55 protein-coding genes, 3 tRNA genes and 3 rRNA genes (2 of these 61 only partly in view) are annotated in these 56,457 nt (G+C 55.2%); 24 read left to right on the top strand and 37 right to left on the bottom strand.

Annotated features, from left to right (window positions below):
* Together AC6I8R_RS04385 and AC6I8R_RS04380 are read left to right on the top strand one after the other, a co-directional pair.
* Nucleotides 1-618 carry the 3' portion of an ABC transporter permease gene (locus AC6I8R_RS04385; RefSeq protein WP_021186165.1) on the top strand. Its footprint begins 381 nt before the window's first position, so the window shows 618 of its 999 coding nt (coding positions 382-999); its start codon lies off the left edge, out of view; the stop codon is at nt 616-618.
* A 27-nt stretch (nt 619-645) separates the two neighbouring features.
* Nucleotides 646-1,716: a sugar ABC transporter substrate-binding protein gene (locus AC6I8R_RS04380; protein ID WP_497831946.1), complete on the top strand. Its 1,071-nt coding sequence runs from the start codon at nt 646-648 to the stop codon at nt 1,714-1,716.
* Between the two features lie 124 nt (nt 1,717-1,840).
* On the opposite strand, the gene dinB is transcribed toward AC6I8R_RS04380, so the two are convergent.
* Entirely contained in the window at nt 1,841-2,896 is a 1,056-nt protein-coding gene (gene dinB / locus AC6I8R_RS04375) for a DNA polymerase IV (protein WP_497831945.1), read from the bottom strand.
* A 243-nt stretch (nt 2,897-3,139) separates the two neighbouring features.
* On the opposite strand from dinB, the gene dpaA reads away from it, so the two are divergent.
* On the top strand, nt 3,140-3,886 hold the full coding sequence (gene dpaA / locus AC6I8R_RS04370; RefSeq protein ID WP_021186161.1) for a peptidoglycan meso-diaminopimelic acid protein amidase: 747 nt from the start codon (nt 3,140-3,142) through the stop codon (nt 3,884-3,886).
* On the opposite strand, the gene AC6I8R_RS04365 is transcribed toward dpaA, so the two are convergent.
* Together AC6I8R_RS04365 and lpcA are read right to left on the bottom strand one after the other, a co-directional pair.
* Complete coding sequence (locus tag AC6I8R_RS04365) at nt 3,857-4,624, bottom strand: class II glutamine amidotransferase (RefSeq protein ID WP_021186160.1); 768 nt, start codon at nt 4,622-4,624, stop codon at nt 3,857-3,859. The two genes, dpaA and AC6I8R_RS04365, sit on opposite strands and share 30 nt — an antisense overlap.
* 52 nt (nt 4,625-4,676) lie before the next feature.
* Entirely contained in the window at nt 4,677-5,255 is a 579-nt protein-coding gene (lpcA, locus tag AC6I8R_RS04360; protein ID WP_013508007.1) for a D-sedoheptulose 7-phosphate isomerase, read from the bottom strand.
* 243 nt (nt 5,256-5,498) lie between these two features.
* Between lpcA and fadE the strand changes: the two genes are divergently transcribed.
* Nucleotides 5,499-7,943 (top strand): acyl-CoA dehydrogenase FadE, encoded by a 2,445-nt coding sequence (fadE, locus tag AC6I8R_RS04355; RefSeq protein WP_415175018.1) that lies wholly within the window; start codon nt 5,499-5,501, stop codon nt 7,941-7,943.
* A gap of 62 nt (nt 7,944-8,005) precedes the next feature.
* Here the strand turns inward: fadE and mtnK are convergent, their stop codons facing one another.
* Nucleotides 8,006-9,205, bottom strand: a complete 1,200-nt coding sequence (gene mtnK / locus AC6I8R_RS04350; RefSeq protein ID WP_021186158.1) for an S-methyl-5-thioribose kinase — start codon at nt 9,203-9,205, stop codon at nt 8,006-8,008.
* Between the two features lie 105 nt (nt 9,206-9,310).
* On the opposite strand from mtnK, the gene mtnA reads away from it, so the two are divergent.
* Complete coding sequence (gene mtnA, locus AC6I8R_RS04345) at nt 9,311-10,333, top strand: S-methyl-5-thioribose-1-phosphate isomerase (RefSeq protein ID WP_497831944.1); 1,023 nt, start codon at nt 9,311-9,313, stop codon at nt 10,331-10,333.
* 186 nt (nt 10,334-10,519) lie between these two features.
* Here mtnA and AC6I8R_RS04340 read toward each other — a convergent pair whose 3' ends face one another.
* The 3 genes from AC6I8R_RS04340 to AC6I8R_RS04330 are packed head-to-tail and all read right to left on the bottom strand — an operon-like array spanning nt 10,520 to nt 12,358.
* Nucleotides 10,520-11,062 (bottom strand): 1,2-dihydroxy-3-keto-5-methylthiopentene dioxygenase, encoded by a 543-nt coding sequence (locus AC6I8R_RS04340; RefSeq protein ID WP_021186156.1) that lies wholly within the window; start codon nt 11,060-11,062, stop codon nt 10,520-10,522.
* A 1-nt stretch (nt 11,063) separates the two neighbouring features.
* Entirely contained in the window at nt 11,064-11,747 is a 684-nt protein-coding gene (gene mtnC / locus AC6I8R_RS04335) for an acireductone synthase (protein ID WP_021186155.1), read from the bottom strand.
* Nucleotides 11,744-12,358, bottom strand: a complete 615-nt coding sequence (locus AC6I8R_RS04330; protein WP_021186154.1) for a methylthioribulose 1-phosphate dehydratase — start codon at nt 12,356-12,358, stop codon at nt 11,744-11,746. Before AC6I8R_RS04330 ends, mtnC begins: the two co-directional genes overlap by 4 nt.
* 131 nt (nt 12,359-12,489) lie before the next feature.
* On the opposite strand from AC6I8R_RS04330, the gene AC6I8R_RS04325 reads away from it, so the two are divergent.
* Nucleotides 12,490-13,650, top strand: coding sequence for a pyridoxal phosphate-dependent aminotransferase (locus AC6I8R_RS04325; protein WP_415175021.1), 1,161 nt, complete (start codon nt 12,490-12,492; stop codon nt 13,648-13,650).
* A complete protein-coding gene (locus AC6I8R_RS04320; protein ID WP_021186152.1) occupies nt 13,638-14,405 on the top strand; it encodes an amidohydrolase in 768 nt (255 codons plus the stop codon). Before AC6I8R_RS04325 ends, AC6I8R_RS04320 begins: the two co-directional genes overlap by 13 nt.
* Nucleotides 14,406-14,518: 113 nt before the next feature.
* Here AC6I8R_RS04320 and uraH read toward each other — a convergent pair whose 3' ends face one another.
* From uraH to hpxU, 9 genes are all read right to left on the bottom strand, one after another.
* Nucleotides 14,519-14,854 (bottom strand): hydroxyisourate hydrolase, encoded by a 336-nt coding sequence (gene uraH / locus AC6I8R_RS04315; RefSeq protein WP_208724892.1) that lies wholly within the window; start codon nt 14,852-14,854, stop codon nt 14,519-14,521.
* Nucleotides 14,851-15,345, bottom strand: coding sequence for a 2-oxo-4-hydroxy-4-carboxy-5-ureidoimidazoline decarboxylase (gene uraD / locus AC6I8R_RS04310; protein ID WP_497831943.1), 495 nt, complete (start codon nt 15,343-15,345; stop codon nt 14,851-14,853). Before uraD ends, uraH begins: the two co-directional genes overlap by 4 nt.
* A gap of 14 nt (nt 15,346-15,359) precedes the next feature.
* Nucleotides 15,360-16,619: an allantoate amidohydrolase gene (gene hpxK / locus AC6I8R_RS04305; protein ID WP_497831942.1), complete on the bottom strand. Its 1,260-nt coding sequence runs from the start codon at nt 16,617-16,619 to the stop codon at nt 15,360-15,362.
* Nucleotides 16,616-17,851 (bottom strand): pyridoxal-phosphate-dependent aminotransferase family protein, encoded by a 1,236-nt coding sequence (locus AC6I8R_RS04300; RefSeq protein ID WP_021186146.1) that lies wholly within the window; start codon nt 17,849-17,851, stop codon nt 16,616-16,618. Before AC6I8R_RS04300 ends, hpxK begins: the two co-directional genes overlap by 4 nt.
* Nucleotides 17,852-17,872: 21 nt before the next feature.
* Nucleotides 17,873-18,604 carry an amino acid ABC transporter ATP-binding protein gene (locus tag AC6I8R_RS04295; RefSeq protein WP_013507994.1) on the bottom strand — a complete coding sequence of 244 codons (732 nt, stop codon included), beginning with the start codon at nt 18,602-18,604 and terminating at the stop codon, nt 17,873-17,875.
* Nucleotides 18,585-19,241: an amino acid ABC transporter permease gene (locus AC6I8R_RS04290; RefSeq protein ID WP_021186145.1), complete on the bottom strand. Its 657-nt coding sequence runs from the start codon at nt 19,239-19,241 to the stop codon at nt 18,585-18,587. The genes AC6I8R_RS04295 and AC6I8R_RS04290 overlap by 20 nt, the downstream gene beginning before the upstream one ends.
* A complete protein-coding gene (locus AC6I8R_RS04285) occupies nt 19,238-19,906 on the bottom strand; it encodes an amino acid ABC transporter permease (protein WP_021186144.1) in 669 nt (222 codons plus the stop codon). The genes AC6I8R_RS04290 and AC6I8R_RS04285 overlap by 4 nt, the downstream gene beginning before the upstream one ends.
* Before the next feature lie 12 nt (nt 19,907-19,918).
* Nucleotides 19,919-20,704 carry a transporter substrate-binding domain-containing protein gene (locus AC6I8R_RS04280; RefSeq protein ID WP_021186143.1) on the bottom strand — a complete coding sequence of 262 codons (786 nt, stop codon included), beginning with the start codon at nt 20,702-20,704 and terminating at the stop codon, nt 19,919-19,921.
* Nucleotides 20,705-20,896: 192 nt separating this feature from the next.
* Complete coding sequence (gene hpxU / locus AC6I8R_RS04275) at nt 20,897-21,736, bottom strand: MurR/RpiR family transcriptional regulator HpxU (RefSeq protein WP_021186142.1); 840 nt, start codon at nt 21,734-21,736, stop codon at nt 20,897-20,899.
* Nucleotides 21,737-21,856: 120 nt separating this feature from the next.
* Here hpxU and AC6I8R_RS04270 point away from each other — a divergent pair, with 120 nt between their 5' ends.
* The 4 genes from AC6I8R_RS04270 to hpxZ are packed head-to-tail and all read left to right on the top strand — an operon-like array spanning nt 21,857 to nt 25,418.
* The gene (locus tag AC6I8R_RS04270) at nt 21,857-23,443 is read left to right on the top strand and encodes a gamma-glutamyltransferase family protein (protein ID WP_497831941.1); all 1,587 of its coding nucleotides are present in this window, start codon (nt 21,857-21,859) and stop codon (nt 23,441-23,443) included.
* A gap of 9 nt (nt 23,444-23,452) precedes the next feature.
* Nucleotides 23,453-23,638 carry an oxalurate catabolism protein HpxX gene (gene hpxX / locus AC6I8R_RS04265; RefSeq protein WP_021186140.1) on the top strand — a complete coding sequence of 62 codons (186 nt, stop codon included), beginning with the start codon at nt 23,453-23,455 and terminating at the stop codon, nt 23,636-23,638.
* Nucleotides 23,635-25,032 (top strand): AtzE family amidohydrolase, encoded by a 1,398-nt coding sequence (locus AC6I8R_RS04260; RefSeq protein ID WP_208724881.1) that lies wholly within the window; start codon nt 23,635-23,637, stop codon nt 25,030-25,032. The genes hpxX and AC6I8R_RS04260 overlap by 4 nt, the downstream gene beginning before the upstream one ends.
* 2 nt (nt 25,033-25,034) lie before the next feature.
* Nucleotides 25,035-25,418, top strand: coding sequence for an oxalurate catabolism protein HpxZ (gene hpxZ, locus AC6I8R_RS04255; protein WP_021186138.1), 384 nt, complete (start codon nt 25,035-25,037; stop codon nt 25,416-25,418).
* Between the two features lie 48 nt (nt 25,419-25,466).
* Here hpxZ and puuE read toward each other — a convergent pair whose 3' ends face one another.
* The 3 genes from puuE to AC6I8R_RS04240 are packed head-to-tail and all read right to left on the bottom strand — an operon-like array spanning nt 25,467 to nt 27,898.
* The gene (gene puuE, locus AC6I8R_RS04250; RefSeq protein ID WP_021186137.1) at nt 25,467-26,417 is read right to left on the bottom strand and encodes an allantoinase PuuE; all 951 of its coding nucleotides are present in this window, start codon (nt 26,415-26,417) and stop codon (nt 25,467-25,469) included.
* Nucleotides 26,418-26,450: 33 nt separating this feature from the next.
* Nucleotides 26,451-27,182: an aspartate/glutamate racemase family protein gene (gene hpxA, locus AC6I8R_RS04245; protein ID WP_208724878.1), complete on the bottom strand. Its 732-nt coding sequence runs from the start codon at nt 27,180-27,182 to the stop codon at nt 26,451-26,453.
* Nucleotides 27,182-27,898, bottom strand: coding sequence for a GntR family transcriptional regulator (locus AC6I8R_RS04240; RefSeq protein WP_021186135.1), 717 nt, complete (start codon nt 27,896-27,898; stop codon nt 27,182-27,184). Before AC6I8R_RS04240 ends, hpxA begins: the two co-directional genes overlap by 1 nt.
* A 145-nt stretch (nt 27,899-28,043) precedes the next feature.
* On the opposite strand from AC6I8R_RS04240, the gene AC6I8R_RS04235 reads away from it, so the two are divergent.
* Complete coding sequence (locus AC6I8R_RS04235; RefSeq protein WP_021186134.1) at nt 28,044-29,537, top strand: NCS1 family nucleobase:cation symporter-1; 1,494 nt, start codon at nt 28,044-28,046, stop codon at nt 29,535-29,537.
* Between the two features lie 90 nt (nt 29,538-29,627).
* Here the strand turns inward: AC6I8R_RS04235 and AC6I8R_RS04230 are convergent.
* Nucleotides 29,628-29,704, bottom strand: a tRNA-Asp gene (locus AC6I8R_RS04230).
* 134 nt (nt 29,705-29,838) lie between these two features.
* Entirely contained in the window at nt 29,839-30,570 is a 732-nt protein-coding gene (gene dnaQ, locus AC6I8R_RS04225) for a DNA polymerase III subunit epsilon (RefSeq protein ID WP_021186133.1), read from the bottom strand.
* A 54-nt stretch (nt 30,571-30,624) separates the two neighbouring features.
* On the opposite strand from dnaQ, the gene rnhA reads away from it, so the two are divergent.
* Nucleotides 30,625-31,092, top strand: coding sequence for a ribonuclease HI (gene rnhA / locus AC6I8R_RS04220; RefSeq protein ID WP_208724872.1), 468 nt, complete (start codon nt 30,625-30,627; stop codon nt 31,090-31,092).
* On the opposite strand, the gene AC6I8R_RS04215 is transcribed toward rnhA, so the two are convergent.
* The gene (locus AC6I8R_RS04215; RefSeq protein WP_021186131.1) at nt 31,077-31,811 is read right to left on the bottom strand and encodes a class I SAM-dependent methyltransferase; all 735 of its coding nucleotides are present in this window, start codon (nt 31,809-31,811) and stop codon (nt 31,077-31,079) included. The genes rnhA and AC6I8R_RS04215 overlap by 16 nt on opposite strands.
* A 40-nt stretch (nt 31,812-31,851) precedes the next feature.
* Here AC6I8R_RS04215 and gloB point away from each other — a divergent pair, with 40 nt between their 5' ends.
* Together gloB and mltD are read left to right on the top strand one after the other, a co-directional pair.
* Nucleotides 31,852-32,607 (top strand): hydroxyacylglutathione hydrolase, encoded by a 756-nt coding sequence (gloB, locus tag AC6I8R_RS04210; protein WP_497831940.1) that lies wholly within the window; start codon nt 31,852-31,854, stop codon nt 32,605-32,607.
* A 70-nt stretch (nt 32,608-32,677) separates the two neighbouring features.
* The gene (gene mltD / locus AC6I8R_RS04205) at nt 32,678-34,060 is read left to right on the top strand and encodes a murein transglycosylase D (protein WP_208724869.1); all 1,383 of its coding nucleotides are present in this window, start codon (nt 32,678-32,680) and stop codon (nt 34,058-34,060) included.
* Nucleotides 34,061-34,134: 74 nt separating this feature from the next.
* Here mltD and AC6I8R_RS04200 read toward each other — a convergent pair whose 3' ends face one another.
* On the bottom strand, nt 34,135-34,938 hold the full coding sequence (locus AC6I8R_RS04200) for an endonuclease/exonuclease/phosphatase family protein (protein ID WP_208724867.1): 804 nt from the start codon (nt 34,936-34,938) through the stop codon (nt 34,135-34,137).
* A gap of 146 nt (nt 34,939-35,084) precedes the next feature.
* Nucleotides 35,085-36,263 (bottom strand): MFS transporter, encoded by a 1,179-nt coding sequence (locus tag AC6I8R_RS04195; protein ID WP_021186127.1) that lies wholly within the window; start codon nt 36,261-36,263, stop codon nt 35,085-35,087.
* A gap of 99 nt (nt 36,264-36,362) precedes the next feature.
* On the opposite strand from AC6I8R_RS04195, the gene yafC reads away from it, so the two are divergent.
* Nucleotides 36,363-37,271, top strand: a complete 909-nt coding sequence (gene yafC, locus AC6I8R_RS04190) for a DNA-binding transcriptional regulator YafC (protein ID WP_497831939.1) — start codon at nt 36,363-36,365, stop codon at nt 37,269-37,271.
* A gap of 9 nt (nt 37,272-37,280) precedes the next feature.
* On the opposite strand, the gene dkgB is transcribed toward yafC, so the two are convergent.
* From dkgB to gmhB, 7 genes are all read right to left on the bottom strand, one after another.
* On the bottom strand, nt 37,281-38,084 hold the full coding sequence (gene dkgB, locus AC6I8R_RS04185; protein ID WP_415175031.1) for a 2,5-didehydrogluconate reductase DkgB: 804 nt from the start codon (nt 38,082-38,084) through the stop codon (nt 37,281-37,283).
* A gap of 170 nt (nt 38,085-38,254) precedes the next feature.
* A tRNA-Asp gene (locus AC6I8R_RS04180) sits at nt 38,255-38,331 on the bottom strand.
* Between the two features lie 74 nt (nt 38,332-38,405).
* Nucleotides 38,406-38,521: ribosomal RNA gene (gene rrf / locus AC6I8R_RS04175) — 5S ribosomal RNA — on the bottom strand.
* 105 nt (nt 38,522-38,626) lie between these two features.
* Nucleotides 38,627-41,529, bottom strand: a 23S ribosomal RNA gene (locus AC6I8R_RS04170).
* Between the two features lie 214 nt (nt 41,530-41,743).
* Nucleotides 41,744-41,818, bottom strand: a tRNA-Glu gene (locus tag AC6I8R_RS04165).
* 90 nt (nt 41,819-41,908) lie between these two features.
* A 16S ribosomal RNA gene (locus AC6I8R_RS04160) occupies nt 41,909-43,450 on the bottom strand.
* The 16S, 23S and 5S rRNA genes sit together here with 2 tRNA genes alongside, the layout of an rRNA operon.
* A 380-nt stretch (nt 43,451-43,830) precedes the next feature.
* Nucleotides 43,831-44,391, bottom strand: a complete 561-nt coding sequence (gmhB, locus tag AC6I8R_RS04155; protein ID WP_021184644.1) for a D-glycero-beta-D-manno-heptose 1,7-bisphosphate 7-phosphatase — start codon at nt 44,389-44,391, stop codon at nt 43,831-43,833.
* Between the two features lie 188 nt (nt 44,392-44,579).
* Here gmhB and metN point away from each other — a divergent pair, with 188 nt between their 5' ends.
* From metN to proS, 6 genes are all read left to right on the top strand, one after another.
* Complete coding sequence (gene metN / locus AC6I8R_RS04150; RefSeq protein WP_021184645.1) at nt 44,580-45,611, top strand: methionine ABC transporter ATP-binding protein MetN; 1,032 nt, start codon at nt 44,580-44,582, stop codon at nt 45,609-45,611.
* Nucleotides 45,604-46,257, top strand: coding sequence for a methionine ABC transporter permease MetI (locus AC6I8R_RS04145; RefSeq protein ID WP_013507970.1), 654 nt, complete (start codon nt 45,604-45,606; stop codon nt 46,255-46,257). Before metN ends, AC6I8R_RS04145 begins: the two co-directional genes overlap by 8 nt.
* A 36-nt stretch (nt 46,258-46,293) precedes the next feature.
* Entirely contained in the window at nt 46,294-47,109 is an 816-nt protein-coding gene (locus AC6I8R_RS04140) for a MetQ/NlpA family lipoprotein (RefSeq protein WP_013507969.1), read from the top strand.
* Between the two features lie 128 nt (nt 47,110-47,237).
* The gene (gene rcsF / locus AC6I8R_RS04135) at nt 47,238-47,639 is read left to right on the top strand and encodes an envelope stress sensor lipoprotein RcsF (protein ID WP_021184647.1); all 402 of its coding nucleotides are present in this window, start codon (nt 47,238-47,240) and stop codon (nt 47,637-47,639) included.
* Complete coding sequence (gene tsaA, locus AC6I8R_RS04130; protein ID WP_497831938.1) at nt 47,636-48,343, top strand: tRNA (N6-threonylcarbamoyladenosine(37)-N6)-methyltransferase TrmO; 708 nt, start codon at nt 47,636-47,638, stop codon at nt 48,341-48,343. The genes rcsF and tsaA overlap by 4 nt, the downstream gene beginning before the upstream one ends.
* Nucleotides 48,344-48,434: 91 nt before the next feature.
* Complete coding sequence (gene proS, locus AC6I8R_RS04125; RefSeq protein WP_497831937.1) at nt 48,435-50,153, top strand: proline--tRNA ligase; 1,719 nt, start codon at nt 48,435-48,437, stop codon at nt 50,151-50,153.
* A gap of 35 nt (nt 50,154-50,188) precedes the next feature.
* Here the strand turns inward: proS and arfB are convergent, their stop codons facing one another.
* On the bottom strand, nt 50,189-50,599 hold the full coding sequence (gene arfB, locus AC6I8R_RS04120) for an alternative ribosome rescue aminoacyl-tRNA hydrolase ArfB (protein WP_497831936.1): 411 nt from the start codon (nt 50,597-50,599) through the stop codon (nt 50,189-50,191).
* Between the two features lie 216 nt (nt 50,600-50,815).
* On the opposite strand from arfB, the gene AC6I8R_RS04115 reads away from it, so the two are divergent.
* Both AC6I8R_RS04115 and rof read left to right on the top strand, forming a co-directional pair.
* Nucleotides 50,816-51,016 carry a YaeP family protein gene (locus AC6I8R_RS04115; protein ID WP_013507964.1) on the top strand — a complete coding sequence of 67 codons (201 nt, stop codon included), beginning with the start codon at nt 50,816-50,818 and terminating at the stop codon, nt 51,014-51,016.
* Nucleotides 51,003-51,266, top strand: coding sequence for a Rho-binding antiterminator (gene rof, locus AC6I8R_RS04110; RefSeq protein ID WP_013507963.1), 264 nt, complete (start codon nt 51,003-51,005; stop codon nt 51,264-51,266). The genes AC6I8R_RS04115 and rof overlap by 14 nt, the downstream gene beginning before the upstream one ends.
* A 40-nt stretch (nt 51,267-51,306) precedes the next feature.
* On the opposite strand, the gene AC6I8R_RS04105 is transcribed toward rof, so the two are convergent.
* The 5 genes from AC6I8R_RS04105 to accA all read right to left on the bottom strand — a co-directional run.
* The gene (locus tag AC6I8R_RS04105; RefSeq protein ID WP_036626609.1) at nt 51,307-51,615 is read right to left on the bottom strand and encodes a c-type cytochrome; all 309 of its coding nucleotides are present in this window, start codon (nt 51,613-51,615) and stop codon (nt 51,307-51,309) included.
* 14 nt (nt 51,616-51,629) lie between these two features.
* The gene (gene tilS / locus AC6I8R_RS04100) at nt 51,630-52,931 is read right to left on the bottom strand and encodes a tRNA lysidine(34) synthetase TilS (RefSeq protein ID WP_415174592.1); all 1,302 of its coding nucleotides are present in this window, start codon (nt 52,929-52,931) and stop codon (nt 51,630-51,632) included.
* A gap of 53 nt (nt 52,932-52,984) precedes the next feature.
* Complete coding sequence (locus AC6I8R_RS04095) at nt 52,985-53,374, bottom strand: VOC family protein (protein ID WP_497831935.1); 390 nt, start codon at nt 53,372-53,374, stop codon at nt 52,985-52,987.
* Nucleotides 53,375-53,449: 75 nt separating this feature from the next.
* The gene (locus tag AC6I8R_RS04090) at nt 53,450-55,600 is read right to left on the bottom strand and encodes a lysine decarboxylase LdcC (RefSeq protein WP_415174590.1); all 2,151 of its coding nucleotides are present in this window, start codon (nt 55,598-55,600) and stop codon (nt 53,450-53,452) included.
* Between the two features lie 134 nt (nt 55,601-55,734).
* On the bottom strand, nt 55,735-56,457 hold the 3' portion of the coding sequence (gene accA, locus AC6I8R_RS04085) for an acetyl-CoA carboxylase carboxyl transferase subunit alpha (RefSeq protein ID WP_021184656.1). It continues 237 nt past the right edge of the window; the window shows 723 of its 960 coding nt (coding positions 238-960); its start codon lies off the right edge, out of view — the gene reads right to left on this strand; it ends in the stop codon at nt 55,735-55,737.

The raw sequence follows: 56,457 nt of genomic DNA, 5'->3' as shown, positions 1-56,457 counted from the left end.
CTGCGCATTCCCGACATGCTGGCGACCCTTGCCACCCTGTTCGTGATTCAGGGCGTGGCAATGACCTACAGCTTTGGCGGCTCAATTACCGAGAATATGGTGATGCCAAACGGCGACATGGCGGAAGGGGCCATTCCGGCAGGTTTTAACCTGCTCGGCCAGGTACCAACCATCGTCATTATTATGCTGGTAGTGACCGTGGTCGCCCAACTGGCGTTGTCGCTGACCAAACATGGCCGCCGTATGTATGCCCTTGGCGGCAACCCGGAAGCGGCGCGTCTCTCCGGCATTCGCACCACCCGCTATCGCGTGCTGGCTTATGTGATCGCCTCACTGCTGGCAGGTCTGGGCGGCATCTTGCTGGCATCGCGTATTGGCTCCTCACAGGTGAATGCCGGTGGCGGCTATCTGATGGATGCGGTGGCGGCGGCGTGGATTGGCTTCTCGCTGGCCGGTTCCGGCAAACCTAACGCGCTCGGCACCCTGGTGGGTGCGGTGATCCTCGGCGTGCTGCAAAACGGGCTGGTGATGCTTTCCGTGCCTTACTACGCGATGGACATTATTAAAGGCCTGGTGCTGGCTCTGGCCCTGGCGATTACCTATATCCAGCGCCGCTAAGGCGCTTCCCTTGAGAAAGAGAACAACATGAAAAAAATCACCCTTTCGCTGCTGGCCGTAAGCCTGCTGAATGCCAGCGCCGCCTTTGCCGACACCGTGGTGCCGGTACCTGCCGCCATCGCTAATCATCAGGGACCGGTGCGTATCGCAATTATTCGTAACCTCGGTTCTGACGATAACACCACCCAGTTTGTCGCCGGTGCGATTCAGCAGGGCCGCCAGTTGGGCTTTAAAGTCAGCACCTTTCTGAGCAACGGTGATGACGCTCGCTTCCAGGATTTCGTCAGCCAGGCCATCAGCCAGAAGTATGACGGCATCATCCTGTCTCACGGTAAAGAACCCTACTCCACCGCGCTGGTGAAGCGTATCGCCGATGCCGGAATTAAACTGTCGGTGTTCGATACCCCGGTGGATACCCCGGTGAACGGTGTGACGGTGACGGCGCAAAATGATGCGTCACTGGCGCAAGAGTCACTCGGCCAGATGGTCAAAGATTTCAACGGTAAAGCGAATATCGTCAAGCTGTGGGTCGGTGGCTTCCCGGCGATGGATCGCCGCCAGGTGGTGTATGAAAAACTGCTGAAAGAGAATCCAGGCATTCATCAGCTGGAGTCGATTGGTGCCGTTTCTTCTGACGTTCAGGGCGACACCGCCAACAAAATTGGCGCGATTCTGGCCAAGTACCCGAAAGGGAAGATTGATGCCATCTGGGGTTCGTGGGATGCCTTCAGCCAGGGGGCTTACAAGGCGTTGCAGGAGAATGGTCGTACCGAGATCAAGCTTTACAGCATTGATGTCTCCAACCAGGACCTGCAACTGATGCACGAGAAGAACAGCCCGTGGGTGCAGACGGTAGCGGTTGATCCAAAAACCATCGGTGCGGTGAATATGCGCCTGGTGGCGAATAAAATCGCCGGTGAAGCCACCCCTGCCAGCTACGAGTTTAAAGCGTCGGCAATTTCGCAGCAGCAGCTGAACAGCCAGCAAGGTGCAGTGAATGTGGCGTCGCTGAACAAAATTATTCCGGGCTGGGGCGAAAACAGCGATTTCGTCGCTCCGTGGTTCGCCACGCTGGAAGCGAAGTACGGCAAGAAATAATTTTTGCCCTCACCCTCACCCTCACCCTAACCCTCTCCCGCAAGCGGGAGAGGGGACTGATCGAGCCTGTGGCACATCTCCCTCATGGGAGAGGGCCGGGGTGAGGGTATTAGCCCGCACCTCACTACAACCCCAGCAACAACTGCCGTTCCAACTGTGGATTCACCAGCGTGACATGCAATCCCACCAGCCTGACGCCCCGTCCGGCACGGCGTTCGTCCCAGGTTTTACGCGCCACGGCGATCATGTCCTCTTTATTCAGCACCGGCCAGACATGCTCCTGGGTCGTCAGCTGGAAATCATTAAACTTCAGCTTCACCCCCTGACGGGCGATCAGTTTATCCGGGCGAATCCGCGTCAAACGACGATCCAGCTCCTCGTACAGATAATCAATAATCTCCAGGCACTGCTCCCAGCGATGAATATCTTCCATCAGGGTGCGTTCAACGCCGAGAGATTTGCGTTCCCGCTCCACCACCACGCCACGCTCATCAACGCCGTGGCTGCGCTCCCACAACACCCGGCCAAATTTGCCGAAGCGTTTGAGCAGACGCGCCAGGTCGGTTTGCTGCACATCGCCACAGGTCAGAAGCCCCATCTCCTCCAGTTTTTTCGCCGACACTTTGCCAACGCCCGGAATTTTGCTCAGCGGCAGCGTCAGCAAAAAATCCGGCATCGCCTGCGGCGTAATGACGAACTGGCCGTTGGGCTTGTTCAAATCCGACGCGATTTTGGCGAGAAACTTAATTGGCGCGATACCTGCTGATGCGGTGAGCTGCGTTTCCCGCCAGATGTCGGCGCGGATCGCCTGCGCCATCAAAGTAGCAGACCCCTGACAATGTGGACTGTCAGTCACATCAAGGTAAGCTTCATCCAGCGAAAGCGGCTCAATCAGGGAAGTATACCGGGCAAAGATCGTGCGGATCTGGCGCGAGGCTTCTTTGTAGGCTTCGAAACGTCCGGGCAGCAGACGCAGATGTGGGCAGAGCTTTAACGCCATCGCGGTAGGCATCGCGCTACGGACGCCATACTCGCGTGCCGGATAGTTGGCGGTACTGATGACGCCACGCTGTACCCGGCTGCCACCAATGGCGATGGGGATATCACGCAAAGAGGGATCGTCGCGCATTTCAACTGCCGCGAAGAAGCAGTCCATATCGACATGAATGATCTTACGCATACCCCCTCCGAATACTGGATAAGTATACAGCATCGAGAGATATCAGCAATATTTGTCGCTGCCAGCATTAAAGTTTACAAATTTATGGCCGTAATCCCATTGAGAAATGGCTATTTTCTCAGCCACCGGCTTGATTAAACGCCAGACAATGTTAATGTTGCGCTGCGGTAGCGGATATTTCCGATAATGCAATACAGAGACGTTATGCGTCAGAGTTTTTCTTCACTTCAAGGTACACACAGAATGGGCAGAATCGCATTATTCCTTGCGATGATTGTTATGCCGGTCCTTAGCTGGGCAATGACGCCAGAGCCAGTTAACCCACAGGCTCCGGTCAGTAAAGAACTAAAAAAACAATTACTTGGCACGCCGGTTTATATTCAGATCTTCAAGGAAGAACGCACGCTGGAACTGTACGGCAAGATCGGTAATGAATATCGTCTGCTGGATAGCTACCGCATTTGTAATTTCTCTGGCGGTTTGGGACCCAAACGCCGTGAGGGCGATTTTAAAAGTCCGGAAGGATTTTATAGCGTCAAGCTGAATCAGTTAAAACCGGATAGCCACTATTATCGCGCCATCAATACCGGCTTCCCGAATCAATTTGACCGTGATAATGGTTACAGCGGCAAATATCTGATGATTCACGGCGACTGTAAGTCAATTGGCTGCTATGCCATGACCAACGCCTACATGGACGAGATTTATACCTATGTGAACGCGGCGCTGCGTAACGGCCAGCAAGAGATCGCCCTGAGCATCTTCCCGTTCCGTATGACCGACAGCAATATGCAGCGTCATCGCTACTCCACTTACGCCAGCTTCTGGCGTCAGTTGCAGCCGGGTTATGCGTACTTTGAGAAGTACCATCAGCCGCCGACGGTCAACGTGACCGCCACCGGCCAGTATGCGGTGAACAGCAGTCCGGCGGTGATGACCGCGCCAGACGCTGCATCAAAATCATTCCTGGCGCTCTCCCAGGCAAAATAATACCCATTCGCCTGGCACTATCCGGTGCCAGGTTTCATTTCCCGTTAGCGGCTGCGTTGCAATCACCGTCACCACATCCTGTGGGGTGGTCTGCTGCTGAAAATCAATTTCCACATCCTGATCAAGCAACTTCGCTTTACCAAAGGGCGCACGGCGGGTGATCCAAAACAGATTGGTGGAACAGAACGCCATCAGATAACGTCCGTCCGACAACAGCATATTAAACACCCCTTTCTGCCGCAGTTCCGCCGCCAGCTCGGCGATATAGCGGAACACCGCAGGCCAGTTACCCGGCGTACGCGGATAACGCGTGGTGAGTTTGTGCAGGATCCAGCAAAACGCTTTTTCACTGTCCGTCTCGCCAACCGGACGGAAATGGCCGGTATCAAGCTGACGATACCCTTTCAGCTGGCCGTTGTGCGCATAGGTCCAGTTACGGCCCCACAGCTCGCGAGTAAAGGGATGGGTGTTTTCCAGCGACACTTCGCCACGATTCGCCTGGCGGATATGGGCCACCACCGAATGTGACTTGATCGGGTATTCCTGTACCAGACGGGCAATCGGCGAGTTAAAGCTCGGCAGCGGATCTTTAAAGGTGCGGCACCCTTTATCTTCGTAAAAGGTAATGCCCCAGCCATCTTTGTGCGGCCCGGTTCCGCCGCCACGCTGTACCAGACCGGTAAAACTGAAACAGATATCCGTGGGGACATTGGCGCTCATCCCGAGCAATTCGCACATAGCTACCGCCTTAGTAAAATCCTCCCACTGACGTGGGAGGAGAAGCCACGACTTACTTCACCATCTCTTTTTCAATCAGCAGCATCAGGATATGGATCACTTTAATGTGAATCTCCTGGATGCGGTCAGCGTAGCCAAAATGCGGCACACGGATTTCGATATCCGCCGTTCCTGCCATCTTGCCACCGTCTTTACCGGTCAGGGTGATCACTTTCATGCCCTGCGCGCGTGCGGCTTCCACCGCTTTGATGATGTTGGCGGAGTTGCCAGAGGTGGAAATACCCAGCAGCACGTCCCCCGCACGGCCCACCGCTTCGATATAGCGAGAAAACACGTAATCGTAACCAAAATCATTGCTGACGCACGACAGGTGGCTGACATCAGAGATAGCGATGGCCGGATAGCCAGGACGGTTTTCACGGTAACGCCCGGTCAGTTCTTCAGCGAAGTGCATGGCATCGCAATGCGAGCCGCCGTTACCGCAGGAGAGAACTTTGCCGCCCGCTTTGAAGCTATCCGCCAGCATCACTGCGGCGCGCTGAATCGCGTGGATATTGGCTTCATTGCTGAGGAAGTTATTCAGCGTATCGGCGGCTTCATTAAGCTCTGACCGGATAATGTCCTGATACATAGGGATGTCCTTTAGAGGAAAGATTGACTCCGCAAGTTTAACGGAATGGCGTTAAGGCGCAAAGCATCCAGACCTGACGTCTGGCGGGAAAAAGCGTCGGGTTATGTGTCAGATCAATCTGCCAGGATGATTTTGTGAGTTTGGTTGTAATTGCGTTGTAAACAGATTGATAAATTTTCGCGGCTGCTCTAAACCTTAACACATAACAGGTCAGACCTCTTACAACTTACGGAGCGGTTCATTATGCTGGTTGCCTCAATCGTTGCGACGCTGATATTGATTAGCGCCCTCTTCTATCATCAACTTTCTCTGCGGCTGAGCAGTGCCATTCTGCTGTTGTGGACCGCCGCGCTGGCGTTTAGCGGGCTGTGGACACCCTGGTTGCTGCTGCCTCTCGCGATCATCCTGTTGCCGTTTAACCTGCCGACCATGCGTCGCAGCATGTTTTCCAAACCGATGTTACATAGCTTCCAGAAAGTGATGCCGCCGATGTCGCGTACGGAAAAAGAAGCGATTGATGCGGGCACCACCTGGTGGGAAGGCGATTTGTTTCGTGGCAAACCGGATTGGCAGAAACTGCACAACTATCCGCAGCCGCGATTGACGGAAGAAGAACAAACCTTCCTGGATGGCCCGGTGGAAGAAGCCTGTCGCATGGCGAACGATTTCCAGATCACCCACGAAATGGCCGATCTGCCGCCAGAGCTGTGGGCCTATCTGAAAGAACATCGCTTCTTCGCCATGATTATCAAAAAAGAATACGGCGGACTTGAGTTCTCCGCTTACGCCCAGGCGCGCGTACTGCAAAAACTGGCTGGAGTCTCAGGCATTCTGGCGATCACCGTTGGCGTACCGAACTCCCTCGGCCCCGGTGAACTGCTTCAGCATTACGGCACCGATGAGCAGAAGGATCACTATCTGCCGCGCCTGGCGCGTGGCGACGAGATCCCATGCTTTGCTCTGACCAGCCCGGAAGCCGGCTCCGATGCCGGTGCCATTCCCGATACCGGCGTGGTGTGCATGGGTGAGTGGCAGGGTAAGCAGGTACTTGGCATGCGCCTTACCTGGAACAAACGCTATATCACGCTGGCACCGATCGCCACCGTGCTTGGTCTGGCGTTTAAACTGTCCGACCCGGATCATCTGCTGGGCGAGACGGAAGAGTTGGGGATTACCTGTGCGCTGATCCCGACCCACACCCCAGGCGTGGAAATTGGTAACCGCCACTTCCCGCTGAACGTGCCCTTCCAGAACGGTCCGACGCGCGGCAAAGATATCTTTGTGCCGATTGATTACATTATTGGTGGCCCGGCAATGGCCGGTCAGGGCTGGCGTATGCTGGTGGAATGCCTGTCCGTTGGTCGTGGTATCACCCTGCCCTCCAACTCCACTGGCAGCCTGAAAACCATCGCACTGGCGACCGGTGCCTACGCGCACATCCGCCGCCAGTTCAAAGTCTCCATCGGCAAGATGGAAGGGATTGAAGAACCGCTGGCACGCATTGCCGGTAACGCCTATGTGATGGATGCGGCGGCAACCCTTATCACCAGCGGCATTATGCTCGGCGAGAAGCCAGCGGTGCTGTCGGCGATTGTCAAATATCACTGCACCCATCGCGGCCAACAATCGATTATCGATGCGATGGATATCGCCGGTGGCAAAGGCATTATGCTCGGCGAGAACAACTTCCTTGCCCGCGCATACCAGGGTGCCCCGATTGCGATCACCGTCGAAGGCGCCAATATCCTGACGCGTAGCATGATTATCTTCGGCCAGGGTGCCATTCGTTGCCATCCGTGGGTGCTGGAAGAGATGAATGCGGCGGCGAAAAATGATTTGGTCGCGTTTGACCGTGCATTGTTCAGCCATATCGGCCATGTCGGCAGCAATAAAGTGCGTAGCCTGTGGCTTGGTCTGACCGGCGGTCGTACCAGCGCCACCCCAACCCGTGACGCCACACGCCATTATTATCAGCAGATTAACCGTCTGAGCGCCAACCTTGCCCTGCTGTCGGATGTCTCGATGGCAGTGCTGGGCGGCAGCCTGAAACGCCGTGAACGCATCTCCGCGCGTCTCGGCGATGTGCTGAGCCAACTCTATCTGGCGTCAGCCACGCTGAAACGCTATGAAGACGAAGGACGCAACGAAGCCGATTTGCCGCTGGTGCACTGGGGCGTCCAGGATGCGCTGCATCAGGCCGAAGTGGCGATTGATGACCTGCTGCGCAACTTCCCGCATCGCCTGGTGGCTGGCGCGCTGCGCATGGTGATCTTTGCCGGTGGGCATCACTGCCCGGCGCCGTCTGATAAGCTCGACCACAAGCTGGCGAAGCTGTTGCAACTGCCGTCAGCCACTCGCACCCGTCTGGGACGTGGTCAATATCTGACACCGAGCGCGCATAACCCGGCTGGACAACTGGAACAAGCGTTGCAGGATGTGATGGCGGCTGAAGTGATTCACGATCGCCTGTGCAAACAGCTGAAGAAAAACCTCTCCTTCACCCGTCTGGATCAACTGGCCCAGCGTGGCCTGAAAGAGGGTTGGATTGATGAGACAGAAGCCCAAGTCCTGATCCGTGCCGAAGTCAGTCGCCTGCGTGCGATCAACGTTGATGAGTTTGCACCGGAGGCGCTGGCGGTACCCAAACCGCAAAGCAAAGCGCCCACCCGCGCCAGTGAAGCGGCATAACCGATGACGAAACGCGCCGCACGAAGTCGTAGCGGCGCGATTTATCGCGCTTGCTGAACGATTTATCCCGCCTGACGAATCCGGGCAATCAATCCATCAACATCATCAATATGGTTAGCCGCCAGAATCAACGTGCGTCCCAGGGTGATACAGCTGCGGATGCACTCGGTACGCATCGCATCATCGCCAATCAGTTTGAAATCCGCCACATGCGACATCCCTACGGTACGGCGAATCAGCTCGGTGCCGCAGTAACCGATGGTATCGCTCCAGACTTTACGCAGGAAGGCTGCGGCATAACCCGGATATGCCAGCGCCACGTCGCTGGTTTTGGCGGCAGCCAGCTCGAGGAAACGGCTCTCGAAAATGCTCCAGACCTGATGAACATCGCTCAGGCGACGTTCGCGCGCTTCCGCCGCTTCACGCGGGGCCAGCAGACCCGGCAGGCAGCAGTAGTTAATCAGCAGGTTCCCCAGCGCGGTGCCAACATCAAAACCAATCGGACCGAAGTAGCCAAATTCCGCATCAATCGCTTTCAGGCTGCCATCCGCCACAAAGATTGATCCGCTGTGAATGTCGCCGTGTAACAAGGCTTCCGCATCGGCAAAGAAACGGTGCTTCAGACCAGCCACCGCAATTCTCAGCGCATCATCGCTGCGCAGGCTTTCCACCAGCGATTGCAGCGCTGCCGGATATTTGTTGCGTTCATGGTCGATATAGGGGTCGTTGAAGAACAGATCTTCAGTGATTTCACACATCTCCGGGTTGATAAAGCGCGCAACTTCGGCTTTTTTCTTATGCGGATGCAGAATGAAATCGGAGGTATGGAACAGGGTCTGCGCCAGGTATTCGCCCAATTGGCTGGCCGCCTGCGGATAATATGCGCCTTTCACCAGCTCACCACGCCAGATGCGATGGCTGGAGAGATCTTCCATCACCATCACCGCCAGATCGGCATCGTAATGGGTTACGTGCACGGTATGCTGCGGGCAATGTTTGTAGTGTTCTACCAACGTCTGCGCTTCCAGACGGGCACGATCCAGGGTTAACGGCCAGGATTCACCGACACAGCGCACATAAGGCAGCGCCTGCTTAACCACCACACGGCTGACGCCCTGGTTGTCGTAAATCTTAAATACCAGGTTAAGATTTCCATCACCGATCTCCTCGGCGCTCACCAGCGCTGACGGATCGTCCACACCGCCAAATTGTTTTGCATATTCCACAGCATCGGCAGCGGTGAACGTACGGTATTGCGACATTGCCTGTTCCTCGTGAATCGTAAGTAATAAGCCGTTCAGACGTCTATACATCCGTCACGCATGTTGGCACAATAGCCGCCATTAACGCAACAGGGATTTCACACCATGCAAACACTTCGCACTACCAGCCTGGAAATTCGCGATAACCAGCTCTGGATCCTCGACCAGCAGGCGCTGCCCCAGCAGAAAAATTGGTTGCCTGCACACGATGTCGCACAACTGGTTGATCATATCCACGCATTACGGGTGCGTGGCGCACCGTTAATCGGCCTTTCCGCCAGCCTGCTGCTGGCGTTGCTGGCGGAACAGGGCATGGCGCAGGCGGCACTGGCTGAAGCGCTGGAGGTACTGCGTGCGGCGCGTCCGACGGCGGTAAATCTGATGAACAACCTCGATCGCATGAAAGTGGCGCTGGCACAGCCGGATTTTGTCAGCGCGCTGACCCACGAGGCACTGCGCCTGGTAGAGGAAGATAAACAGTTGTGCGACAACATTGCCCGGGCAGGTAGCGCGTTAGTGAAGCCAGGCAGCCAGTTGCTGACCCACTGCAACACCGGAGGCCTGGCAACCGCGGGTGTCGGCACCGCGCTGGGGGTGATTGCTCATGCGCACCAGCAGGGTAAGGTGAAAAATGTTTGGGTGGATGAAACCCGTCCGTTGTTACAGGGGGGCCGTCTGACCGCATGGGAATTGGGTGAGTTGGGGATTCCTTACCATCTGATCACCGATTCAATGGCTGCCAGCCTGATGGCGCGCGGCGTGGTTGATGCCATTTGGGTTGGTGCGGATCGCATTGCGGCCAATGGCGATGTGGCGAATAAAATAGGCACCTACAGCCTGGCGGTGCTGGCACAGTACCACGGCGTTCCGTTCTATGTAGCGGCACCGCATACCACGCTGGACCGCCTGTGCCCGAATGGCGACGCCATTCCGATTGAACAACGCGCCGCCAGCGAAGTCACCGGCGTAGCAGGCAGTTTTGGCAGCGTACAGTGGACACCAGAGAACGCCGCCGTTTACAACCCGGCGTTTGATGTCACGCCCGCGGCGTTAATCAGTGGTTGGGTGCTGGATACCGGCGTGGTGACGCCTGAGCAAGTTAAAGAGGGGATTTTTCAGGTTAGGTGAGTGTGGTGAGGTGCGGTCTGTTACCCTCACCCCGGCCCTCTCCCATGAGGGAGAGGGAGATGTGCCATATGCTCGATCCCCTCTCCCATAGAGAGAGGGAGATGTGCAATATGCCAGATTGACTCGATCGGTCCCCTCTCCCGCTGGCGGGAGAGGGTTAGGGTGAGGGCCATAACTCGCGCCAAATCAAGCCAGACGCGGATAAGCATCCGCAATGCTGTCGCCAGTGAAGTTCGCAATCCAGCCTTCCTGGTTGTCGAAAATACGGATGGCGGTAAAGTGCGGCTCAGAACCCATATCAAACCAATGCGGCGTGCCAGCCGGCACTGAAATCAGGTCCTGTTTTTCACACAGGATCTGGTACACCTGACCATCCAGATGCAGGCAGAACAGACCTGAACCTTCAACAAAGAAGCGAACTTCATCTTCGCTGTGGGTATGTTCATTAAGAAACTTGCTGCGCAGCGCTTCTTTCTGCGGGTTGTCGGCACGCATGCTCAACACATCCCAGCTCTGATAACCTTTTTCGGCCACCAGACGATCGATCGCATGCTGATACGCGTTGATCACCGTGTCAGAATCCGGATTAGCACCCAGATCGCGATCCGCTTCCCAGCGTTCAAAACGCACGCCTTTGGCGTTGAGACGCTCGCGAATCGCTTCTGCATCGGTACTGTGCCACACCGGCTGGCTGGCTTCGGTATCGGTAAAAATGGTCAGTGCACTCATCCTAAATCGACTCCGGGTTAATCTGGGAAAAATCATTTACCTGACGATGACGGCTTTCGCTATCCGCCTCGCCGCGAATTAATTGCAGGGTATGCCAACCCGCTTCGGCAGCGGCATCCAGTTCCTGATGAATATCGGACAGGAACAACAGTTCCGACGGCGCATAACCAATCTGCTGCGCGATATTGCGATAGGACTGGGTTTCGCGCTTGGCACCGACGCCAGTGTCAAAATAGCCGCTAAACAACGACGTTAAATCACCTTCATCGCTGTAGCCAAATAATAATTTCTGCGCCGCCACCGAACCGGAGGAATATACGTACAGCGCCTTGCCCTGCTGTTGCCAGCGTTCAAATGCGGGTAACACATCCGGGTAGAGATGGCCGGTAAACTGGCCACTGACATAGCCATCTCGCCAGATCATGCCCTGCAACGCTTTCAGGCCGGGTGATTTGCGATCCTGATCGATGTAGCTCAGCAGCGTAGCAATCACCTCGTCCAGCGAAGCTTGCGCTGCGCCGGACTCCTCACGTACCGCCGCAAGCGCCGCCGCCACTGGCGCGTCGTCCTGATGTTCACGAACAAACGCCGTCAGATGCTGACGGGCATAGGGGAACAGCACGTTGTGGACAAAGCGGATATCGCTGGTGGTGCCTTCAATATCGGTAACAATTGCGCGAATCATCTGGCCTCCAGCAGCCGACGTTGTAGTTCACATTCAAACAAAAATTCCAGCCCTTCCAGATGACGGCGGGCTTCATTGACGTCTTTGCCCCAGCAGGTCAGACCGTGGCCGCGGAGCAAAAAGCCGTAACGCAGCGGCGTCTCACGGGCAAAAGCCGCGATACGTTCCGCCAGCGCATCAATATCCTGGTCGTTATCGAACAGGGGAATCGCGACAGTGTTAAGGTGAGTCTCCTGACCAGCGAGGGTTTTCTGCATCTCATAACCACTCAGCAGCAACGCGCTGCCCTTTTCCACGCGCGACAGTACCGTCGAGTTCACCGTATGGGTATGCAACACCGCGCCTGCTTGCGGAAACAGGCGATAGATTAAGGTATGCAGGCCAGTTTCCGCCGACGGCTTACGCCCGGAGGGCACCGCGTTAGTGGCGATCTCTACCTGAATAAAGTCATCACGCGTCAGACGCCCTTTATCCTTGCCTGATGCGCTCAGCAGGCAGTATTCGTCATCCTGACGCACCGACATGTTGCCGCCAGTGGCCGGTGCCCAGCCTTTTGCGCCAATCCAGTGGCAGGCCGCCACCAACTGTTCCAGTGGAAGAAAATCGGTCATAGCGATGTTGATATCCCGCAGGTTAGTTTGGACGTCTAAGCGTCTCGATTGCCAAATATTAACATCCTGTTTATAGTGGCAGCAACAGAGGGTTAACTCCGCAACGACATTCGCGCTGAAGGCACAGATCAATGACGCAGCACAACCTGATTCCCGAGAGCAAATTACCGGCGCTCGGCACCACCATTTTTACCCAAATGAGCGCGCTGGCGCAGCAATATAACGCTATCAACCTGTCTCAGGGCTTCCCTGATTTTGATGGTCCACGTTACTTACAGGAGCGCCTGGCGTATCACGTCAGCCAGGGAGCAAACCAGTACGCCCCGATGACCGGTGCGCTGCCGCTGCGCGAAGCCATCGCCGCCAAAACAGCTGACTTGTATGGCCACCAGCCAGACGTCAACAGCGATATCACCGTTACCGCCGGTGCCACCGAGGCATTGTATGCCGCGATTACCGCGCTGGTGCGTCCGGGCGATGAAGTGATCTGTTTCGATCCCAGCTACGACAGCTATGCCCCGGCGGTACAACTGGCCGGTGGCGTGCTGAAACGCATCGCCTTGCAGCCACCGGGTTTCCGCGTCGACTGGGCTGAATTCCGCAGCCTGCTGAGTGCTAAAACCCGTCTGGTGATCCTGAATACGCCGCACAATCCTTCCGCCACCGTGTGGCGCAAAAGCGATTACGCTGCGCTGTGGCAAGCGATCGCCGAGCAGGAAATCTATGTCCTGAGCGATGAAGTTTACGAGCACATCTGCTTCGCCGAAGAGGGACACGCCAGCGTGCTGGCCCATGCCGAACTGCGTCAGCGGGCAATTGCCGTGTCATCTTTTGGTAAAACCTTCCATATGACCGGCTGGAAAGTGGGTTACTGCGTAGCACCGGCCGCCATCAGCGCCGAGATCCGCAAAGTGCATCAGTATCTCACCTTTTCGGTGAATACCCCGGCGCAACTGGCGATTGCCGATATGCTGCGTGCCGAGCCAGAACATTATCGTGAGCTGCCGGAATTTTACCGCGCCCGTCGCGATCGTCTGGTGCAGGCGCTGGCGAAAAGCCGCTTTGAAGTGCTGCCCTGTGAAGGCACCTACTTCCTGCTGGCGGATTACAGCGCGATTTCCGATCTGGATGACGTCAGCTTCTGCCAGTGGCTGACCAAAGAAGTTGGCGTAGCCGCCATTCCGCTGTCGGTATTTTGCGCCGATCCGTTCCCGCATAAGCTGATCCGCCTGTGCTTTGCTAAACAAGAAGCGACGCTCGACGCCGCAGCGGAGCGTTTATGTCAGCTTTAAAAATTACCGTATTGCAGGAAACCCTGAGCTGGATGGATGGCGCGGCCAATCTGCGTCATTTCGACGGCGTACTGAAGGGAATTGAAGGACGCGATCTGATTCTGCTGCCGGAGATGTTTACCACCGGCTTTGCGATGGAAGCGGCAGAAAGCTCGCTACCGCAGGAAGAGGTCGTCGCATGGTTGCATCAGCACGCCAAAGCCAGCAATGCGTTGATTGGCGGCAGTGCCGCGATTCAGACCGAAAAAGGCGCGGTTAACCGTTTCCTGCTGGTCGAGCCGGATGGCACGCTGCATCAATATGACAAACGTCACCTGTTCCGCATGGCAAATGAACATCAGCATTATGTTGCCGGTGAAACCCGTGAGGTATTCACCTGGCGCGGCTGGCGTATTCTGCCGCAGATTTGTTATGACCTGCGCTTCCCGGTGTTTACCCGCAACCGTAATGATTATGATCTGGCGTTATTCGTCGCCAACTGGCCAGCACCGCGTGCACTGCACTGGCAGTCACTGCTGATGGCAAGGGCGATTGAGAACCAGGCTTATGTGGCGGGTTGCAACCGCGTCGGCAGCGATGGCAATCAACATCAGTACAGCGGCGACAGCCGGATTATTTCACCACTGGGTGAGATTCTGGCGGCGGCCGAACCGTTTGCCCGTGCGCGTATTGATGCGGAATTGTCGCTGGAGGAGTTGCAGGCGTATCGCGATCGCTTCCCGGCGTGGCGCGATGCGGATCAGTTTACGTTGTAATGCCCTCACCCTAACCCTCTCCCGCCAGCGGGAGAGGGAACCGATCGAGTCAATCTGGCATATTGCACCTCTCCCTCATGGGAGAGGGCCGGGGTGAGGGTAACAGCCCGCACTTAACTACCGCGATAAGTCGACCACGACCAGGGCGAAATCAGAAACGGCAGATGATAATGGCTGCCGGTTTCACCCAGCACAAAATCGATCTGGGCACTGACGTATAACGCATCACGCCCCGTTGCTGCAAAATAATCACCAATCTCGGCAACCAGACGATAATGCCCCGGTGCTAACGGCTCCGGTGTCAGGTCTTTAATTCGCCCGTCAGCATCGGTGTGGCCCTGTGCCAGCAGCAACCATCCCTCCGGGCTGTCCTGCTCCAGCGCGACCGCCACCCCAATCGCCGGTTTACCCAGCGCGGTGTCCAGAATATGCGTGGTGATGGTACTCATGCGATGCTCTCCTTTAACCTTAATAAGGTAATTTCCCGCAGTTGCGTCAGCGCTTCTTGCTGTTCGGTCACGACATCATTGTTAAGCCGACGTTGCAGTTCTGCCAGCATCTCTTCACCGCTACGCCCTTTGGCACGAATCAAAAACACCCGGCCAAAGCGCTGTTCATAACGTTGATTACCTGCCAGCATGGCAAATTGTAACGCGCCGTTGGCATCCAACATCGCCGATTGCTCACTGCGCGAAAACGTGGCTTCTTTGCCTTCGCCAGCGGCTTTTTCCCCGATGCGAGGATGGGCGCTCAGCGCCTGCTCCAGCTCCGCACCCTGCCACTGCTGTGCCAGACGCTCCGCCTCAGCCAGCACCTGTTGTGGGTTGCTGAATGGACGCGCTGCCACCAACGCCTGTTGCCAGGCAGGAATGGCGACACAATGGGCAATCGCCGCCTGCGCCTCCGCGGGCGACAACTGATTAAAGTTTTCCAGCTTCATGCCACCACTCCTTTTTATCCACGGGCCAGGTCGCACACCGCCTGCACATAAGCCTGCACGCCGAACGCCACATCCGCAGCCTGCACCGACTCTGCCGGATGATGGCTGATACCGCGATGGTTGCGCACAAACAACATGCCGACCGGCCAGCGTTCCGCGATGGCAATCGCATCATGCCCTGCCCCGCTGGGCAGAGACAGGCTGCGCCCCTGCACCGTTTCGACCGCATGACTCAGCGCCTGTTGCAGACGCGCATCACAGGCGGTGGCGTTGATGCGATAAAACTCATCGGCGTCAAACGTCAGCCCACGGCGTAAGGCGATGGCCTCGGCCTGAGTCAGCAGCGTAGACAGCAAACGTTCCAGCGGTTCATCCTGTGGGCCACGCACATCCAGCGACAGTTGTACTTCGCCGGGGATCACATTCACCGCGCCGGGCGCGCAGTGCAGCGTCCCGACCGTCGCCACCAACTGCGGGTCCAGCTCGCGGGTGGTCTGCTCAATAAACACCATCCACTCGGCGGCAGCGGCCAGCGCATCTTTACGGTGCGTCATCGGCACCGTACCCGCGTGCCCCGCCTCGCCGGTAAAGCGGCAGTTCAGGCGGCGTGCGCCGTTGATAGCGGTCACTACGCCGAGCGCCAGATCGTCCTGCTCAAGGCACGGGCCTTGCTCGATATGCAGCTCCAGATAGGCGGCGATATCGTTCACATCACGCGCGGCGTCGAGAATTTTTGCCGCATCTAAACCGACATCCTGCATCGCCTGAGCCACGGTGATACCGTTGCCATCAGGATGGGTAATCCAGCTTTCCGGCCAGCTTCCGGTAATGCCCCGGCTGCCGAGCAGCGTGATACCAAAACGCGTGCCCTCTTCATCGCCAAAGCCAACGATTTCCACCGCCAGCGGCAGACGCTGTTGGTGATCGTGCAGCCACTGCACGGTTTCAATCGCCGTCAGCACACCGAGCATACCGTCATAGCGCCCGGCATTACGTACGGTGTCGAGATGTGAACCGAGCAACAGTGCCGGTGCGCCTGGGGTGGCGGATTCGTAGCGGCCACAAATGTTACCCACCGCATCCTGCCACACCGTCATTCCTGCCGCCTGCATCCACTCGCCGACACGCTGATTGGCACGCATCTGCTCCGGCGAGAGGTAGACACGCATCAGACCATCGTCGGTTTCGCTGATCTCAGCCAGTGCATCGCAACGCGCCATGACACGGGCGGCGGCTAACTGCGCCTCGCTGGCGGTCATCAGGCTTTCACTCATGCGTGGCTCCCGTAGTGATCCCAGGCCGCCTGGAGCGCCGCACCTTGGGTGGAACGGAAACCGAGATGATTCAGCACCGCTTCCAGCGCCGTCAGGGTTTGCATCACGCAATCTTTGCGCGCGTTATAGCCCATAGTGCCGATACGCCACACTTTGCCGTGCAGGGGACCAAAGGAGGTGCCAATCTCGATACCAAAATCTTCCAGCACCAGCTTACGCACCTGATCGCCGTTGACACCCTGCGGGATCACCACGCCAAGCACGTTATTCATTTTATGTTGCAGGTCGCCGAAGGTTTCCAGTCCCATCCCCTGAATGCCTTTCAGCAGCGCATCGCCGTGCAGCTTATGACGAGCGATACCGTTATCCAGACCTTCCTGCATAATCAGGCGCGCGCACTCGCGTGCGCCAAACAACGCGGTAGTGGCTTCGGTATGGTGATTGAGACGCTCCGGTCCCCAGTAATCCATGATCATGCCGAGGTCGAAGTAGTTGGAGTAGATCATCTCGTCGTCGCCGTCCTGATGCTCGGCGGTGCGGATGCCCTCTTCCACGCATTTACGCTTGCGGATCACCGCTTCCATCTGCGGGCTGAGGGTGATCGGCGAGGTACCTGATGGGCCGCCAAGGCATTTCTGCATCCCGGCAGACACCGCATCCAGCCCCCAGGCGTCAGTCTCCAGCGCGTTCCCCCCCAATGAGGCGGTGGCATCGGTGTAGAACAGCACGCCATATTTCTGACAAATCGCCCCCAGCTCGGCCAGCGGTTGCAGCATGGTAGTGGAGGTGTCGCCCTGCACCGTCAGCAGCAGACGCGGCTTGATACGTTTGATGGCATCTTCGATCTGATCCGGTGTGAACACCTCGCCCCACGGCACTTCAATGGTGTGCACTTCCGCACGGCAGCGACGCGCGATTTCACACAGCAAATGACCAAAACGACCAAACACCGGCACCAACACTTTGTCACCCGGACGGATCGCTGACAGCAGGACCGCTTCGATCCCGGCGCGTGAGGTGCCGTCGATCAACATCGTCCAGCGGTTTTCGGTGCGGAATACGCCACGATACAGCGCCATCACCTCATTCATGTAATTCGTCATCGCCGGATCGTATTGGCCAATCAGTTGCGTCGACATGGCGCGCAGCACGCGCGGATCAGCGTTGATTGGTCCCGGCCCCATCAGCAGACGCTGCGGCGGATTGATTTGCGGAAATTGCGTGATGTCCATGATGAATTCCTTGTTGATGGCTTAGAGACGGACCGTCGAGATAAACTGTTTCAACTCCGCCGTTTGCGGATTGGCGAACAACGTTTTGCTGTCGCCCTGCTCCCAGACGCGCCCCTGATGCATAAAGACCACTCGATCGCCCACATCGCGGGCGAAGTTCATTTCGTGTGTCACGAGAATCAGCGTCATACCTTCGGCAGCCAGCTGCTCCAGCACTTTCAACACTTCACCCACCAGCTCGGGATCGAGTGCGGAGGTGATCTCGTCACAAAGTAATACTTTGGGTTGCATTGCCAGCGCACGGGCGATTGCCACACGCTGCTGCTGACCACCCGAAAGATTGGCCGGGTAATAATCCAGGCGTTCACCGAGGCCAACTTTTTCCAGCATCTGCTTCGCCAGCTCCCGGCATTCGGCTTCGCTCTTTTTCAGCACGCGGCGCGGAGCCAGCATCACGTTTTCCAGCGCCGTCATATGCGGGAACAAGTTAAAACTCTGGAACACCATCCCGACCGAGCGGCTGATTTCACGCGCCTGCGATTCACGATCGGTAATGGTCATCCCGCCCAGTTTGATGCTGCCTTCCTGATAGCCTTCCAGCCCGTTCATGCAGCGCAGCAGGGTACTTTTACCCGATCCGCTCCGTCCGATGATGGAGATCACTTCGCCCATTTCGATATCGAGATCGACACCTTTAAGGACGTGGTTGTCGCCGTAGTACTTCTGTACCTGATTAATGGTGATGAGCGGCATTGAATTTTTTCTCCAGGTACTGGCTGTAACGCGACAGCGGATAACACATCAGGAAGTAACCCAACGCCACCAGGCCAAATACCTTAAACGGCTGATAAGTCACGTTGTTCAGAATGGTGCCGGCTTTAGTCAGTTCGACAAAACCAATGATTGAAGCCAGCGCGGTGCCCTTGATCACCTGCACGGCAAAACCGACCGTTGGGGCGATGGCAATGCGGATTGCCTGCGGGGCAACCACGCGATACAGCGTCTGGCCGAAGGTCAGGCCCAGGCAGCGCGAGGCTTCCCACTGCCCTTTCGGCAAGGCACGGATGCTGCCGTACCAGATATCCACCAGAAAGGCGCTGGTGTAGAGCGTCAACGCCAGTGAGGCGGCGGTCCAGGGGGCAACGTCGATGCCAAACAGCGCGACACCGAAGAAAGCCAGAAACAACTGCATCAGCAGCGGCGTCCCCTGGAACAGTTCGGTATAACCACGAATCACCCGCATCAGCCACGGCTTACGCAGCAGGCGCAGAAACAGCAGCGGCAGGGTCACTAGCGTGCCACCAAAGAAGGCCACCAGCGACAGCAAAATCGTCCAGCGCGCCGCCAGCAGCAGGTTGCGCACGATATCCCAATCGGTAAACGTGGTCATGATGGCTGCGCTCCAAACCATTTACGCCCTACGGCCAGCAGTAGCTGACGCATGGCAATCGACAACGCCAGGTAGATCAGCGTCGTCACCAGATAGACTTCAAAACTCAAAAAGGTGCGTGACTGAATCAGGTTGGCGGCGAAGGTCAGTTCCTCATAGGAGACTTGCGATACCACCGAAGAACCCAGCATCACGATGATGCACTGACTGACCAGCGCCGGATAAATACGTTGCAACGACGGCGGCAGCACCACACGCAAAAACGTCTGGCTGCGGGTCAGGCCGAGTACACGGCCCGCTTCCCATTGCCCCTTTGGTGTCACCTGGATACCGGCACGAATTATCTCGGTGCTGTAGGCACCGAGGTTAATCAGCATCGCCAGCAGCGCAGCTTCGCCCGCCGTCAGTTTCAGACCAAGATTGGGTAAACCAAAGACGATAAAAAACAGCTGCACCACAAAGGGCGTGTTACGAATCAGCTCGACGTAAATGCCCCAGATGCGCCCCGCCAGGCTGGGTTTACCGCTGCGTAGCGCGGCACCGAGAATACCCAGCGCGACGCCACCCACCGTTGCCAGCACCGTCAGTTGGATGGTGACCCACAGCCCTGCCAGTAACTCCGGCCAGTGTGGCCACAGCGCAGCAAAGTTAAGTTGCCCAATCATTGGCCGTCCTTCTTATGCGCCGAGGTTGGCCGGCAGTGGCGCTTTCAGCCACTCTTCGGACAGTTTGTTCAGGGTGCCATCTTTAATGCCCTGCTCGATAAGCGCATTCACTTTATCTTTCAGCGCTGGCTCGTCTTTCTTCAGACCGATAAAGCACGGAGAGTCTTTCAGCATAAACTGCGCCACCGGGGCTTTGGCCGGGTTCTGACGGGCAATCGCAGCAACGACCAGGTTACCGGTGGCGATAAACTGCACCTGACCTGAAAGATAAGCAGACAGCGTGGTGTTGTTATCTTCGTAACGTTTCACCTCGGCATCTTTCGGAGCGATACCGGTCAGAACCATATCTTCTACCGCACCACGGGTTACGCCGATGGATTTGCCGCTCAGCGCCGCCGCATCTTTGATTTCTTCGCCTTTCGGACCAAATACGCCGAGGAAGAAAGGTGCGTAAGCACGGCTAAAGTCGATCACTTTTTCACGTTCGGCGTTTTTCCCCATGCTGGAGATCACCAGATCGACTTTGTCGGTTTGCAGATAAGGAACGCGGTTGGCACTGGAAACGGGCACCAGCTGCAACTTCAGTTTCATCTCTTTGGCGAGGTACTTCGCCATGTCGATGTCGTAGCCCTGCGGCTGTAAATCGGTGCCGACAGAACCGAACGGCGGGAAGTCCTGCGGCACGGCAATGCGGATCACGCCGCGTTTCTGGATGTCCTGCAACTGATCGGCCATTGCGCTACCAACCTGCGCCATCATCAGAGCAGCGCCCGCTACCGCCATTAAAACTTTTTTCATTATGCACCCCGGTGAGTTTATGTGAAACAAAAGATTCTTGATGAATCGTTCTGCAACTAATGTGCCAACCGAAACAAAAAGAACACTTCCACGTAAAATCAGGGTTTCTGCATTATCAGACGAAAAAAAACGGGCGCATTGCCCGTCTGTGACTCTGATCAAAAAAGGTGCGAAGCACCAAAAAGGTGCCCTTTAACGGTGTTCCAGCTCATCCAGATGCTGATAAAGGTCGGCAATCTGGTGAATACGCTGACGCCCCTCTGACAACATTTCATGCAGCAACGCATTGGCCAGCAGGTTAATCAGACTCATGGCAGAGGCGTAGCTATCGAAGGCGGAGACGCTGTCGAGCGGCGCACACAACTGCCAACGCGCCAGGGTCAGGATGCCCTGCGCCTGGGGTTCGCACAGCGCCAGTACCGGAATGTTGCTCTGCTGCAACTGCTGCATCAACGGACGGATAATGCGTGGACGGCGACGAAACGCCATCACCACCACCACATCATCAGGGGTGATATCCACCAGCTCCTCACCCAGCGTCTGACCCGGTTGCGGCAGCACATGGACCTGGGGACGGGCCTGCATCAGCTGTTGGCGCAGGTGCAGCGCTACCGGATAGGCGTTACGCATACCAATGATAAACAAGCGTTTTGCCTGTGCCAGCGCCTGAATCACCTCACCAAATTGCTGCGGGTCGATGCCGTTGACCCACTGCGTCAGGTTCGCCATCTCCTGCTTATAATGGCGCGACAGCAGCGTGTTGCCCTGCACAGCATCACGGTTGTCGGTCAACGGCATGCCACTCTGGCGCAGCGTGCGCAATTCATCGCGCATGTCTTTATATTTTTCGTAACCGAGGCGCTTAAACAGCCGGCTCACCGTGGCTTTTGATACCCCGCTCAGCCGCGCCAGCTCGGCGCTGTTGTAGCTGATCAGGTCATCAAAATGGTCAAAGACAAAATCGGCAATGCGCTGCTCCTGCGGCGACAGTTGCGGATAGTGACTGCGGAGGCGTTCATCTAGCTGTTTCATCATTCGTCCTGTAACTTTCGTTTCATCACAAGCTAGCATAAATCGATCCACAATGGTGTCCGACCAAAACTGGAACAGCTCTTGCTATAACTTTGCCATGTACCCAAAAATGAGTTCACTATGATACAGAGCAATATGGCCCCGTTAGGTATGGCCGTAACCCCGCATCATCTCGCCAGTGAAAGTGCCTTAGCCGTGCTGCGCGAAGGTGGCAACGCCATCGAAGCTATGGTGGCGGCTGCCGCCACTGTCGCCGTGGTTTACCCGCATATGAATGGTTTAGGTGGCGATGGCTTCTGGCTGATCGTGCCTCCCGGTGGTGATCCGATCGCCATTGACGCCAGCGGTGCTGCCGGTTCACTGGCGCACTTTGATTTCTACCACGGCGCAACAAAAATTCCACACCGTGGCCCCAAAGCGGCCCTGACCGTGGCCGGTACCGTCAGCGGCTGGCAGGAGGCGCTGGCCTTCTCTGCTGAGTTGGGCAGCCCGGCACTGCCGCTGGCACGTCTGCTGCGCGATGCCATCCGCTACGCGGCCGACGGTATTCCCGTCACCGCTTCACAGGCAGCAGCGACAGCAGCGAAACGTGATGAATTACAGGATCAGCCCGGTTTTGCCGCCAACTTTTTACCCGATGGCGAAGTACCTGCCGCAGGCAGCCGCTTTACCCAACCGGCGCTGGCGAATACGCTGAGTTTGTTGTGCGAACAGGGGTTAGACAGTTTTTATCGCGGTGAGCTGGCGCACCATCTGGCGCGTGAGATGTCCGCGCTGGGTATGCCGATCACGCTGGAAGATTTGCAACGCCAGCAGGCACGCCGCTGCACACCGTTGCATCTGGCCCACAGCGAAGGCGACATCTGGAACATGACCCCGCCGACCCAGGGGCTGGTATCGCTGGCGATTCTCGGCATCACCGATCGCCTCAACATGGCGGAAGCGGATGACGCGCAGAGCGTGCACCGCATCGTTGAAGCCACCAAGAAAGCCTTTGGCCTGCGTGACCAACATATTACCGATCCGCGTCATATCGACATTGATGTGCAGAGCCTGCTGGATGCTGATCATCTGGCTGGCCTCGCCGCGCAGATTGATGATGCGACCGCCGCCCCCTGGGGCACCGGCAAAGGCCCCGGTGATACGGTGTGGATGGGGGTGATGGACAGCAGCGGGCTGGCAGTCTCCTTTATCCAGAGCATTTACCACGAATTCGGTAGTGGCGTGGTGCTGCCGGGTACCGGCATCACCTGGCAAAACCGTGGTGCGGCTTTCAGTTTACAGCCGGGCCACCTGTTGGCGCTGGCACCGGGCAAACAACCCTTCCATACCCTTAACCCGGCGGCGGCACGGCTGAAAGATGGCCGCACTATGGTTTACGGTTCAATGGGTGGCGATGGTCAGCCACAGACCCAGGCGGCGATCTTTACCCGTCATGTGATTCAGGGGCTGCCGTTGCAACAGGCGGTGAGCGCACCACGCTGGCTGCTGGGCCGCACCTGGGGACAATCCTCTGACTCCCTCAAGCTGGAAGCGCGTTTCGCGCCGGAAACGGTGCAGCAATTACGCGAGCTGGGTCATGAAGTGGAGCTGTTGCCCGATTTTAGTGAGGTGGTGGGGCACGCAGGTGCCATCATCCGTCATAACAACGGCATGTTTGAAGGCGCATTTGACCCTCGCAGCAACGGCAGCGCCGCAGGTTTCTAAGGAGAAAAGATGACGACACAACCGGACTGGGCCGCCTATATCGCCCAGATGGAACAGATTCTGGCGCTGGAGCTGGATGAGGCGCGCCGCGCCGAGCTTTTAACCCAATTCAACCGTATTGCCGCGATGGCCGAACCCTTGATGGCCTTTCCACTCGACGATCGCATGGAAGTGGCGGGAGTGTATAAGCTATGAAACTTTCCACCCTCTCGATAAGCGCGCTGCAACAGGCACTGAGCAACGGTGAGATTAGCGCACGCGCCATTGCCGAGCAGACGTTGACCGCGATTGAACAACATAACCCGGCGTTGAATGCCTGGACCGAAGTCACCGGTCAGCGCATGTTGAAAGAAGCGGATCAGCTGGATACGCAGCGCCAGCGCGGTGAAACGCTCCCCCCGCTGGCGGGAATTCCCTATGCGGTGAAGAACCTGTTTGATGTCGCCGGGCACAGTACCCTGGCCGGTGCCAGCCTGTTCAGCGAACGTCCGGCGGCACGCGACGATGCCTGGGCGGTGAGCAAACTGCGCCAGTCGGGCGCGCTGCTCTCCGGCATGTTGAATATGGATGCTTACGCATACGGCTTCACCACCGAAAACACCCATTACGGACCCACGCACAACCCGCGCGATCTCAGCCGGGTGGCGGGCGGCTCCTCGGGCGGTTCCGCCGCTGCGGTCGCTGCCGGATTGGTGCATTTCTCCCTCGGGAGCGATACCAACGGTTCGATTCGCGTACCGGCCTCGCTGTGCGGCATTTATGGTCTGAAACCGACTTTTGGTCGCTTGTCGCGTAGCGGCAGCCATCCGTTTGTTGCCAGCCTTGACCATATCGGTCCGTTTGCCCGCTCAGTAGAAGACCTCAGCCTGGTGTACGACACCTTACAGGGTGCGGATGCCAGCGATGCGTTTCAGGCTGCCCAACCGGTGACGGCAGCCAGCCCAACCCTGACTCAAGGACTTGAAGGGCTGCGTTGTGGTGTGCTGGGCGGTTTCTTCTCCACCTGGTGTGATGATGACGCGCGAGCCGCGCTGGCTATTGCTGCCAAAGCGCTGACGGCCAGCGATGAAGTGACAATGGCGAATGCCGAGATTGCACGCTCTGCCGCCTTTATCCTGACAGCTGCCGAAGGGGGGAATCACTATCTGCCGAAACTGCGTGAGATGCCGGAACGTTTCGAACCGAACTCGCGTGAACGCCTGTTAGCGGGTGCGATGCTGCCCTCCGCCTGGTATGTGCAGGCACAGCGCTTCCGTCGCCATTTCCAGCAGCAGGTACTGCCGCTGTTTGAACATTTTGACGTGCTGATCGCCCCGGCGACGCCATGCAGCGCGACCACCATCGGTCAGGAAACCATTCGTATTAATGGGCAGGATCTGCCCACCCGTGCCAGCATGGGGATGCTGACCCAGCCGATCTCCTTCCTCGGCCTGCCGGTCTGTACCGTGCCGCTACCTACCGCCAGCGGCTTGCCGATTGGTTTGCAGTTGATCGCAGCACCGTTCAAAGAACACCTGGCATTGCGCGCCGCCTGGGCGCTGCAACAACAAGGGCTGACGCTGCCGCAAACTACCCTGATGGACGCATAACCATGACCCCAGAGAATATCGATCGTCCGGCGATTGTCGCCGAAGTCACCGCTGCGTTTTACCGCTACGAGCAGGCGCTGGTCAGCAATGACGTGGCAGTGCTGGATGAACTGTTCTGGCACGACAACCGCACCGTGCGTCTCGGCGCCGGTGAGAATCTGTATGGTATTGAGGAGATCCGGGCGTTTCGTGCGGCTCGTCCCTCTGCCGGATTGGATCGCGACTTGCGTCATACGGTGATCACCACCTTTGGTGATGATTATGCGGTGTGCAGCACCGAGTTCACTCGTGCCGGGACGGAGAAGATTGGCCGTCAGCAGCAAACCTGGGTCCGACTGCCGTGCGGCTGGCGTATTGTTGCCGCGCAGGTGAGTTTGATGGTTTAAAGGCATCCACAACCGTAACGGCGCGATAAATCGCGCCGCTACGGGGGGTTAAGCGGGATGAGTCTCCATCCAGTGGTCGGCAATCTGCTGACGCGTACACACCCATACCTGGTCGTGTTGTTGGATATGGTCCAGGAAACGCTGCAACGCACGGAATTTGCCAGGACGGCCCAACAGACGGCAATGCATGCCGATCGACATCATCTTCGGTGCAGTTTCCCCTTCTTCGTACAACACATCAAAGGTATCGCGCAGGTAGGTGTAGAACTGCTCGGCGGTGTTGAAACCCTGCGGTGAGGCAAAGCGCATATCGTTACATTCCAGCGTATAAGGAATGATCAGATGCGGTTTTACCGTGCCATCCTGGCAGGTCACCTGCGTCCAGAACGGCAAGTCATCGCCGTAGTAATCGCTGTCGTAGCTAAAGCCGCCCTGCTCTACCACCAGGCGGCGCGTGTTCGGACTGTCGCGCCCGGTGTACCAACCCGTCGGTGCTTTGCCAAACAGATCTTTCAGCACATCGACCGCCTGCTGCATATGCTGGCGTTCAGTCTTCGCATCCATCCCCTGATAGTGGATCCAGCGCCAGCCGTGGCTGACCACGTCATAGTCGGCGGCTTTGATCGCAGCAACGATTTCCGGATGGCGTGCCAGCGCCATCGCCACGCCAAAAATGGTCAGTGGCAAACCGCGCTTTTGAAATTCGTGGTGAATGCGCCAGAAACCCGCGCGGGAGCCGTACTCGTAGAGCGAGTCCATCGACATGTGACGATCGGCATAGCTGGCAGCGCCGATGATGTCGGACAGAAACTGCTCAGAACCGGCGTCGCCGTGCAACACGTTATTTTCGGCACCCTCTTCGTAATTGAGGACAAATTGCACCGCCACGCGAGCTTTCCCCGGCCACTGGGCATGCGGTGGCTGACCAGCGTAACCAATCAGGTCACGCGGATAGTTTTTGTTGAAGCTGTACTCTTTCTTTTCAGATACATCACTCATTCTGTAAGTTCCTGTGTAAACCTCAACCAGTGCTTAGTTTAGGTGCTGGAAGGCACCCGTGAGCGGTTTTTCTAGCGGGTAATCGAGATCGCCATGTTTGCTGGTGCCAAAGCCCAGCGCCACCAGCGACTCCACCATTTTGACCGCCGCACCGACACCGTCGATCACCGGTAAACCGAGTTCGCGGGTCAGATCCTGGGCCAGCGTCGCCATGCCGCCACATCCCAACACAATCGCCCCGCTACCATCTTCCCGTTTCGCCTGGAGACAACGCTGACGCACCTTTTCCTGCGCCACACCGCTACCATCTTCCAGTGCCAGCACCGGCAAATCGATGGCATGCAGGGCGGCACAATGATGGGTAAAACCATATTGCTGCAACAGATGGCGCGCAATGACCAGGGTCCGTGGCAGCGTGGTCACGATGGAAAAACGCGTCGCCAGCAGCGTTGCGGTATGCATCGCGGCTTCAGCGATACCCACCACCGGGCCGGTCGCCAACTCGCGCGCAGCCAGTAAACCGGGATCGCCAAAGCAGGCGATCACATGACCACTGACACCCTGCGCTTTACCCCGCTTCACCTGCTCCAGCACCCCAAGGGCGGCGATTGCCTCATCAAAGTGGCCCTCAATGGATGGCACTCCCTGGCTCGGGCACACCGCGATAATTTCGGTGCCCGGTGCCGCCACAGCTCGCGCGGCCTGGCCGATGGTTTCCGTCATCGCCAGGCTGGTGTTGGGGTTAATAACCTGAATCAGGCTCATCAGGTGACTCCTTTACCGGCGAACAGCCGGGCAAAATCGGGGAGGGTTTCACCGCTGCGCTCAAAGTGCAGGCTGGCAACAATATGTTCGAAGTGATGGTGGAGCGCAGCCGTCAGACCGGCCAGATCTTTCTGCCGCAGCAGATCCACCAGCCGATCGTGATGATCACAACGGCAACCACGCTGCCAGGGGGCACCGTACGCCGCAATGACCAGCGAGGAGCGCTGCGTCAGGTGCGTCACCATTTCGGTCAGTACCTGGTTACCTGAAATCGCCTGAAGCTGAATATGAAACGCGGCCGACAACCGAATCGCCGCTGCACCATCGTGTTGTTCATGCGCCTGCTGTTCTGCGGCGATCAAATCCGCCAGCGCCGCCAGATGCGGTGGCTGTACATGGGCCAGTACCGCCGACAGGTTGGCGCATTCCAGCAAACTGCGTGTGGCGAAGATATCCCGTGCCTCCTCCACGCCAGGTGTCGCCACCTGTGCACCACGCCTGGGCGATAAGGTAATCATTTGCACCGCAGCGAGGCGTTGCAGCACCTTGCGGATACCGGTACGGCTGACGCCAAACACTTCAGACAGCGCCTCTTCGGGCAATTTGCTGCCGGGGGGCAACTGGTGTTCAACAATCGCGCTTAACAGCGCCTGGTAGATGGGTTCGTCTCTATCATTCAGATCTGCGGCCGTTCGCTGGCCTGTTTCACTCTTCATTTCCCGCTCCGGTAAATGTCTGTGCACAGCACATCGTATACGCGAAAAACAATTTTTGTATACAAGAAATCAATTCTGGCCTGGATCCTGCAATACCGTTTCACGCTGTGATTATTATTCATTATTAAAGAGAGGAGCAGGTTTCATGCCAAATCATTCTGAAGTGACCTCTGCGGTGGCCTCTGAAGCCAACGCCCACTATAGCCCACGGCTTTGCAATGAGGATCTGGCCCCCACACGGGACCAGAACTGGTCGTGGTACAACATTTTCTCTTTCTGGATGTCGGACGTGCACAGCATGGGCGGCTATGTGGTGGCAGCCAGTTTCTTCACGCTCGGGCTGGCAAGCTGGCAGGTGCTGCTGTGTCTGCTGGTGGGGATTTGTATTGTGCAGCTGTGCGCCAACCTGGTGGCGAAGCCAAGCCAGATGGCGGGCGTGCCTTATGCGGTGATTTCGCGTCAGGCGTTTGGTGTGTTCGGTGCCAATATCCCGGCGATAATCCGTGGCCTGATCGCCTTTGCCTGGTATGGAATTCAGACTTACCTTGCAGCAAACGCGCTGATGCTGGTGCTGCTGAAGTTTTTCCCGTCACTGTCCAGCATGACGCACAGCAGCTGGCTGGGCTTATCGCAACTGGGCTGGTGCTGCTTCGGCCTGATGTGGTTCTTGCAGGCGCTGGTATTCTGGCACGGAATGAACGCTATCAAACGTTTCATCGATGTGGCGGGTCCCGCGGTGTACGTGGTCATGGTGGCGCTGGCAGGATGGATTGTATACAAGACCGGTTTTGACGGTATCTCTTTTACCCTGGCCAGCAAGCAGTTAAGTGCCGGCGAACAAACCTGGCAGATGATCACCGCAACGGCGCTGGTGGTGTCCTACTTCTCCGGCCCGCTGCTTAACTTTGGTGACTTTTCTCGCTACGGCAAAAATATGGGTGAGATTCGCCGTGGCAACCGCTGGGGTCTGCCGTTCAACTTCCTGCTGTTCTCGATTGTGACGGTGGTGATTGTCTCTGGCTCCAATTCACTGTTCGGACGCATGATTACCGACCCTATCGAAACCGTCAGTATGGTGGGTAACGATTTGGCGGTGGCGCTTGGTCTGTTAACGATGATCACCGCGACTATTGGTATCAATATCGTGGCAAACTTCGTGTCACCCGCCTTCGACTTTTCCAACTGCTCACCGCAGAAAATCAGCTTCCGTACCGGTGGCATGATCGCTGCCGTCGGCTCTGTCTTGCTGACCCCGTGGAACCTGTTCCAGTCACCTGAATTGATTCACTACACGCTGGATGTTCTGGGTTCCTTTATCGGACCGCTGTTTGGCATTCTGATCGCCGATTTCTATCTGATCAAACGCAGCAAAGTGTATGTCGATGATCTGTTTGATGATACGCCGAAAGGCCGCTACTGGTATCAGGGTGGCTTTAACCCGAAAGCCATTGCCGCGCTGCTGCCTTCGGTGGGAATTTGCCTGATTATCAGCTTTATTCCGTCACTGCATGAGGTTGCCAACTTTAGCTGGTTTATCGGAGTAGCGCTCGGCATGGGCTGCTATCGCTGGCTGGCGCGTGCTGAACGTGAAGTACCGGCGGCCACGTATCGTGGCAAGGTGGCGGTGCAGAAGGATTAAACCGAACGGCGCGATTATCGCGCCGTTTGATTGTCGAATCCGAAAAAGCAAAAAGCCGATTCATTACTGAATCGGCTTCTTTAAATAGATTGGCGGTGCGGACGGGACTCGAACCCGCGACCCCCGGCGTGACAGGCCGGTATTCTAACCGACTGAACTACCGCACCGCGCTGTGTTCCCCGTCGGGAACGAGGCGCATATTAATGGCACGGCGATCTGCCGTCAACGCTTTTTCTGTGGGTTTGTTTCGTTTGCTGTTTTTTTCATCTTAACGTTGCTTTTCCACGCAAAATCAGCCATTTCAGGCACGCCACAGGCAGCTACCGCCCTTCTTCATCACCAGGTCTAAACGGCTTTCATGTGCCAGGCACTCTTCATCGCTGGCGCTGACGACGCGCAGACCCGACGCCGGGCGAACAATGCGCTGAATATTTTCGCCATCCACCTGGCTGCTCTGCTCGCTCTCGTGGGAAAAAGCCAACGATGTCTGGCCACCCGTCATGGTCAGGAACACCTCGGCGAGAATTTCAGCATCGAGTAATGCGCCGTGCAGCGTTCGTTTGCTGTTATCAATTTCCAGACGGCTACAGAGCGCATCAAGGCTGTTACGCTTGCCGGGAAACATCTTGCGCGCCATCGCCAGGCTGTCAGTAATTTGGCAGAACGTCTCGGTTTTGCCGATGTCTCGCTGCAACATGGCAAACTCGTAATCCATAAAGCCGATATCGAACGATGCGTTATGGATCACCAACTCCGCACCGCGGATATACTCAAGAAACTCCGCGGCAATGTCGCTAAAGCTCGGCTTATCCGCCAGAAATTCATCGGCAATACCATGAACGCCAAAGGCTTCCGGGTCCACCAGACGATCTGGCTTGAGGTAAATGTGAAAGTTATTACCGGTCAGGCGGCGGTTGATCACCTCAACCGCACCGATTTCAATGATGCGATGTCCTTCATAGTGCACACCGATCATGTTCATGCCGGTGGTTTCGGTATCGAGGACGATCTGGCGGTTATTTGCAGTGCTCATAGGACTCGTTTATGTCAGACTTGGTGTTTTATAAGTCAAGGAAGTCTACCAGAGATGCGTAAACAGGTAGAAATATTCACCGATGGCTCCTGTCTCGGTAATCCCGGCCCCGGTGGCTATGGTGCCATTCTGCGTTATCGCCAGCATGAGAAAACCTTCAGTGCCGGTTACCGCCTCACCACCAATAATCGTATGGAACTGATGGCGGCGATTGTCGCGCTGGAAGCGCTGACGCAGCCGTGTGAAGTGGTGATCAGCACCGACAGCCAATATGTACGCCAGGGGATTACCAGCTGGATTCATAACTGGAAGAAACGCGGCTGGAAAACCGCTGAGAAAAAACCGGTGAAGAATGTTGATCTGTGGCAACGGCTCGATCTGGCGCTGAGCTCTCATCAGATCTCGTGGGAATGGGTGAAGGGCCATGCCGGCCACCCGGAAAACGAACGCTGTGACGAGCTGGCGCGTAGCGCTGCCAGCCAGCCGACCCAGGATGATGTCGGTTATCAGCCGGAATCCTGATCCTTCATGTTGCGGAACTGGCGCGTCGCGTTAACCGTCTGCCGCAGTTGCGTTTTACTCAGGCTTTTTTTCACTTTGGTGGGCGTTAACGGGAAGGTTCGTTTACGCGCCACCACCACATTCAGACAGCCTAATGCCGGCAGATGCGCGCTGATCACTTTACCGCCCTGCCGGTGCCACGGCACCACCTGAAAGCGAGTACGATAAACCACTTCATAGTTCAGCAGATGCAACCAGTCCAGCAGACGCATCTGGCTAAACATCCGACCGCTCCACGGGGCTCGGCTATGCAGACCCGGGATGCCTTTGCTGATACCCAGCAGGCTAAACGGATTAAAGCCGCTGATAATCATCCAGCCATCGTCAATCAGCACCCGATCAACCTCACGCAGTACGCGATGCGGATCCTGGCTCCAGGATAAGGTGTGAGCTAACAGGCAGGCATCAATCGATTTGGATTCGAACGGCAGTTGGGTCGCGCGGGCAATCACCTGCAACTCGTCGCCCTGCTCCCCCACATTCACCTGATGCGAAATGGGGCAGTGGCTGGTATTGATTTCTGCGCTCAGATTGCCAATTTTAAGCATATGAAAGCCATACAGCTTCCCGAGGTAAGGTTGCAGTTGCTGGGTTAAGGCGTCGCGAAAATAATCGCCCCAGGGCATGTCGCGCCAGGAGCGTGGCGCAGTCAGGATTTGGCGTGTTTTAGCCGGCTTCATGCTTTACCATCTTCCTTTTTCTACGGCCTGAGAGGTGTTTATGAATCTTACCAGTATTCCCGCGTTGCAGGATAACTACATCTGGACACTGACCGATGAACACAATCACTGCCTGATTGTCGATCCCGGCGAAGCACAGCCCGTGCTGGATAAAATCCGTGTTCATCGCTGGCAGCCGGTGGCGATTTTACTGACACATCATCATCACGATCATGTCGGTGGTGTCGCTGAACTGTTGCAGCAGTTTCCTGAACTGGAGGTTTTCGGTCCACAAGAAACTGCGGATAAAGGTGCAACCCGCATTGTTGGCGATGGGGATGAATTTACCCTGTTGGGGATAAATTTCCGTGTCATCGCTACCCCCGGCCACACTTTAGGACATATCTCATATTACAGCTCGCCTTATCTTTTCTGTGGTGACACGATGTTTTCCGGTGGTTGCGGCCGATTATTTGAAGGCACCGCACAACAAATGTTTGAGTCATTTCAAAAGCTTAACCAGCTACCTGCCGACACTCTGATTTGCTGTGCACATGAGTACACTTTATCCAATATGAAGTTTGCTGCGGCTATTCTGCCCCATGACCCGAAAATTTTAGCAAGGTTCCAGCAAATTAAGGACTTACGAGCAGAAAATCGCATTACTTTGCCAACAAATTTGGCTTTAGAGCGTGAAATAAATTTATTTCTTCGCACGCAAGATGCTGATTTACAAAAGGCTTTAGGCGGTAATTTTACAACTGCGCCACTATGGCAAACTTTTGCAGATCTACGCGAGAAGAAAGATCGCTTTTGATATTTGTGGTTGTGTTGTGTCAGACCGTCAAGTATGATTGCTCGTCTTTTAAGCGACTATTGACACACACATGAAGGCAAAAGCGATATTAATCGCCTCTGTCTTGCTGGTGGGAGGTTGTCAGGCATCAAGGAATGACGCCACTATCCCGCAACAGCATGCTCAGAGCCTGTCTTCAGCTGGTCAAGGTGAAAATGGAAAGTACGGAGATCGCTTGTTGTCGCCGCGCTGGCAAGATGATGGAACAAGCCTCGCAGAAGACACTGATCTCTGGAATCACATTAGTGACGAGTTGAAGATGGGGATTCCGGATAACTCCCGGATCCGCGAACAAAAAACAAAGTACTTAAAAAATAAGAGCTATCTCCACGATGTAACATTACGGGCAGAGCCGTACATGTACTGGATAGTCGAGCAGATACAGAAACGTAAGATGCCGATGGAACTGGTACTGCTACCCATAGTGGAGAGCGCTTTTGACCCACATGCAACATCTTCTGCGAATGCCGCAGGCATTTGGCAGATTGTTGCAACAACGGGCAAAAACTATGGTTTGAAACAGAACCAATGGTATGACGGTCGCCGGGATGTGGTGGCGTCTACCAAGGTTGCGCTGGATATGATGCAGCGTCTCAACACCATGTTTGACGGTGACTGGTTACTGACCGTTGCCGCTTATAACAGTGGTGAAGGACGTGTGTTGAAAGCGATAAAACAGAATAAGGCGCGCGGTAAGCCGACCGATTTCTGGAGTTTGTCGCTGCCCCGCGAAACCGCGGTTTATGTTCCTAAAATGTTGGCCTTGAGCGATATTCTCAAGAACAACAAGCGCTACGGCATCAAATTGCCGACCCCGAACGAGAGCCGAGCACTGGCTCGTGTTGAAGTGGGTCAACAAATTGAGCTGACGCAAGCCGCAGATATGGCTGGCATGTCGTTGAGTAAGCTGAAAAGCTTCAATGCTGGCTATAAACACGGCAGCACAGCGCCGAATGGACCGCACTACATTATGGTGCCTAAGTCCAACGTTGCTCAGCTGCGCAATTCACTGGCATCCGGTGATATTGCCGCCGTGCAGCCTTCTCAACTGGCAAAAGCCAGTGATGTGGGAAGCAGCTACACGGTTCGCAAAGGCGACACCTTGTCTGGCATTGCCAGCAAGCTCGGCGTGAGCATTAATACACTGAAACAGCAGAATAACCTGCGCGGTGCCTCAGTTCGCATCGGTCAGAAACTGACCATCGGCGATAAAGGTTCGCAGCTGGCCGATAACGGCAACAGCATCACCTATCGTGTTCGTAAGGGTGATTCTCTTGCCAGTATCGCGCGACGTCATGGAGTGAATATTCAGGACGTTATGCGCTGGAACAGTGTATTAAGTGATGCGAAGAGCATTCAGCCGGGTGATAACCTCACGCTGTTTGTTCATAATAGCGCAACGCCAGACACCTAATGGCGCGAAAAGGCTGACAAATGTCAGCCTTTTTCTTTTTATGCGGGTGAGAAAAATCTGCTGTACGTGGCAGTTTAGCGCGGGGTGGTTCTGGTGGAGTTAAATTCAACCAGCAACGGGTTATGGTCAGAAGCACGCGTCACCAATACCGAGGCTTCACTGACCTTCATATCACGGTAGAAGACAAAATCCAGCGGTCGACCAAAAGCTTTGCGCCGATGGTCATCGGTAAACGTCACTTCATGTAAAGCCATGTCCTGAGCGAAGCGAAACAACGCCTTCATCCTCTGACGACTCCAGGCATTAAAATCCCCGGCCATAATCACCGGCCCTCGATGGTACTGGATTTGCTCCCCAATCGGCCCCAGCTGTTTGCTGTAGACATCGATACCCAGGCTGAAATTGACGGCATGGATGTTCACCACCATCAACATTTCTCCATTGGGCAACGGATAAGCGGTCACCAGCGCGGATTTTGCCAGCCGTAATAACGGCTCACGCTCACGCAATGGGCAGCAGTACACCGGATGAGCCGACGCCAGCGTCATCACCCCAGAGGGATGCTGTGGCAGTACAAAAGCAGGTACCTGGTCAGCAGCCAGATAGTTACTGGTGGCGAACTTCACCAATTCGGGGGTGGTTTGCGCTTCCTGTAGCAACACCAGATGAGCATCTTTGCCAAAGCCTTGCAGCACTGACATCCAGTCTGCACGTTGCTGTTTAAAGATGTTCCACACCAATACCCGTAATGTCGGGTCGGCTGTGAGTGGTGCGCCGGGCGGTAACGCTTGCCCAACATGTAGCATCGCCCCTGGCGGAAAGATCCGCTCAGCAGGCTGTCCTGCTACATAACGCATTGCATAGGTTTTTTTCCGCACTTTCCCGCCTGGCTAGTTACAAACATACTTCACCTGACTGTTATAGGGATTTTAGCGCGGGGTTTCAATTGGTGTTCTTGATTGTCGGAATGGCCTTAACGGCATTTAAGTGCATCAGCCCACCTGAGCGTGGGCTGAAAAGCGAATTATTCGACGGCCATCACCGCGCGCGGCCTGTCCAGCGCACCGCTCAGACGCACCAGTAACAAAGCGATAAAGACGATGACTGCACCGACCCAGGGAGTTTGTGCTAACCCATATTGCTGCACGATATGGCCACCCACAGAAGAACCCAGCGCAATGCCAATATTAAAAGCGGCAATATTTAAACCCGATGCGACATCCACCGCACCAGGGGCGTAATGTTCTGCCTTCTGCACTACATAAACCTGCAACCCCGGCACGTTGGCGAAAGCAAAGATACCCATCACCACCACGGTCACTAATGCCAGATAGTGCATACTCGCCGTCACCTGAAAGACGCCCAACAGTACCGTCAGTGCGGCGAAAATGAGGGTCAAAGCCGGTACAGCGCCATGACGATCCGCCAACTTACCGCCCCAGATATTGCCAATTGCCACCGCGATGCCATAGCCCAGTAAGATAACGCTCACAGCCGAAGGTGAGAAACCCGCCAGTGACTGCATCATCGGTGCCAGAAAAGTAAAAGCAGTGAACACCCCACCGTACCCGAGGGCCGTGATGGCATAGATCAACAACAAACGTGGATTGGTTAACACACGGGCCTGCTGTCGCAACGAAGTAACGGGCGGCTGAGCGATATGGCGTGGAACCAGCAGCATACTGGCGACCAGGGCAATAACCCCCAACATCGATACCGCCAGGAAGCTCTCACGCCAGCCAAAATGCTGCCCGATCAGCGTTCCCAGTGGCACACCCGTTACCAGGGCAACCGTCAAACCGCCAAACATAATCGCGATAGCGCTGGCCGCTTTCTCTTTACTCACCAAACTGGTCGCAATGGTTGACCCTACCGAGAAGAACACACCATGTGCCAGACCGGTGAGCAGTCGCGCAATCACCAATGTTTCGTAGTTCGGTGCCTGCCAGGCTACCAGATTGCCAAGGGTGAAAAGCGCCATTAACCCCATTAGCAAATGTTTACGCGGTAATTTCCCGGTCAACGCCGTCAGCACCGGAGCACCGATGGCCACTCCAAGGGCGTAGATAGATACCAGCATCCCGGCTGAAGGCAGGGTAATCGCTAGTTGTTGCGCGATGGTCGGGATCAGCCCGACGATGACAAATTCAGTGGTTCCGATAGCAAAGGCGCTGATGGTCAGCGCCCAGAGTGCAAGTGGCATGATTGACTCCCAATTAGTTTTGATGGGCGCCAGTATCCGCTTATGGTTTAATAACAAAAAGGTGCAAAGTAACAATAGACTTTTGCTTGTGGAGAGATAATGAAGGCATCATCAGACGAGCTGAAAGTGTTTATTGCGGTAGTGGAAAGCGGGAGCTTTAGCCGTGCTGCTGAACAATTACATATGGCCAACTCGGCGGTCAGCCGGACGGTGAAAAAGCTGGAGACTAAGTTGGGTGTGGCGTTATTGACACGTACCACTCGCCAGCTCGCCCTCACGCATGAAGGTGAACACTACTTTCGTCGCGTACAAAAATTGATGCAGGAGATGTCAACAGCGGAGAGCGAGTTGATAGACAGACAGCAAGCTCCGCGTGGCGTGCTGCGCATTGATGCCGCAACGCCGGTGATCCTGCATTTGTTGTTGCCGATGGTTAAACCGTTTCGCGCACGCTATCCCGATGTCACTCTCTCGCTGATTTCCTCGGAGAGCTTTATCAATCTTATCGAGCGTAAAGTTGATGTGGCCATTCGCGCCGGAACCCTGACCGACTCCACCCTGCGCGCTCGTTTATTATTTATCAGCTATCGCAAACTGGTCGCCACACCTGCGTACCTGGCGAAGTATGGCACTCCACGCTCGGTGGCCGATTTAGCGCACCATGAATGTCTCGGTTTCGTTGAACCTTTACGGTTGAATCGCTGGCCTGTGGCGCAGGAAAATGGCGAACTCTATGATATTAATCCGGGAATGTCTTCGAACAGCGGGGAAACGATCAAACAACTTTGCCTGAACGACAATGGTATTGCCTGCCTTTCTGACTATATGGTTGATCAAGAAATTGCCGATGGGACCTTTGTAGAGTTGCTGGCGGATCAGCGTTTGCCGGTAGAAATGCCGTTTAACGCAGTTTATTACAGTGATCTTGGTGTCAGTCAGCGAGTACGTGCATTTATTGATTTTCTCAGTGATTGGGTGCAGAACCAGCCCTGGCGAAGCCAGGACTGATTTTTTTGCTTAATCCCAGGCCGGAGCCAAACCATCCGGACTAACCAGACGATGCCCACGATCCAGGGCGTGGATCTTATCCATATCATCAGAATCCAGCTGTAAATCCAGAGCTTGCAGATTTCCGGCAAGGTTGTCGCGTTTGGTTGATGACGGAATGACGGCATAACCCAACTGCATTGCCCATGCCAGCACTACCTGCGCTGGGGTTGCCCGGTGCTTCTGTGCAATAGCCTGAATGACTCCATCTTTCAGCGCTTCACCATAGGCCAGCGTCATGTAAGAGGTGATGTGAATCCCCTGTTCCCGGGCAAACTTCACCACCTGCTCGTTCTGCAAATAGGGATGAAGCTCAATCTGGTTGGTAGCAATATTTTCCACACCGACCGCTTCAATTGCTTCTTTCATCAATGCAATCGGGAAGTTGGAGATACCGATTTGACGAGTCAGGCCCGCTTCTTTGGCGGCCAGCAGTGCCTGCATGCTCTCTTTTACCGAAACGCTGGCTCCCGGCGACGGCCAGTGGATCAGGGTAAGATCTAGATAGTCGGTGCGCAGTTTCACCAGGCTCTCTTTGAGGCTGGGGATCAATTTATCAGCAGAGAGATTTTCCACCCAGATCTTGGTGGTCACGAATAACGCGTCTCGTGCAACGCCACTTTCGGCAATCGCCTGACCTACAGCAGCCTCATTTTCATAGATTTGTGCGGTATCGATTGTTCGATAGCCAAGCTCAAGTGCGGTTTTAACCGAATGAATAACAACATCGTCTTGCAGACGGAAAGTACCTAAACCAAAAGCAGGGATTGTCATGATTTCCTCATCGTTGAATGAAATGTTTTCGATGAGAGCATTTTGACAGCTTCTTTATTGCTGAAAAATCCGCTTATAAGCAGAGGAATTTTGCGTTTCAGTCAATAATACGCTAAAGAAATACAGAAATGAAAAAGCCCTGACTTTTCAGTCAGGGCTAATCAAGAGAGTGGCGGTGCGGACGGGACTCGAACCCGCGACCCCCGGCGTGACAGGCCGGTATTCTAACCGACTGAACTACCGCACCACCGAATACTGCATTACCAGCGGGGTCTCGCTGATAACCGGTGTTACCTTTTCAGGTAAATACCTTAAATTGATGCCTGGCAGTTCCCTACTCTCGCATGGGGAGACCCCACACTACCATCGGCGCTACGGCGTTTCACTTCTGAGTTCGGCATGGGGTCAGGTGGGACCACCGCGCTACAGCCGCCAGGCAAATTCTGTTTATCCGTACCGCCCTCGCAGGCCATACGAATCAATCCGTTCGAACAAGGCTGAAAATTCTTGCGTCTCTCAACTCAAAACGCCTCTGGCGTTGTAAGGTTAAGCCTCACGGGTCATTAGTACCGGTTAGCTCAATGCATCGCTGCACTTACACATCCGGCCTATCAACGTCGTCGTCTTCAACGTCCCTTCAGGACTCTCAAGGAGTCAGGGAGAACTCATCTCGGGGCAAGTTTCGTGCTTAGATGCTTTCAGCACTTATCTTTTCCGCACTTAGCTACCGGGCAATGCCATTGGCATGACAACCCGAACACCAGTGGTGCGTTCACTCCGGTCCTCTCGTACTAGGAGCAACCCCCCTCAATTCTCCAGCGCCCACGGCAGATAGGGACCGAACTGTCTCACGACGTTCTAAACCCAGCTCGCGTACCACTTTAAACGGCGAACAGCCGTACCCTTGGGACCTACTTCAGCCCCAGGATGTGATGAGCCGACATCGAGGTGCCAAACACCGCCGTCGATATGAACTCTTGGGCGGTATCAGCCTGTTATCCCCGGAGTACCTTTTATCCGTTGAGCGATGGCCCTTCCATTCAGAACCACCGGATCACTATGACCTGCTTTCGCACCTGCTCGAGCCGTCACTCTCGCAGTCAAGCTGGCTTATGCCATTGCACTAACCTCCTGATGTCCGACCAGGATTAGCCAACCTTCGTGCTCCTCCGTTACACTTTGGGAGGAGACCGCCCCAGTCAAACTACCCACCAGACACTGTCCGCAGCCCGGATTACGGGCCTACGTTAGAACATCAAACATTAAAGGGTGGTATTTCAAGGTTGGCTCCACGCAGACTGGCGTCCACGCTTCAAAGCCTCCCACCTATCCTACACATCAAGGCTCAATGTTCAGTGTCAAGCTATAGTAAAGGTTCACGGGGTCTTTCCGTCTTGCCGCGGGTACACTGCATCTTCACAGCGATTTCAATTTCACTGAGTCTCGGGTGGAGACAGCCTGGCCATCATTACGCCATTCGTGCAGGTCGGAACTTACCCGACAAGGAATTTCGCTACCTTAGGACCGTTATAGTTACGGCCGCCGTTTACCGGGGCTTCGATCAAGAGCTTCTCCTTACGGATAACCCCATCAATTAACCTTCCGGCACCGGGCAGGCGTCACACCGTATACGTCCACTTTCGTGTTTGCACAGTGCTGTGTTTTTAATAAACAGTTGCAGCCAGCTGGTATCTTCGACTGCCTTCGGCTCCATCCGCGAGGGACTTCACCTGATGACAGCGTGCCTTCTCCCGAAGTTACGGCACCATTTTGCCTAGTTCCTTCACCCGAGTTCTCTCAAGCGCCTTGGTATTCTCTACCTGACCACCTGTGTCGGTTTGGGGTACGATTTCGTGTTACCTGGAGCTTAGAGGCTTTTCCTGGAAGCAGGGCATCAGTTACTTCATCACCGTAGTGACTCGTCATCACGCCTCAGCCTTGAAGCATTCCGGATTTGCCTGGAATGCAAGCCTACACGCTTAAACCGGGACAACCGTCGCCCGGATAACCTAGCCTTCTCCGTCCCCCCTTCGCAGTAACACCAAGTACAGGAATATTAACCTGTTTCCCATCGACTACGCTTTTCAGCCTCGCCTTAGGGGTCGACTCACCCTGCCCCGATTAACGTTGGACAGGAACCCTTGGTCTTCCGGCGAGCGGGCTTTTCACCCGCTTTATCGTTACTTATGTCAGCATTCGCACTTCTGATACCTCCAGCAGACCTCACAGTCCACCTTCAGCGGCTTACAGAACGCTCCCCTACCCAACAACACATAGTGTCGCTGCCGCAGCTTCGGTGCATGGTTTAGCCCCGTTACATCTTCCGCGCAGGCCGACTCGACCAGTGAGCTATTACGCTTTCTTTAAATGATGGCTGCTTCTAAGCCAACATCCTGGCTGTCTGGGCCTTCCCACATCGTTTCCCACTTAACCATGACTTTGGGACCTTAGCTGGCGGTCTGGGTTGTTTCCCTCTTCACGACGGACGTTAGCACCCGCCGTGTGTCTCCCGTGATAACATTCTCCGGTATTCGCAGTTTGCATCGGGTTGGTAAGCCGGGATGGCCCCCTAGCCGAAACAGTGCTCTACCCCCGGAGATGAATTCACGAGGCGCTACCTAAATAGCTTTCGGGGAGAACCAGCTATCTCCCGGTTTGATTGGCCTTTCACCCCCAGCCACAAGTCATCCGCTAATTTTTCAACATTAGTCGGTTCGGTCCTCCAGTTAGTGTTACCCAACCTTCAACCTGCCCATGGCTAGATCACCGGGTTTCGGGTCTATACCCTGCAACTTAACGCCCAATTAAGACTCGGTTTCCCTGCGGCTCCCCTATACGGTTAACCTTGCTACAGAATATAAGTCGCTGACCCATTATACAAAAGGTACGCAGTCACCTAACAAGTAGGCTCCCACTGCTTGTACGTACACGGTTTCAGGTTCTGTTTCACTCCCCTCGCCGGGGTTCTTTTCGCCTTTCCCTCACGGTACTGGTTCACTATCGGTCAGTCAGGAGTATTTAGCCTTGGAGGATGGTCCCCCCATATTCAGACAGGATACCACGTGTCCCGCCCTACTCATCGGACTCACAATCTGTGCATTTTCATGTACGGGGCTGTCACCCTGTATCGCGCGACTTTCCAGACGCTTCCATTAACACACAAACTGATTCAGGTCCTGGGCTGTTCCCCGTTCGCTCGCCGCTACTGGGGGAATCTCGGTTGATTTCTTTTCCTCGGGGTACTTAGATGTTTCAGTTCCCCCGGTTCGCCTCGTTAACCTATGTATTCAGTTAACGATAGTGCACAAGTGCACTGGGTTTCCCCATTCGGACATCGTCGGCTGTTGCGGTTCATATCACCTTACCGACGCTTTTCGCAGATTAGCACGTCCTTCATCGCCTCTGACTGCCAGGGCATCCACCGTGTACGCTTAGTCGCTTAACCTCACAACCCACAGACGTTTTCACGCATGCAGACTGCAAGCATTTGAGAGACTCGAACACATCGTTTTCATTTCTTATTACGGAGAAATGAAACAACGTGTCGTTTCAAATTTTCAGCTTGTTCCGGATTGTTAAAGAGCAAATATCTCAAACATGACTCGTAAGCCAGTTTTGAGATACTGAGCAGCGACACCTTTCACCTGTCACCAAGCAAGTGGCGTCCCCTAGGGGATTCGAACCCCTGTTGCCGCCGTGAAAGGGCGGAGTCCTAACCGCTAGACGAAGGGGACACATGAAGTGTCACGACTTCGCAGCCGTCTTGCTCATTACGTTTTCATCAGACAATCTGTGTGAGCACTTCGAAGGAAGGTATCTTCAGGTAAGGAGGTGATCCAACCGCAGGTTCCCCTACGGTTACCTTGTTACGACTTCACCCCAGTCATGAATCACAAAGTGGTAAGCGCCCTCCCGAAGGTTAAGCTACCTACTTCTTTTGCAACCCACTCCCATGGTGTGACGGGCGGTGTGTACAAGGCCCGGGAACGTATTCACCGTAGCATTCTGATCTACGATTACTAGCGATTCCGACTTCATGGAGTCGAGTTGCAGACTCCAATCCGGACTACGACGCACTTTATGAGGTCCGCTTGCTCTCGCGAGGTCGCTTCTCTTTGTATGCGCCATTGTAGCACGTGTGTAGCCCTGGCCGTAAGGGCCATGATGACTTGACGTCATCCCCACCTTCCTCCGGTTTATCACCGGCAGTCTCCTTTGAGTTCCCGACCGAATCGCTGGCAACAAAGGATAAGGGTTGCGCTCGTTGCGGGACTTAACCCAACATTTCACAACACGAGCTGACGACAGCCATGCAGCACCTGTCTCACGGTTCCCGAAGGCACTAAGGCATCTCTGCCAAATTCCGTGGATGTCAAGGCCAGGTAAGGTTCTTCGCGTTGCATCGAATTAAACCACATGCTCCACCGCTTGTGCGGGCCCCCGTCAATTCATTTGAGTTTTAACCTTGCGGCCGTACTCCCCAGGCGGTCGACTTAACGCGTTAGCTCCGGAAGCCACGCCTCAAGGGCACAACCTCCAAGTCGACATCGTTTACAGCGTGGACTACCAGGGTATCTAATCCTGTTTGCTCCCCACGCTTTCGCACCTGAGCGTCAGTCTTTGTCCAGGGGGCCGCCTTCGCCACCGGTATTCCTCCAGATCTCTACGCATTTCACCGCTACACCTGGAATTCTACCCCCCTCTACAAGACTCTAGCCTGCCAGTTTCGAATGCAGTTCCCAGGTTAAGCCCGGGGATTTCACATCCGACTTGACAGACCGCCTGCGTGCGCTTTACGCCCAGTAATTCCGATTAACGCTTGCACCCTCCGTATTACCGCGGCTGCTGGCACGGAGTTAGCCGGTGCTTCTTCTGCGGGTAACGTCAATGACGATGCGTATTAAACATCATCCCTTCCTCCCCGCTGAAAGTACTTTACAACCCGAAGGCCTTCTTCATACACGCGGCATGGCTGCATCAGGCTTGCGCCCATTGTGCAATATTCCCCACTGCTGCCTCCCGTAGGAGTCTGGACCGTGTCTCAGTTCCAGTGTGGCTGGTCATCCTCTCAGACCAGCTAGGGATCGTCGCCTAGGTGAGCCGTTACCCCACCTACTAGCTAATCCCATCTGGGTTCATCCGATGGTGTGAGGCCCGAAGGTCCCCCACTTTGGTCTTGCGACGTTATGCGGTATTAGCTACCGTTTCCAGTAGTTATCCCCCTCCATCGGGCAGATCCCCAGACATTACTCACCCGTCCGCCACTCGTCACCCAAGGAGCAAGCTCCTCTGTGCTACCGTTCGACTTGCATGTGTTAGGCCTGCCGCCAGCGTTCAATCTGAGCCATGATCAAACTCTTCAATTTAAGTTTGATGCTCAAAGAATTAAACTTCGTAATGAATTACGTGTTCACTCTTGAGACTTGATATTTTTTAAGTCCGTAGACTTTTGATATCAATCCTGCGAGTGCCCACACAGATTGTCTGATAAATTGTTAAAGAGCAGTGCGAGCAGCAGGTTAACCGCCTGTCGCGAGGTGGCGTATATTACGCTTTCCTCCTTCAGAGTCAATCTCTTTTTCGAGATTTTTCTCTGGCGGGATGAATCACTTCGTCCCTCACTGACCGTCTGCGTTGCCGCTTTGCCGTGTCAGTGGAGGCGCATTATAGGGAGACTCTGACGAAGCGCAAGCGTAAATTTCAACTTTTTTACTGTTCGGCTGAAATTTGTGCAAAAGGCCCGTTTTTAGCCCTTTTTAATACGTTCCGGCAGGTCAGCCAGGCTATCAATCACCCAATCCGCCGCCGCTTCGCCTTCCGCCGTCACCGGTTTACCGGTACGCACCAACACTTTCGTGCCTACACCAGCCGCCTGCGCCGCCTGCATATCTTCCAGTTTGTCGCCAACCATATAAGAAGCGGCCATATCTATATGGAGATGCTTCTGCGCCGACAGCAGCATACCAGGCTGCGGTTTACGGCAATCACATTGCTGGCGATACTCTTCAACCGTCGCATCCGGCAGATGCGGGCAGAAATAGATACCATCGAGATCAACATCGCGATCCGCCAGGGACCAGTCCATCCACTCCGTCAGTTGCATAAATTGGTCTTCCGTAAACATGCCGCGCGCAATGCCCGACTGATTGGTGACCAGTACCAGGGCAAAGCCCATTTTTTTCAGCGCCTGTAGCGCCTCAATGGTGCCATCAATAAACTGAAAATTATCGATCTCATGGACATAGCCGTGATCGACATTCAATGTGCCATCACGATCAAGAAAAATAGCCGGGACTTTGTTCGCCACGTAGAAACTCCTGCTGCAAAAATTGCCGGTCAGTATCGCATGATTGCGCATACTGAGAGAATGGCAGATTGAATGACTTTCATTGATTTAGCCGTCTGGATGCCTTACCATCCATCCAGATTTCACACGGCGTAGCCAGATGAAACCCGAAACACCACGGACAACGCAACACGATAATAATTAACCTAATGATTAAACTCGAAAATATTAGCAAAGTGTTCCAGCAAGGTTCACGCACCATTCAGGCGTTATCTAACGTCAGCCTGCATGTGCCTGCCGGACAGATTTATGGCGTCATCGGTGCATCCGGTGCCGGTAAAAGTACACTTATTCGCTGCGTCAATCTGCTGGAGCGTCCTACATCTGGCCGGGTATTGGTCGATGGTCAGGATCTGACCGCACTTTCCGAAGGTCAGTTGACACAGGCACGCCGTCAGATTGGCATGATTTTCCAGCATTTTAATTTGATGAACTCACGCACTGTCTTCGGCAACGTCGCTCTGCCGCTTGAGCTGGGCAATCTTTCTCGCGAGCAGATCAAACAGCGCGTCAGCGAGCTGCTGGACCTGGTGGGCCTGGCGGATAAACACGATGCCTGGCCGGCGAATCTGTCCGGTGGTCAAAAACAGCGTGTGGCGATTGCCCGTGCTCTGGCCAGCAACCCTAAAGTGCTGCTGTGCGACGAAGCCACCAGCGCTCTGGATCCGGCAACAACCCGTTCCATCCTCGAGTTGCTTAAAGATATCAATCGCCGTCTCGGTCTGACCATCCTGCTGATCACCCATGAAATGGATGTGGTGAAGCGCATCTGCGATCAGGTCGCCGTAATCAGTAATGGCGAACTGATTGAGCAAGACAGCGTTAGCGAAGTATTTTCTCATCCGAAAACACCGTTGGCGCAGCAGTTTATCCAGTCAACCCTGCATCTCGATATTCCTGACGATTACCAGCAACGCATGTCGGCCCAGCCAGGAAATGACACCGTACCTTTATTACGCCTGGAATTCACGGGCAAGTCGGTGGATGCGCCTCTGCTGTCAGAAGCGGCACGTCGCTTCAACGTTAATAACAATATTATTAGCGCGCAGATGGATTACGCCGGTGGCGTGAAGTTCGGCATTATGCTGGCCGAGATGGACGGCAGCGAAAATGATACGCAAGCCGCCATTGCCTGGTTGAAAGAGAATCATGTGAAAGTTGAGGTACTGGGTTATGTCTGAAGCGATGATGTGGCTACTGGGACGTGGCATTTGGGAAACGCTGATGATGACCTTTGTCTCCGGCTTCTTTGGCTTTGTGCTTGGCCTGCCCGTTGGCGTGTTGCTGTACGTCACCCGTCCCGGCCAAATTCTGGCGAACGGTGCGTTGTATCGCGTACTCTCGGCGCTGGTGAATATCTTCCGTTCTATCCCGTTCATTATCCTGCTGGTCTGGATGATTCCATTTACCCGCGCGATCGTGGGAACATCGATCGGTTTACAAGCCGCGATTGTGCCGCTGACCGTGGGGGCCGCGCCGTTTATCGCCCGTATGGTTGAGAACGCCTTGCTCGAACTGCCCACCGGGTTGATCGAAGCGTCACGCGCGATGGGGGCCACACCGCTGCAAATCGTACGCAAGGTGTTGCTGCCTGAAGCCCTGCCGGGGCTGGTGAATGCCGCTACAATTACTCTGATTACGCTGGTTGGCTACTCCGCGATGGGTGGTGCGGTAGGTGCTGGCGGACTCGGCCAGATCGGCTATCAGTATGGTTACATCGGCTATAACGCCACCGTGATGAATACCGTTCTGGTCCTGTTGGTGGTGTTGGTTTATTTAATCCAATTCTGTGGCGACCGCATCGTGCGTGCTGTGTCCCATAAGTAAGCAAGCAATATCAATATTCTCTATTAAGGAAAGGATATGTCTTTTACATTTAAAAAGATTGCCGCTGTGGGCGCGCTGATTGGCGTGATTGCGCTGGCCGGATGCGATCAGAAAGCCAAAGATCCAAACCACATTAAAGTGGGTGTGATTGTTGGCGCCGAGCAGCAGGTTGCTGAAACGGCACAGAAAGTCGCGAAAGAGAAGTATGGCCTGGATGTTGAATTGGTCACCTTCAACGACTACGTTCTGCCGAACGAAGCCCTGAGCAAAGGCGATATCGATGTTAACGCCTTCCAGCACAAACCGTATCTGGATCAGCAGATCAAAGATCGTGGCTATAAGCTGGTACCGGTTGGTAACACCTTTGTTTACCCCATCGCGGGCTACTCCAAAAAGATCAAATCTCTGGATGAGTTGCAGAACGGCGCTCAGATCGCCATCCCGAATGACCCGACTAACCTTGGTCGTTCGCTGCTGCTGTTGCAGAAAGTGGGTCTGATTAAACTGAAAGACGGTGTTGGCCTGCTGCCGACCGCGCTGGATATCACCGAGAACCCGAAAAACCTGAAGATTGTTGAGCTGGAAGCGCCGCAGTTGCCGCGTTCACTGGACGATCAGCAGATTGCGCTGGCAGTAATCAACACCACTTACGCCAGCCAGATTGGCCTGACCCCGGCTAAAGACGGTATCTTCGTTGAAGATAAAGATTCACCGTACGTGAACCTGATCGTTAGCCGTGAAGACAACAAAGACGCTGAAAACGTGAAGAAATTTGTTCAGGCTTATCAGTCTGACGAAGTCGCGGAAGCCGCGAACAAAATCTTCAACGGTGGTGCTGTGAAGGGCTGGTAATCCCCTCTTCTCATGCCATTCAGGGCGGCTTCGGCCGCCCTTTCTTTTGCCGGTTGTGGCAGCTGACTTGTTATTTACGGTTGTCCTTGTTTCAATAACGCCACTTTTTAAAACATGAGGATGTTGCCATGCGTTTTTTACCGCTCTGCTTGTTGGCATTGATGCTGACCGGGTGTGTGCGTGAATATCACCCGATAAGCAGTGCTTCATCGCACCCGCAGCAGCAATCCAGCGAACCGGAACGCCGCCCTGCGCCCCGTCCGGCCCCGGTGAAGATTTACACGGACGCGACCGATTTGGTCAGCAAACCTTTCCGTGACCTCGGCGAAGTGTCCGGCGATGATTGCCAGAGCAGCACCCAGGATTCACCGCCAAATATCAATACCGCCCGTAAACGCCTGCAACTGCGAGCGGCGGGAATGAAGGCGAACGCCGTGCTGCTGCATAAGTGCGAAATCGTCTCCAGCACTCCGGGTTGCTACCGTCAGGCCGTCTGTCAGGGTTCTGCACTGAAAGTTGCCAATCAATGAGTGAGTTTGCCTTTGCGCAAATCGGCGTAATTCATTCGCCGTGGAAAGAGAAATTCGCCGTGCCGCGCCAGCCGGGTCTGGTGCAGGATGGCACCGGTGAGCTGCATCTGCTGCCACCTTACAACCAGGCTGAAGCGGTACGCGGTCTTGAAGCGTTCAGCCATCTGTGGGTGCTGTTTGTTTTTCATCAAACCATGTCTGGCGGCTGGCGCCCCACTGTACGTCCACCACGCCTGGGTGGCAATGCGCGCATGGGCGTCTTTGCGACGCGTTCAACCTTCCGACCCAATCCGATTGGTATGTCGCTGGTTGAACTCAAAGGCATCCGTTGCGAAAAGCAACAAGTCATTTTGCAGTTGGGCAGTTTAGATCTGGTGGATGGCACCCCGGTGGTCGATATCAAACCTTATCTGCCGTTTGCCGAAGCCTTACCGGATGCACGCGCCGGATTTGCCCAGCAGGCTCCCGAGGCAGCAATGCCGGTGCGTTTCTCTGCACTGGCGTTGGCGCAAATTCAACAGCAACAAAAAAAACACCCCCATCTGGCACGCTTTATCAGCGATGTACTGGCTCAGGATCCGCGCCCTGCTTATCGCAAAGGTGAGGCAGAAGATCGTGAATATGCTGCCTGGCTGCTCGATTTTAATGTGCGCTGGCGCATTGATGAGGCAGGCACCGAGGTGATCGCTCTCGATCCGCGCTAAAACGCGCTTTTGAGTGGCGGATCTCGCTGGTACACTAGCCGCCAGCAAAATTTTTTGTCAGTGACCTTCCGTATAACTGGAATCGTAATCAATGCGTACTACTCAATATTTGCTCTCCACTCAGAAGGAGACGCCCTCCGATGCGGAAGTTATCAGCCACCAGCTGATGCTGCGCGCCGGGATGATCCGTAAACTGGCTTCAGGACTTTATACCTGGCTGCCGACCGGTGTTCGCGTGCTGAGAAAAGTCGAAAACATCGTGCGTGAAGAGATGAACAACGCAGGCGCGATTGAAATCTCCATGCCGGTGGTTCAGCCTGCCGATCTGTGGGAAGAGAGTGGCCGTTGGGAGCAATATGGTCCCGAACTGCTGCGTATTAAAGACCGTCACGATCGCCCGTTCGTGTTGGGTCCGACGCATGAAGAAGTGGTCACTGACCTGATCCGTAACGAGTTGAGCTCTTACAAGCAATTGCCGCTCAACCTGTATCAGATCCAGACCAAGTTCCGTGACGAAGTGCGCCCACGCTTTGGGGTGATGCGTTCACGCGAGTTCATCATGAAAGATGCCTACTCGTTCCACACTTCGCAGGAATCGTTGCAGGAAACCTATGACGCGATGTATCGCGCCTACAGCCAGAGCTTCAGCCGTATGGGGCTGGACTTCCGTGCGGTACAGGCCGATACCGGTTCCATCGGTGGTAGCGCTTCACATGAATTCCAGGTGCTGGCGCAGAGCGGTGAAGATGATGTGATCTTCTCCAGCGAATCCGATTACGCCGCTAACATCGAGAAAGCTGAGGCTCTGGCCCCGGCTGGCGAACGTCCACAGCCGACACAACAGATGGTGCAGTTCGACACACCAAATGCGAAAACCATCGCCGAGTTGGTTGAACAGCATCAGTTGCCGATTGAGAAAACGGTCAAAACGCTGTTTGTTAAAGGCACCGAAGAGAGCGGCCATGCGCTGGTTGCCCTGCTGCTGCGTGGTGATCATCAGCTCAACGAAGTGAAAGCGGAGAAGCTGGATATCGTTGCCGCACCGCTGGAAATGGCGACCGAAGCCGAAATCCGTGCGGTTCTGGGCGCAGGTCCGGGTTCCCTCGGTCCGGTGGGTCTGACCATGCCGGTGATTGCTGACCGTACCGTGGCGAAAACCAGCGACTTCTGCGCCGGTGCCAACATCGATGGCAAACACTTCGCTGGAATTAACTGGGGCCGTGACTTGCCGGAACCGCGTGTCGAAGATATCCGCAACGTGGTGGAAGGCGATCCCAGCCCGGACGGTAAAGGCACGCTGCTGATCAAACGTGGTATCGAAGTTGGTCACATCTTCCAGCTCGGCACCAAATATTCCGATGCGCTGAAAGCGGCGGTGCAAGGCGAAGATGGTCGTAACCAAATCATGACCATGGGCTGCTACGGTATCGGTATCACCCGCGTGGTGGCGGCGGCTATTGAGCAGAACCATGACGAGCGTGGCATCATCTGGCCGGCAGCCCTGGCACCGTTCGAAGTGGCGATTCTGCCAATGAACATGCACAAATCTTTCCGTGTGAAAGAAGTCGCGGATGATCTGTACAACGCGCTGCGTGCCAAAGGCATTGACGTGATTCTGGATGACCGTAAAGAGCGTCCGGGCGTGATGTTTGCCGATATGGAACTGATTGGTGTACCGCATACCATCGTGATCGGCGATCGCAACCTCGATAATGAAGAGATCGAGTACAAAGCGCGTTCCGCCAGCGAGAAAGAGATGATTAAGCACAGCGAAATCGTCGAATTCCTGGCAAAAGCCCTGAACAAGTAATCCCCCCAGAGCGCCTCTGATCAGAGGCGCTTTTTTTAACGCACTTTTCCCCGTAGCGCCTTGGTATTACTTCGCCGCGCTTTGCCGTCCAGTCGTCGTTCTTTCGATGCCCGGGTGGGACGTGTGGCACGCCTCACTTTTTCCACCGTTGTCAGTTCCCGAATTAAATTAATCAACCGCTGTAGCGCAGCTTCGCGATTCATCTCCTGGCTGCGATACTCCTGCGCTTTGATAATCACCACGCCATCCTCGGTGATCAAATGGTGGCGCGCGGCCAGCAGACGCTGTTTATAAAATGGCGGCAATGATGACGCATTGATATCAAAACGCAGGTGGATGGCGGTCGAGGTTTTATTGACATGCTGCCCACCAGCGCCCTGCGCACGGATGGCACTCAACTCGACCTCATTTTCCGGCAGTGAAACCGAACATGATACTACAATCATGTGATACCTGCCGCAGGAAGAGTTCCTGTACTGCGTAATAACCTGTCCATTAACTTAACCTTTTGTGCGCTGTGCAGACGCTTAACAGCAGCGAATTTTGCCACTTTTCTGCTTTTCTCTGAATGCTTCGCGCTGTTCACTGGCTGATTTCAGTGAATTGCCTGTGATATAGTCTCCTATCAACCAGAGTATTGAAACTCTGCTGAGGAGGTGAATGTGCAAAAGTATTGTGAGTTAGTTCGCCAGAAGTATGCCGAAATTGGCAGCGGCGACCTGGGTTATGTGCCAGATGCCATTGGATGCGCGCTGAATGCACTCAATGATATTGCCGCTAATTCTGCGCTAAACTCTTCTGTCAGGGAACAGGCAGCCTATGCCGCTGCAAACTTATTGGTGAGCGACTATGTTGACGAATGAAGCCTACAAACCCATCAACTGCGATGACTACGACAACCTGGAACTCGCCTGCCAAAAACACTGGACGCTTGCGCTCGAATTAAAAAACGGTGATCAGCTCAAGGCGAAAGCCGTGGACATGATTTCACGCAAAAACGTCGAGTATCTTGCGGTCGACCTCTCCGGCGAAACACGCGAGCTGCGGCTCGATCACATCGCCAGCTTCAGCCACCCTGAGCTGGGCACCGTTATCGTCAGCGAAGACGAGTAACCTTCCTACGGGCGGGAAATCCCTCTCCCGCCCCCCTCGCTTATGGCTGTAGCGAGCTGTAATACGCCGACAGATCTTCCATATCCTGATCGCTTAACCCGGCTACAAACGCTTTCATTACCTCAGCCTGCCCCCCACTGCGCTCCCCTTTTTTGTAGGCTTGTAACGAGTGCAGCAGATAAGGTGCGTGCTGTCCGGCCAGATTAGGATACAAAGGCACGGCGCTTTTTCCTTCCGCACCATGACAAGCCAGACAACTGGCCGCTTTTTGCGCCCCGGCCTTAATATCACCGTCGGCCAGCGCCGGCAGTGCCACGGCGAAAAGTGCCGCCGCGATCCAGTGTTTCATCATTGCTCTCCGTTTTATTGTTGTTGTAACCAGACCGCCGTCCAGCCTTGCTCATTGCTGGCCGCACCTTCACGGGTGATAAAAAATCCCGGCGCGCAAATTAACGTCTGGTTGTAGTAAATCAGTGGGATCCGTTCACGCTGCCAGGGCGGAACACCCAGCTCCTGCCACAGTTTTTTCACTTCACGTCCCCCCGCCCGTTCGATCAGGTGGAAATAGCCCTGGGCCTTAAAACGCACGCTCACCTGCTCATCATCGGTCGGGTAACGTAGCCGCGGACTATCATGGCTTGCCTGTAACTCCCCGAGTGGTTCGGGCAAACGCAAGGGTTGCGAGAGGTCATGCCAGGTAAGTGAGTGCTGACTGAGGGAAGGTTGAGGTGCTAGCCAGTACAGGTGCTGGCGATAACGGCGCAGTTCAAAAGCACCAAAATGCAGGCAGGGTTGGGCATCTTCCCGACTCTGCATCACTTCACGGGTGATGCGCAGCAATGCATCGCGTGAGGGCATGATTCCGCCCTGCTGCGCAATCCAGCGCCGCAGCAGCGCATGACGACGCGCTTCCTGCATGCTCAACAACGGCGTGAAGTTAAGTCGCCCCAGCTCATCCGTGAGTTGTGCCAATTGTTCCGCCAGCAACTCGTCCAGCAGTTGTTCCTGTTCACCACATAACGCGGCGCTGCGTGCAGCCGCAGCGCTGAAATGCGGCCAGCGAGCTTGCAGTAACGGGAGTACCTGCTGGCGCAGAAAATTTCTGTCATAGCGGCAATCCACGTTGCTCTCGTCTTCGATCCAACGCAACTGATGTTCTGTCGCCCAACTTTCAAGTTGCTGACGACTGAAGGTCAATAATGGCCGCAGATGGGTGTTTTCTCCCACGATACGTTGTGAAGGCATCGCGGCCAGGCCCGCCGGGCCACTGCCACGCTTTAGGGCCAGCAACAGGGTTTCACACTGATCATCAAGATGCTGGGCGGTAAGTAAGTACTCACCGGGTTGCAGCTGTTGAAACAACGCCTGATAACGTGCATCGCGCGCTGCCGCTTCTATCCCCTGCTCATGCCCATCCACCTGCACTCGCAACACCTCACAGGGGACTTGCCACTGCTGGCAAAGGTGCTGGCAATGTGCTGCCCAACTATCAGCATTGGGGCTTAAACCATGATGGACATGCAATGCGCGCAGTTGAAACTGTGGATGTTGTCGTTGCCAGCAAACCAGTTGATGCAACAACACGGTGGAATCCAGCCCACCGCTGAACGCCAGCACGCAGCGGGCATCGGGTGTCAGCAGTGCAGCAAGATGGGACAAAGACATGGCGCATTCCGTAAGGGCGAACCGCCCGATTGCGGCTCGCGACGGGCGCTATTTTACGCCTGATACAGCTCCAGCGGCAAACCATCCGGGTCAGAGAAGAAGGTACAGGTTTTACCGGTCAACACATCAATACGAATCGGTTCGCAAACCACCCCCTTCTCAGCCAGCGCCGCGACCGATTGTTCCACATCCTCAACACAAAATGCCAGGTGACGTAAGCCACAGGCTTCCGGCTGACTGACGCGTGCAGGCGGTGCCGGGAAGGAGAACAGTTCGATAGTGTAGACACCATTCAGCCCGAGATCCCCTTTCCACGAATCACGCTCTGCACGATAAAACTCCCCCAGCAATTCAAAGCCCAGCACATCACAATAGAATGCCTTACTGCGCGCATAATCGGTGGCGATAATGGCAATGTGGTGGATCTGTTTAATCTGTAGCATAGTGGCTCCGGTTATCGGCTTGGCCGCTTACCTTACGTGGCAGGCGGCCTGCTGAAAAGAGGCTTTTGTCCGAACTTAATGGTCGTTCTCGCCTTTAAGCACCCGTACCAGATAACGCCCATCCTCGGTCAACGTCGCGCCGTGAATGTCCGTTTCGAAACCGGGGTAGTGCCGCCCGATTGTGCAGAGCATCAACAGAAAATCGAGCACCGCGCGACTCTGCTCAGTGATCATTTCTCCCGGCATCACCAAAGGGACACCTGGCGGATAGGGCAAAATCATATTGGCGGAGATGCGTCCCACCAGCTCGCGGATATCGACCGTTTCCACCAGGCCTTTTACCTGCTGTTGAAATGCCTGATGCGGGGTCATCTTCATCTCAGGCAACACGTCAAAAGCTTTGAGCATCAGGCGCGGCAGATCGTGTTGCAGGATCAACTGATGGATGCCCTGGGCCAGCGTCTGAATACGCATGTTGCGATAGAAATCAGGATCTTCGGCGTAGAGATCCGGCAACATGTTTTTTACCCGCAGATTGAGATCGTAAGCGCGCTTAAATTCGGTCAGGCCACGCAGCACGCTCATCGCTTTGGTCTTATCGATGCCAATACTGAACAGGAACAGCAGGTTATACGGACCGGTTTTTTCCACCACCACGCCACGCTGGTCGAGGAATTTTGCCACCAGCGCCGCCGGAATCCCCTCTTCCGCCATCACCCCCAGCTCGCTCATTCCTGGCGTCAGGATGGTTACCTTAATCGGATCAAGGTACATATGATCGCGGTCGGCCTGGGTAAAACCGTGCCAGTCTTCCTCACCCGGCTGGATCGGCCAGCATTCCGCTTCATCCACTCTTTCCGGCTGCCAGATATCAAAGAACCACCCCTCTGACTCTTCACGCAAACGCTGGATCTCACGCCGGAAATGCAACGCCCGTTCTACCGAACGATTGATCAGGCGCTTACCCGGATTGCCGCGCAACATCGCCGCCGCCGTCTCAATCGACGAGACAATGGCGTAATTTGGCGAGGTGGTGGTATGCATCATGTAGGCTTCGTTAAAGGTCTGCTCATCGTAATCACCTTTGATGTGAATAAGCGACGCCTGGGAAAATGCCGCCAGCAGTTTATGCGTCGATTGCGTTTCGTAGAACACTTTACCCGGCACCCGATCGCCACTCATGCCACTTTTTCCCTCATAGATCGGGTGGAAATTGGTATAGGGCACCCACGCGGAATCGAAGTGGATCGACGGCACATCCAGCGTCTGTTTGATGTATTGCGTGTTGTACAGTAAGCCGTCGTAGGTTGAGTTAGTGATCACCGCATGCACCGGCCAACTGGCGCGCGGCGTGCTTTCCACTTTCTGCTGGATGCTGTCGCGGGTGAATTCCCGTTTGGGAATACCGCCAAGAATGCCGAGCGCGTTACGCGTTGGCTTCAGCCAGAGCGGGATAATGTCGCTCATCATCAACAGATGGGTCAGGGATTTATGGCAGTTGCGGTCAATCAAGACCGTGCTACCCGCTGGAGCCGCATACATGCCCACGATCTTATTCGAGGTCGAAGTGCCATTGGTCACCATATAGCTTTGCTCAGCACCAAAAGTCCGCGCGACGTACTCCTCGGCTTCCAGATGCGGGCCGGTGTGATCAAGCAGGGAACCCAGTTCCGTCACTGAAATGGAGATATCCGCTTTTAACGTATTCGCGCCAAAAAAGTCGTAAAACAAACTTCCCACCGGGCTTTTCTGAAACGCAGTTCCCCCCATATGCCCTGGAGTACAGAAGGTGTACTTACCCTCATTGACATAGGTGAACAGCGCTTTGGTCAGTGGCGGTGTGATTTTGTCGATGTATTCGTCGGTGTACTGGCGGATATGCAACGCGATATCGTCAGCCATGCTGAGCGCGTATTCGAAGAAATGCAACGCCATGCGCATCTCGTTAATGCTGACATCCATTTGTGAATGGGTGTTGATAAACGCGTACAGCGGCAGATATTCATTGAGCTGATTGATTTCACTGCACAGCGCCAGACTGTAATCGTCCCAGTCAAAAACCACGCCACAGATGCGCGGGTTGTGTTCAATCAGCTTCAGCAGGTCGCTGGCATTGGTGGGATAGACGGTCTGGAAACCTTGCAGCTTCAGTGCAGCATCCAGTTCACGAATGGGTTCATCTTTGTAGAAAACCCCGTGCGGTCCCATGATCGCAAGAATATTCAATGCTCACCTCCTGTGGTGTTGTGGCACTGAATAAGGATAGCGAAAAGCGGGGGCGGATTACCGTCAGAATGCTCTGCTGTTGCGCAGGCATAAAAAAAGCGGACCGAAGTCCGCTTTTTTTGATCATCAGCTTATCAGGCGTAGCCGTAGCTCATCAGACGCTGATAACGACGGTTCAGCAGCTCTTCGGTGCTGAGAACATCGAGATCGGCCAGATCAGCCAGCAGCTGCTTTTTCAGTGCTTCGGCCATATCCACCGGCTGACGGTGTGCACCACCCAGCGGTTCCGGGATGATAGAGTCGATCAGTTTCAACTCTTTCAGACGATCAGCGGTGATGCCCATTGCTTCTGCCGCCAGCGGTGCTTTATCAGCGCTTTTCCACAGAATGGAGGCACAGCCTTCCGGTGAGATCACCGAATAGGTGCTGTACTGCAACATGTTGACCTTATCGCCCACACCAATCGCCAGTGCACCACCTGAGCCGCCTTCGCCGATCACGGTACAAATTACCGGGATTTTCAGGCCAGACATCTCGCGCAGGTTACGGGCAATCGCTTCCGACTGACCACGTTCCTCAGCACCAACGCCCGGATATGCACCCGGGGTGTCGATGAAGGTGATCAACGGCATCTTAAAGCGTTCAGCCATCTCCATCAGGCGCAGCGCTTTACGGTAGCCCTCTGGTGCTGGCATACCGAAGTTGCGACGAATTTTCTCTTTGGTTTCACGGCCTTTCTGATGACCAATGATCATCACCGGACGGCCATCGAGACGGGCGATACCACCGACAATCGCTTTATCATCGGCATAGGCACGATCGCCAGCCAGCTCGTCAAAATCATCAAAGGCATTGCG

It is taken from the genome of Pantoea sp. X-Soil-OKNW-713, from assembly GCF_059730685.1.
The sequence above is the reverse complement of the archived record's forward strand: the minus strand, read 5'-3'. Positions and strand labels throughout refer to the sequence as shown.

Coding starts and splice junctions, on each gene's coding strand:
- AC6I8R_RS04380 (WP_497831946.1), top strand. CDS start 646: ATGAAAAAAATCACCCTTTCGCTGCTGGCCGTAAGCCTGCTGAATGCC.
- dinB (WP_497831945.1), bottom strand. CDS start 2,896: ATGCGTAAGATCATTCATGTCGATATGGACTGCTTCTTCGCGGCAGTT.
- dpaA (WP_021186161.1), top strand. CDS start 3,140: ATGGGCAGAATCGCATTATTCCTTGCGATGATTGTTATGCCGGTCCTT.
- AC6I8R_RS04365 (WP_021186160.1), bottom strand. CDS start 4,624: ATGTGCGAATTGCTCGGGATGAGCGCCAATGTCCCCACGGATATCTGT.
- lpcA (WP_013508007.1), bottom strand. CDS start 5,255: ATGTATCAGGACATTATCCGGTCAGAGCTTAATGAAGCCGCCGATACG.
- fadE (WP_415175018.1), top strand. CDS start 5,499: ATGCTGGTTGCCTCAATCGTTGCGACGCTGATATTGATTAGCGCCCTC.
- mtnK (WP_021186158.1), bottom strand. CDS start 9,205: ATGTCGCAATACCGTACGTTCACCGCTGCCGATGCTGTGGAATATGCA.
- mtnA (WP_497831944.1), top strand. CDS start 9,311: ATGCAAACACTTCGCACTACCAGCCTGGAAATTCGCGATAACCAGCTC.
- AC6I8R_RS04340 (WP_021186156.1), bottom strand. CDS start 11,062: ATGAGTGCACTGACCATTTTTACCGATACCGAAGCCAGCCAGCCGGTG.
- mtnC (WP_021186155.1), bottom strand. CDS start 11,747: ATGATTCGCGCAATTGTTACCGATATTGAAGGCACCACCAGCGATATC.
- AC6I8R_RS04330 (WP_021186154.1), bottom strand. CDS start 12,358: ATGACCGATTTTCTTCCACTGGAACAGTTGGTGGCGGCCTGCCACTGG.
- AC6I8R_RS04325 (WP_415175021.1), top strand. CDS start 12,490: ATGACGCAGCACAACCTGATTCCCGAGAGCAAATTACCGGCGCTCGGC.
- AC6I8R_RS04320 (WP_021186152.1), top strand. CDS start 13,638: ATGTCAGCTTTAAAAATTACCGTATTGCAGGAAACCCTGAGCTGGATG.
- uraH (WP_208724892.1), bottom strand. CDS start 14,854: ATGAGTACCATCACCACGCATATTCTGGACACCGCGCTGGGTAAACCG.
- uraD (WP_497831943.1), bottom strand. CDS start 15,345: ATGAAGCTGGAAAACTTTAATCAGTTGTCGCCCGCGGAGGCGCAGGCG.
- hpxK (WP_497831942.1), bottom strand. CDS start 16,619: ATGAGTGAAAGCCTGATGACCGCCAGCGAGGCGCAGTTAGCCGCCGCC.
- AC6I8R_RS04300 (WP_021186146.1), bottom strand. CDS start 17,851: ATGGACATCACGCAATTTCCGCAAATCAATCCGCCGCAGCGTCTGCTG.
- AC6I8R_RS04295 (WP_013507994.1), bottom strand. CDS start 18,604: ATGCCGCTCATCACCATTAATCAGGTACAGAAGTACTACGGCGACAAC.
- AC6I8R_RS04290 (WP_021186145.1), bottom strand. CDS start 19,241: ATGACCACGTTTACCGATTGGGATATCGTGCGCAACCTGCTGCTGGCG.
- AC6I8R_RS04285 (WP_021186144.1), bottom strand. CDS start 19,906: ATGATTGGGCAACTTAACTTTGCTGCGCTGTGGCCACACTGGCCGGAG.
- AC6I8R_RS04280 (WP_021186143.1), bottom strand. CDS start 20,704: ATGAAAAAAGTTTTAATGGCGGTAGCGGGCGCTGCTCTGATGATGGCG.
- hpxU (WP_021186142.1), bottom strand. CDS start 21,736: ATGAAACAGCTAGATGAACGCCTCCGCAGTCACTATCCGCAACTGTCG.
- AC6I8R_RS04270 (WP_497831941.1), top strand. CDS start 21,857: ATGATACAGAGCAATATGGCCCCGTTAGGTATGGCCGTAACCCCGCAT.
- hpxX (WP_021186140.1), top strand. CDS start 23,453: ATGACGACACAACCGGACTGGGCCGCCTATATCGCCCAGATGGAACAG.
- AC6I8R_RS04260 (WP_208724881.1), top strand. CDS start 23,635: ATGAAACTTTCCACCCTCTCGATAAGCGCGCTGCAACAGGCACTGAGC.
- hpxZ (WP_021186138.1), top strand. CDS start 25,035: ATGACCCCAGAGAATATCGATCGTCCGGCGATTGTCGCCGAAGTCACC.
- puuE (WP_021186137.1), bottom strand. CDS start 26,417: ATGAGTGATGTATCTGAAAAGAAAGAGTACAGCTTCAACAAAAACTAT.
- hpxA (WP_208724878.1), bottom strand. CDS start 27,182: ATGAGCCTGATTCAGGTTATTAACCCCAACACCAGCCTGGCGATGACG.
- AC6I8R_RS04240 (WP_021186135.1), bottom strand. CDS start 27,898: ATGAAGAGTGAAACAGGCCAGCGAACGGCCGCAGATCTGAATGATAGA.
- AC6I8R_RS04235 (WP_021186134.1), top strand. CDS start 28,044: ATGCCAAATCATTCTGAAGTGACCTCTGCGGTGGCCTCTGAAGCCAAC.
- dnaQ (WP_021186133.1), bottom strand. CDS start 30,570: ATGAGCACTGCAAATAACCGCCAGATCGTCCTCGATACCGAAACCACC.
- rnhA (WP_208724872.1), top strand. CDS start 30,625: ATGCGTAAACAGGTAGAAATATTCACCGATGGCTCCTGTCTCGGTAAT.
- AC6I8R_RS04215 (WP_021186131.1), bottom strand. CDS start 31,811: ATGAAGCCGGCTAAAACACGCCAAATCCTGACTGCGCCACGCTCCTGG.
- gloB (WP_497831940.1), top strand. CDS start 31,852: ATGAATCTTACCAGTATTCCCGCGTTGCAGGATAACTACATCTGGACA.
- mltD (WP_208724869.1), top strand. CDS start 32,678: ATGAAGGCAAAAGCGATATTAATCGCCTCTGTCTTGCTGGTGGGAGGT.
- AC6I8R_RS04195 (WP_021186127.1), bottom strand. CDS start 36,263: ATGCCACTTGCACTCTGGGCGCTGACCATCAGCGCCTTTGCTATCGGA.
- yafC (WP_497831939.1), top strand. CDS start 36,363: ATGAAGGCATCATCAGACGAGCTGAAAGTGTTTATTGCGGTAGTGGAA.
- dkgB (WP_415175031.1), bottom strand. CDS start 38,084: ATGACAATCCCTGCTTTTGGTTTAGGTACTTTCCGTCTGCAAGACGAT.
- metN (WP_021184645.1), top strand. CDS start 44,580: ATGATTAAACTCGAAAATATTAGCAAAGTGTTCCAGCAAGGTTCACGC.
- AC6I8R_RS04145 (WP_013507970.1), top strand. CDS start 45,604: ATGTCTGAAGCGATGATGTGGCTACTGGGACGTGGCATTTGGGAAACG.
- AC6I8R_RS04140 (WP_013507969.1), top strand. CDS start 46,294: ATGTCTTTTACATTTAAAAAGATTGCCGCTGTGGGCGCGCTGATTGGC.
- rcsF (WP_021184647.1), top strand. CDS start 47,238: ATGCGTTTTTTACCGCTCTGCTTGTTGGCATTGATGCTGACCGGGTGT.
- tsaA (WP_497831938.1), top strand. CDS start 47,636: ATGAGTGAGTTTGCCTTTGCGCAAATCGGCGTAATTCATTCGCCGTGG.
- proS (WP_497831937.1), top strand. CDS start 48,435: ATGCGTACTACTCAATATTTGCTCTCCACTCAGAAGGAGACGCCCTCC.
- arfB (WP_497831936.1), bottom strand. CDS start 50,599: ATGATTGTAGTATCATGTTCGGTTTCACTGCCGGAAAATGAGGTCGAG.
- rof (WP_013507963.1), top strand. CDS start 51,003: ATGTTGACGAATGAAGCCTACAAACCCATCAACTGCGATGACTACGAC.
- AC6I8R_RS04105 (WP_036626609.1), bottom strand. CDS start 51,615: ATGAAACACTGGATCGCGGCGGCACTTTTCGCCGTGGCACTGCCGGCG.
- tilS (WP_415174592.1), bottom strand. CDS start 52,931: ATGTCTTTGTCCCATCTTGCTGCACTGCTGACACCCGATGCCCGCTGC.
- AC6I8R_RS04095 (WP_497831935.1), bottom strand. CDS start 53,374: ATGCTACAGATTAAACAGATCCACCACATTGCCATTATCGCCACCGAT.